The sequence below is a fragment of the Streptomyces sp. NBC_00224 genome (genome assembly GCF_041435195.1).
Taxonomy (GTDB): domain Bacteria; phylum Actinomycetota; class Actinomycetes; order Streptomycetales; family Streptomycetaceae; genus Streptomyces.
Genome location: NZ_CP108107.1, coordinates 110378 through 167415 on the forward strand (window position 1 = coordinate 110378; position 57038 = coordinate 167415).

Consider the following 57038-nt stretch of genomic DNA (forward strand, 5'->3'; position numbering starts at 1 on the left):
CTCCGGCGTGGCTCGACTCCAGCTATGGACCGAGCAAGTCCCTGGTGCTTTCCCACACGGAGGCGATGGCGTATAGCCGGGCCGTCCGGGCCAGCAACGTCAGGATGATGGCTCTGTGCCCGGGCGATGTGCGCACCGAGTTCAATGCCTCCGCCGGAATCCGGGACGCGACGTCTTTCGGGTGGATCGCTCCCGATTTCCTTGTCCGCACCGCGTTGGCCGACCTGCGAAAAGGAAAGGTTGTCAGTGTCCCGCGTCGCTGGTATGCGTTCCTTGCCTGTCTGATACGGCTGATGCCCAATCGTGCAAGCAAACTGTACGGGTACGACCTCGGCAAAGAGCGGGAAAGGGGGGCAGCGGCGTGACCTCTCGTAACCTCCCGCCCGGCCCCTCGAAGAGTTCCCTCATCCAGGCGCTCCAGCTCGCGCGCACGCCCTACGCCGTACTGGCCGACAACCAGGCACGTTACGGCGACCTCTTCGCGATGAGGATATGGGGCTGGGGCGACTTCGTCGTGGCAAGCGATCCCGACGACATCAAGAAGATCTTCACGGCACCTCCCGCCGTGCTGTCGGCGGGCCGGGCCAGGTGGATGCTGGACCCCGTCTTCGGCAGGAAGAGCCTGCTGACCCGGGACGGTTCCGAGCATGCGTGGCAGAGGCGGTTTCTCATGCCGTACTTCCACCGTGAGAACCTGAAGAAGGGGCAGCAGATCGCCATCGACGCAACGTATGACGCCATGAGTCGATGGCCTGCGCGGGCCGACATATCCATGGCGGGGGACCTGGCGTCCATTACCACCGACGTACTCATCAAGAAGTTCCTCGGCTTCGACCAGCCGGAAGAGTCGGAGTCCGTCAAGACCGTTCTGTTGGACTTCCTGAAGGAATCCCGCCAAGCGGCGGTCTTCAACATCCCGGCGCTCATCAACATGAACGTCGGCCCCTGGCGCCGCTATCACAAGGCCCGCCGCCGGATGGACGAGTTGCTCTACAAGGAGATCGCCGAGCGCCGCGAGCGGCCTCGTCCGGTGGAGAACGACATCATCACCGCGCTGCATCAGGCGGAGAAGAACGACGGGGAGCCGCTGAGCGACTCCGTTGTCCGCGACATCGTCGTCATGCTCCTCGGATCAGGGCAGGAGACCGTCGCGTACACCCTCGCATGGGTGCTTGAGGCGATCCTCTCCCACCGCGAGGTCGTCGACCGGATCCGAGGTGAGATCGACCGGGCCACGGCCGGGGACAGGCTCGCGGTCCCCCACCTGGAGCAACTGCCCTACCTCCACGCCGCCGTCACCGAGGCGATGCGTCTCTACCCGATCAACCCGATCATCCCGAGGCTGGTGCTCCAGCCCGGATTCACCGTCGGCGGGTACGAGCTGCCGGTCGGAACTCATGTCGCGGGCAACAGTTACGGCGCCCAGCGGAGGGCCGCGACCTATTCCGACCCCTTGGCCTTCCGCCCCGAACGATTTCTCGGTGACGCCAGGCCGGACATCTACACCTGGCTGCCGTTCGGCGGCGGGGCCCGCAAGTGCATCGCGGCCACGTATGTGATGTACGAGGTCCCGGCCATTGTCGCGACGCTGCTCACGCATCCGGACCTCCGGCTGAGGGCCGACCGGGTCCAGCCGGGCGTATCGGCCAGGGACATGGTCGCCCCGGCAGGCGGAACCGTCGTCAGCACCGCGCCTGCCCGGCCGCGCTAGGGCGTTGGACACGAACGTCCGCCGGGTGGGACGGCAGGGGTCGAGGAGGGTGGGCCTCCGCCTCGCGAAAGCCGAGGCGGAGGCCTGTTGTCTCACCGATGCCGGGCGATGCTACCGGCCGAGCTTGTGCTGGAACTTCTTCCCCGCCGCGCTGTCGGGGGCGAAGGTGTCCCACAGCTCGGCCGAACTGGTGGAGGTGTAGACGCCGGGCGCCCCCCGTTCGCCGCAGCCGTCGCCGTAGGAGACGATTCCGATCTGGATCGGGTCCTGCCTGCCGGGTACGGTGCGGAACAACGGACCTCCGCTGTCTCCTTGGCAGGAGTCCTTGCCCTCGACGCCCGCACACACATTGACCTGCTCGTTGTAATCCGGGTAGCTCGTCTTGCATTCAGGGTGCGAGAGGATGGGGACATCCACCTGGCGGAGCCGGTCCGGGAAGTGGTCCATCGAGGTGTCGGTGTTGCCCCAACCGGCGACCGTGGCCAGTGCACCAGGGCGGATCAGGGCATCCGTGCCCGGGGTCGGCAGTTTGACGGGGGTGATTCCTTCGACGGGATTGTCGAGGGTGATCAGAGCCACGTCGTAGTCATTGCCCGAGTCGGCGTAACGGGCATGGACGACGAATTCGTCGACATTGCGGACCTGCCCCTGGCGGTCATTCGACAGCACCGTGCGCCCGACAACTACCTCCATCTTGGAGGCGGTCTCGCCTGCGACACAGTGGGCGGCCGTCAGAATCGTCTCAGGGTCGATCAGCGAGCCGCCGCAGAACTGGCGATCTGAAGCGCTGCCCTTGCCCTTGTGCAGCAGGGCGGCCATGAACGGGAGTCCGTCGACGGGTACCTCTTTGCCGCCGATGATGGGGTGAATCTTCTGTTGCTGGCCTACCGGTGCGGGACTGGCCGCTGTCGCTGTTGCCGGGCACGCTGCGATGAGCGCGACAGTGCCGGTCGCTGCCAGTAGCCCTTTGAGATTCCGGCGGCGGGAACTTTTCTGAGAGATGCGCATGACGTTCTCCTGTATTCGAGGGATGGTTTGCCCGGGCGCGGCTTGGTGAAGTGGCGACTGAGGGAGGTGGAGCCTGTGAATGACCGTAGCCATGCGCCTGCCGCCGGTCACTGGCTCCCTGGAGAAGGGCACACCCAAGGCACTCATCAGGACGAAATGCTTTTCGGGAGTAGTCCCTTGATGGAATTGCTGCGCTTATGCCTCGGGGATGAGTAACCCCCGGCGCGAACGATGAAGACCGGTGGGCAGCCGCCGGGCGCTCACCGCGCCGGTGCCCAACTGCCGCGTCGGCACTGCCGAGGCCATCACGCCGTGATAGGTGACCCCTCCGAAAAAACTTCTCGTGATCGTGTCACGTTCCCCCGCCCCCGCGTTTCACAGAAGCAGAGCCACCGAGAAGTGCGGCTCCCCTCGCCGAACCGGCGGGGCACGAAGGCGAGTTCTGGAGCGAAGAGTCATGGCGAAGCCCATCCTGGTCACCGGCGGCACCGGCACCCTCGGCAACCACGTCGTTCCCCTCCTGCGGAAGGCCGGGCGTACCGTACGTGTGCTCAGCCGGAGCCCCCGTCAGAGCAGCGACAGCGGTGTTGAGTACGTGGGGTGTGACCTGCTCAAGGGGGAGGGGATCGATGCCGCCGTGGACGGGGTCGAGACCGTTCTTCATCTTGCCGGTGGGCCCAAGGGGGACGACGTCGCCACCCGCAACCTCGTCGCCGCCGCCTCCCGCGCCGGGGTCAAGCACCTCGTCTACATCTCCGTCATCGGCGCCGACACCGTCCCTCTCGGCTACTTCCAGGCCAAGCTCGGCGCCGAGCGGGCCATCGAGGAGTCCGGGATTCCGTGGACGACGCTGCGGGCGGCCCAGTTCCACGACCTGGTGCTCACCATGGCGGAGAAGATGGCCAAGATGCCGGTGGTTCCGGTGCCGGGCGGCATTCGTTTTCAGCCGGTCGACTCGCGTGAAGTCGCTGCACGGCTGGTGGAGTTGGTCCTGGGTGAGCCTGCCGGGCTGGTGGCCGATCTCGCCGGGCCGAGGGTGTACGGGATGGGGGACCTGAACCGTACGTACCTCCAGGCGCGCGGCAAGCACCGGCTGATGATGCCCGTACGGGTGCCGGGCAAGGCGGGCCGCGCCTACCGCGCCGGGGACAACCTCTCCCTCACGGAGGGCGCCGTCGTGGGGACGCGCACCTGGGAGGACTTCCTGGCGGAGAAGGTGGAGAAGGTGGCGAAGGTCGCGTAATGAAGATGAAGGCTCTGGACCCTCATCCCGCCCGCAGCCGCCCGCCCAACCACCCCAGCGCCGGCGGAATCTCCCGCCGCCACGTGTTGAAGTTGTGTCCGCCCGTGTCGAGTGTGATCGACGAGACGCGGGCGGGGGCACGCACCTTCGCGATGAACTGCTGCGTCGCCCGGTAGTTGGTCTCGCCGTGCTTCGACGTCGTGACCAGGAACGACGAGTTGCCCTGCGGTAGATGGTCCAGGCTCCACAGCAGGTTGGCGCGCTTCTGCTCCCGCTTGTTGCCGTGGAAGAGGTCGCCGGAGTCGCGGTCCACCTCCGCGTTGTAGTCGGCGGACAAACCCACCCCGGCGGCGTACGCCTCGGGGTGCTGGAGGGCGAGCTTCAGGGCGCAGTAGCCGCCCGTGGAGTCACCGATGAAGCCCCAGTTACGGGGCGCGGTGCCCACCCGGAACGTCCCCGAGATCGCCTTCGGCAGGTCCTTGGCGAAGAACGTCTCCGTCTGCGGGCCGCCGGGGATGTCGATGCACTGGGTGTTGCGCGGCGGCGCCACCGTCGGCCGCATCATCACCAGGATCATCGGCTGCATCTTCTTCTGCTTGACCTGCATCCACGCCGTCTTGGGGTAGCGCAGCCCCTTCAGCAGGTTCTCGGCGGTGCCGGGGAAGCCGGTGAGGACGACGGCGGCGGGGAAGGTCTTCTTCTCGTACTCCTTCTGGAAGTACTCCGGCGGCAGATACACGTACGCCGGGCTGACGATCCGCGACCGCTCGCCCTGCACCGAGATCTTCTGCACCTCGCCGCTGAGGTGGGGCGTCCCGGACCCCGGAACGGGGACCTCCTCCTTGCCCACGAGCTTCACCCCCGGGTTGCCGATGGCCTGCGTGCCGAGCACCCCCACACCGGTCTGCTGCCCGAACAGGTCCGCCCACGACCCGTAGAAGAGGAACGTCCTGTTCGCCGCCAGTCCCACCGACGAGAACAGCAGCACCTGGATCGCCAGAACCAGGCTCACCCGGCCCACGACCGGCATCCACGCCCGCCGCGCCAGGAACGGCCACAGCCAGATCGTCGCGGCGAACAGCAGCACCGTGCAGATCACGGCCATCAGCAGAACGGTGGTACTTGTCAGGCCCATGAACCGTGAAGACTCTCTATCGGGTGGCCGGATGGTGAATGAGCATCCTCTTTGCCCAGTTCTACCGTCCCGTCGGTGCGCACCCCGGTAGATGGCGTTCGCGGGCGATCCGTTCCCGAGGCCGCCACCGGGTGCCCCGCACCCGCTCGCTATGATCCCCAACTCCCGACGAACTGGAGGATGCCGTGAGCGAACGCCTTGTCCGTACGGTCGAAGTGCCCCTGGCCGACGGCAGTGACGAAACGATTCGCGTCCAGGTCCGCGAGGTGGACGAGAGCCTCGTACGGGTGGGCCGGGGCGACGGCTCCGTCACACGGGCCCAGCGGACGTTCGGGCAGATGCTGGACACCGTACGGCCCGTCGCGGAGAGTTTCGTCGGACGGTTCAGGGATCTGGCGAACTCGCCCGACGAGATAACCCTGGAATTCGGGGTGTCGCTGTCGGCCGAGGCGGACGTCGTCATCGCCAGCACCGCCACCGAGGCCAATTTCTCCGTGAGTCTGACTTGGAACAGGAGTGACACACGGGGCGGCGCGACCGACGATACTGCGCAAGGGAGTTGACCCGGCCGTCCCGCCATCCCGGGGGCGCGAGGATGCGGAGGACGTGGTGACGGGGGCTCAGTCACGGAGTGCGGACGAGGTGCTGGCCTCGACGGTCGTACGGATCTCGGGGCGCGGCGGCGCGGTCTGCGGCGCGGGCGCCCTCGTCGCACCCGATCTGGTGGTGACCTGCGCCCATGTGGTCTCGGACGCGCTGGGGCGGCCCCGTCAGGAGGACGTGGCGGCCGGAGCCGAGCTCACCGTCGACTTCCCGCTGGCCGGGAACGGGTCGGGGAACGGGGCCGGGACCGGGAACGGGGCCGGGGCGGCAGGTCCAAACGACGGCACCCCGGCCCCCGACCGGCCCCGAACCGCCACCCCTACCCCTACCCCCACCCCCACCGTCACCGCCGTCGTCGAGCACTGGATACCGATCCGCCCCGACCGCACCGGAGACATAGCCGTCCTCCGCCTGCCCGAGCCCGTCCCCGGCGCCTCGCCCCTCCCGATGGCCGACCCCGACACCGTCTGGGAGCACGGGGCTCGCGCCGTCGGTTTCACCGGCGGGGAGCCGGGCGAGGTGTGGTTCCGGGGGAAGTTCAGCGGGGCTACCAGCGAGGGCTGGATCCAGCTCTCCCGGGCCGACGGGCAGAGCGCCCACGTCAGACGGGGGTTCAGCGGCAGCCCCGTCTGGGACAACGAACTCGGCGCCGCCGTCGGCCTCGTGGTGGCCGCCCAGCCCGAACAGGACGCCCAGCAGGCCTTCGTGCTCAGCACCCGCACCCTGCTCAGGGAGGTGCCCGCGCTCGCTGCCGTCATCAGCCCAGCCCCGCCGTTCCGGGGGCTCGCCACGTTCCAGGAAAGCGACGCGGACGTCTACTTCGGCCGGGACGACGACATCGAAGAAGTGGTCCGGGCCCTGCGGGGCGAGCACCAGACTGTCACGCTGTACGGGCCCTCCGGCTCGGGCAAGTCGTCGCTGGCCCTGGCCGGAGTGGCCCCCCGGATGCGGCAGGCCGGATACGACGTGCTGGTGGTGAACGCCGGGCGCATCGCCTCCCCCCGGGCCGCGATCGCCACCGAGCTGTACGAGCAGATACGTTCCGGGCGGTACGGGCTGCCCGCCCGGGCCTCCGGCGCCGACCAGATCGAGACCTGGCTCGCCTCGCTGGGCCTCGCCGACACCCTCCACCGGGCTACGGGCAGCCCGTCCGGCAGGCTCCTGATCGTCCTCGACCAGGCCGAGGCCCTCCTCGACCGCACCGAGGACGAGCTCGCCCAAGCCGCCGACCTGCTCTTTCCCGCACACCCCGCACCGGGCTCGCGCGTCCTGCTCACCCTGCGCTCCGACTTCATGGACGCGACGCTCAAACACCCGCGCCTGGGCCCCGCGCTGCGCGGCGGCGCCACGCTCCCGCTGACGCCGATGTCCCGCGACCAGCTCCGCGACGTCGTCGTCCGGCCGCTGGAACGCGTCCCGGCCGTCGCGTACGACCCGGGCCTGGAGCAGCGCATCCTGGACGACGCGGGCGGCGAGCCGGGGATCCTGCCGCTGCTCGGCTTCGTACTGGAACAGCTGTGGGAGCGGCGGGCCACCGGACGGCTGCGCTCGGCGGCGTACGAGGAGATGGGCGGCGTACGCGGCGCGCTTGAGCTCCACTCCGAGCGGGCCTGGCGCGACATCGTGGACCCGGGGACGGAGCCCGAGGCGCTGCGGCTGCTCACCGGCCTGGTCCGGGTGCACCCCGGCAGCGAGACCCCGCTGCGCCGCAGACTCACCCGGCAGGAGGCGGGCGAGGAGCGGTGGGCGCTGGCGCGGGCGTTCGCCGAGCGGCGCCTGCTCGTGCTGCACGGCGGCGAGGAGGAGCCGGAGACCGCCGAACTCGCCCACGAGGCGCTGGTCACGGCCTGGCCCGCGCTGCGGCAGCAGGTCAAGGCCGACGGCGAGTTCCTGGCGGGCCGGGCGGAACTGGTCCACGACCGCCGGCGCTGGGAACGGGGTGGCCGGACCGCCGACCTGCTGCCCGGCGCGCGCCAGCTCGCGGCAACCGAGCACTGGCTGGGCGGCGGGCGGGAGCGCGAACTGAGCGAGCAGGAACGGGAGTTCCTCGCCCTCGCCCGCCGCCGCCACCGTGCCCGTCGCACCCGGCTGCGCGCAGCCTGGACCGCCGCCGCCCTGGTGCTCGCGCTGATCGCCGGGCTCGGCACCTTCCTGGTCTACCAGTCGCGGGTCAGCGACCAGCGCCGGGCGGAGGCCCGCTCGCGCTCCCTGGCCAGCATGTCGCGCGACCTCACCCAGACCGACCCGGGACAGGCCGCCCTGGCCGCGATCGCCGCGTACGAAATCGCCCCCACACAGGAGGCCCGCAGCGCGCTGCTGCGCCGGTACGACCAGTTCAGGAACGCGGACTGGGTGCTGACGGGCACTCAGGGGAAGATCGACGCGGTCGCGATGAGCGCGGACGGCACGGTGACGCTGGTGACGACCAAGGCGGGCCGCGCGACGCTGTTCGTACGGGCCCGGGGCAGGGTGCTGCGCACACCGCTGCCGGGCAAGGTCGGCGCGCCGATGGTGAGCGGGGACGGCCGACGGGTCGCCTACCTGGGGGAGAAGGACGGCACGCTGTCGTGGCACGAGGTGAATCCGGTGGCTCGGGAAGCGGAGCACCTGGTGGGGCCCGCGCGACCGATCCCCGGCGCCTTCAAGACCCCCGAGCGGCTGGGGTTCGTGGGCTCGGTCGGCTTCGCGGCCCTGTCCCCGAGCGGTGCCCGGGCGGTCGCGAGGGACGCCGACGGGCGGCTGTGGCTGTGGGACTTGCGTACGAAAGAGCGACGGCAACTGCCACCGTCCGGGTCCAAGATCCAGGCGGTCTGGTACGGCCCCGACGAGAACACCCTGGTGACCCAGCGGCCCGGCCCCTCGCTCCAGGAGTCGACGATGGTGGCGGTCGACATCGCCACGGGAAAGACACGCCAGTTGGTGGAACGGGCCAGTACGGACGGGGGCGTCGTACAGCTCGGCCTGTCCGGCGACGGCGGCGTCCTCGTCGTCTGCCGGGCGGGCGCCACCGTGAGCACCCCCACCTACCAGGCCATCCGGGTCGCGGACGGCCGCCAGATCCACAGCCACACCGCAGACTCGCCCTGCCACGGCCTGGCCATCGACCGTACGGGGACGCAGTACGCGGTGCACCAGGCCGGCGGCTGGCACCTCATCGACACCCGCCCGGGCAGGGAGATGAAGCCGCTGCTCGGCCCTCGGGTCTCGTCCCTCACCAACATGCGACTCCTCGGCCAGGAGCCCGCCTTCACCATGGTCGCCTGGGGCGAGGACGACAAGGCCGCCGCCGTCACCGGGTGGTCGCTGGGCATGGACACCACCGATATCTCCAGCACGCCGGTGCTGCTCGGCAGCGGCGACAGGATGCTTGCCCACGTGGGCAAGAAAGGCGAGCAGTTGGTGCTGCTGGACACGACCGAGGAGTCGTTCGACGGCCCCGGCCCGCCGCGCCGCCTGGCCGAGGTGACACGCGACCCGGCGACGTCCCCACAGCCGCCGGGCGATGTGAAGGTCAACCGGGCACAGACACTGCTGGCCGACCTCGTCGGCCGCACCACGGTGATGATCCGGGACACCTCCACCCTGCGCGAGGTGGCGCGGATCAGCACGGCCGAGCCGCCCCTCGACAAGGACGGCAAGCCCGAGCAGGTGGAGTACGTGTTCACCACCACCGACGAACTCGTCACCGTCTCCGGCAGCCTGGTCGAGCACTGGAACGCCCGCACCGGAAAGCGTTTGTCGCAACCGTTCGAGGTGGGCGACACGGGGGTGAGCAAGGACAAGCACCCCAAGTTCAGGCTGTTCCGCCACCCCGAGCCGGGCCACGTACAAATCATCATCCCCGGAGACCGGGAGGTACACCTCGTCGACCTGCGAACGGGCCGCGAGGACAAGAGACTTCGCCTGGGACCGGACGTGATCGACGCGGGCTTCGACAGCAGCGGACGGTACGCGGCGGTGCGCACGGGCGGCGACATGGTGGAACTGTGGTCGGTACGGACCGGCGGAGACCCGCAGAAGGTGTACGGGCCGATCGGCCCGCTGAAGCGGTTCGACGGCTTCAAGGCCGGATTCGTGGGCGACACCTCCGAATTCTTCCTGGCCAACGACACCTCCGTACGCTTCCTCCAGCCGTCCGACCCCGGCCGGGCCCAGTCGTACGACTTCGACGAATCCCAGACCTACGTCGCGGGCTCCCCGGACGCCAAGGCGCTGCTGCGGGTCGGCCAGGACTCGCGGGTGGACCTGCTCCGCCTCGACCCCGACCGCTGGAAGACCCGCGTGTGCAAGGTCCTGGGCCGCGACCTCGACCCGGAGGAGCGCCGGAGCCTGTCGGGCGGCCTGCCGAAGCGGATCTGCCCGGCGCCCACCGGGTGAGGCCTACGCCTCGAAGTGGCTCGGCCGGCCGTCCTGGTGGACCAGGTGGCCGAGCCGGGCCGCCGCCGCGCTCGGCATCAGGGTCCACGTGCCGTCCGCGCGCCGCAGCGCCGCCGAGTGCCACGGGGTGGTCCAGGCGTCGGGTGCGTCCAGGAGGCGGATGCCGAACTTGGGGGCGCCGACCGGCTGTGGGTGGATGGACAGGCGTACGGCACGGGCGTGGTGGTCGGCGATCAGGTCGCCCCAGGCGCGGCTGCGCTGGATGACGCCGTACGCCCGTACGCGGCATTCGCGCTGGAGGGCCGACCGTGTTCCGGTGAAGCCCGCCGTGTCCTCCACCAGGAAGCGTGTGATGCCCCGGTAGAGGGCGAGGGTGTGCTCGTCCGTACGGACCTCGGCGCGCAGGGTCTCCACGCTCGGGGCGTAGCGGTCGTGGACGTGGGTGCGTTTGTCGGTGTGCGACAAATCGCCGAGTACGTCGCGCAGGTCGAAGACGGAGAGCCGGTCCAGGCCTGACGCGGCGATGAGCGTGCGCAGTTCGTCGGCGTACGCGTCGATGTGGTCGTCGGGGACGTGGACGAGGTCCCCGAAGACATGGCCGTCGGAGCAGATGACGATACGGGCACCCGGTGGGTATATCCGGCCGATGTCTCTGCACAGGGAGTCGAGGAACCGGAGCGAGAGGCGTTCGCCCTGGTCGGGGAGGTGGCCGAGGACCTTGGCCGGGTTGGGGGACTTGCAGGGGAAGCCGGGCAGGGTGAAGACGACGGGGGCGTTGGCTCGTACGTAGGCCGATATTTGGCGTAGTTGGTGGGGGAAGGACTCCGCGTCGGCCGCAGATTCGCGGTGGTCGTCCGTCGTGCGGTGGTGTGGCAGCAGCAGGTTCAGAATCGAGGCGCTCAGGCTCGTGGAGACGGGGTCCGGTGCGGTCGTCAGCGGCATGGGGTTTCTCCATGAGGGCGTGGTGGGTGTGTCGGGGCATGCGGGCATGGCGGTATGGCGCCTCGGCCGTGTGCCGGGCGCCGTAGTACTGGGGTGAGGTTGATCCCCCGGCGACTCCGGGGGATCAGCTGTCAGGGGTTGGTCAGCTGTCAGACCCGGCGCTCGTACGTCACCGGCAGCCGCGCCGTCCCCCGGCCAAGCACCGCCTGGATCCACTCCAGGTCCTCGTCCGCTACGGCGAGCCGCAGCCCCGGCAGCCGGGTCAGTACCGTGCCTAGGGCGATCTGGAGTTCGGCCCGGGCCAGCGCGGCGCCGGGGCAGAAGTGGATGCCGTGGCCGAAGGCGAGGTGGGGGTTGGGGGAGCGGTCGAGGTCGAGCGCGTCGGGGTCCTCGAAGCGGCGCGGGTCGCGGTTGGCGGCGCACAGGGAGACGATCACCGAGTCCCCGGCGGGTACGACCGTGCCGTGCAGGTCGCTGTCCTCCGCGAGGAAGCGCCAGGTGGTGAGCTCGAAGGCGCTGTCGTAGCGCAGGAGTTCCTCGACCGCGCGGGGCAGCAGCGCCGGGTCGTCGCGCAGCCGGGCCAGCTGGTCCGGGTGGCGCAGCAGCGCGATCAGCGCGGTGGTGATCTGGTTGGTGACCGGCTCCTGGCCCGCGACCAGGAGCTGGAAGATCATGGAGTCCAGTTCCTCCGGGGTGAGCTCGCCCTCGTCGCGGGCCACCACCAGACGGCTGAGCAGGTCGCCGCCCGCGTCCTCGCGCTTGTGGGCGACGACCTCGGCTATGTAGCTCTGCAGGCCGTGCAGCCGCGCCTCGTACATCGGCCGCCCCGGGTCGGTGGGGCCGACCGGCTGGACGACCTTGCCCCAGTCGCGGTCGAAGCGGGCGGCCAGCTCCGCCGGGAGCCCGATGGTCTCCGCGAGGACCTGGAAGGGGAAGTGGGCGGCGAAGCCCGCGACGAGGTCGGCGGGGCCCTCCTCGGGCAGGGCGTCGACGAGGGCGTCGGCCAGTTCCTGGAAGCGGGGCCGCAGCGCGTCGACGCGGCGCGGGGTGAACGCGTCCGTCACGAAGCGCCGCATCCGGGTGTGCCGGGGCGGGTCCTGGTGCAGGAGGTGGACCTGGAGCTGGGAGTGCTGCGGCTCGGGCATGATCGAGGCGCGGGCCCGCCAGCGGTCGTTGCCCCGGTCGTGGTTCTTGCCCAGGCGATCGTCGTTCAGCGCCGAGTGCGCGGCCTCGTACCCGGTGACGAGCCAGGCGTTCACCCCGCTGGGGAACAGGACGCGGTGGATCGGCCCGTCCTCGCGCATCTGCTCGTAGAGCGGGTACGGGTCGCGCTTGTACGGGCAGCCCATGAGCGGGACGACGGGCTCGGCGGCGTCCCCACCGGCCTCAGCGACCGGCAGCGGTTCCTGGATGGTCATGAAAGGCGCTCCTCAGAGGGCGAGTTCGGGCTGGTGGTGCTCCAGCCACAGGGCGAGGTCGACGACACGTTCGAGGCGGAGCCGGTGGCCCCACTGCAACTGCTCGGGCGGGGTGTCGAGGAACGGTTTGATCTGCGTCTCGTCGGCGAGGTCGCGGACCCGGCCGCCGTACGCGTTCAGCGCGTCGCGGGCCATGTTCTGCAGCCCGCGGTTGTAGTCGGGGTGGTGGGTGGCCGGGTAGTGGTTCTTGGGCCGCCACAGCACCGACTCGGGGGCGAGGCCCGCGCCCGCCGCGCGCAGCAGGCTCTTCTCGCGGCCGTCGAAGCTCTTCAGCGCCCACGGGGTGGCGAAGGCGTACTCGACGAGCCGGTGGTCGCAGTAGGGCACCCGCACCTCCAGGCCCTGCGCCATGCTGAGCCGGTCCTTGCGGTGCAGGAGCTGGCGCAGCCAGCGGGTCAGCGACAGGTGCTGCATCTCGCGCTGGCGGTGCTCCTCGGGGCTCTCGCCCTCCGCGTGCGGCACGGCGGCCAGCGCACTGCGATACGTATCGTCGCGGAACTCCCCGATACGCAGGCCCAGATCCGGGTTGAGCGGCATCGCCGCCTCGTCGCCGGTGACCAGGAGCCAGGGGAAGGTGTTCGCGGCGAGCGCCTTGGGGTTGTGGAACCAGGGGTAGCCGCCGAACACCTCGTCCGCCGCCTCGCCGGACAGGGCGACGGTGGAGTGGCGGCGTATCTCCCCGAAGAGGAGGTACAGCGAGGTGTCCATGTCGCCGACGCCGATGGGCGAATCGCGGGCCACCACGACCGCCCTGCGGTGCTCGGGGTCGAGCAGGGCGCGCGGGTCGAGGACGACCGTGCTGTGGTCGGTGCCGATGTGGGCACCCGCCTCGATGGCGTACGGGGTGTCGTGGCCGGTGCGCAGCACATCGCCGGTGAACTGCTCGGCCTGGTCGCTGTAGTCGACGGCGTACGAGCGGATACGGGCGTCCGGGCCCTCGCGCAGGCGCAGTTCGTCGGCGAGCAGGGCGGTCAGGACGGTGGAGTCGATGCCGCCGGACAGCAGGCTGCACAGCGGGACGTCGGCCTCCAGCTGGGCGCGGGCGGCCCCGCTCACCAGGTGGTGGACGCGGTCGACGGCGGTGTCCCGGTCGTCGCCGTGCACCCCGGCCTCCAGCTGCCAGTAGCGGCGCTCGCGGATGCCGTTCCGGTCGAGGACGAGCAGCCCGCCGGGCTCGACCTCCCGTACGCCCGACCACACCGTGGGGCCGGTGTTGAAGAGCAGGCTGTACGCCTCGCGCAGGCCGTCGGCGTCCACCCGGGGGTGTATCTCCGGGTGGGAGAAGAGCGCCTTGGGTTCGGAGGCGAAGGCCAGGCCGCCGTCGACGGCCGCCCAGAACAGCGGTTTGACGCCGAGTCGGTCGCGGACCAGGAGCAGGCGCTGCTCGCGGGCGTCCCAGACGGCGAAGGCGAACATGCCGTCGAGGTGGTCGGCCAGCGACTCGCCCCACTGGGCGTAGGCGCGCAGCACCACCTCGGTGTCGCTGCGCGTGTGGAAGGTGTGCCCCAACTGCCGTAGTTCCGTACGCAGTTGGTGGTGGTTGTAGACCTCGCCGCTGTAGGAGAGGACGGCGGTGGGGGCGTCGGGCCGGTCGGGCATCGGCTGGACGCCGCCCGCCAGGTCGATGACGGACAGGCGCCGGTGGCCGATCGCGGCGTGCTCGTCGAGCCAGACACCGCCCGCGTCGGGGCCGCGCGGGGTGAGGGCGGCGGTCATGGCCTCGATGACGCGGGTCCGGTCGCGGGTGCCACGGGTGCCAGGGGTGTCGCGGTGGAAGGACACCCAGCCGGTGATTCCGCACATGGGGCAACTCCAGGGTCAGGGTTAGGGATGGGCGGTCAGGGCCGGGCGGCGGGCACCGGGTCGGTGCTCTGCGCCTTCAGGGGGAGCCGGACCGGCACGGCCAGCAACGGCACGGCCAGGCAGGCGGCGACGGCGGCGAGCGCGAGCCCGGCCCGTACGCCGTCCCCGTCCCCGGCAAGCCCCCACGCGGCGGTGGCCAGGGCCGGGCCGAGGGTGAAGCCGAGGCTGCGGGCGAGCTGCACGGCCGAGCCGACGGTGGCGGCCAGCTCGGGCACGGCGGCGCCCATGACCAGCGCCTGCGTGGGACCGCCGTTCAGGCCCATGCCGAGGCCCGCGAGCGCCAGGCGCCAGGCCACGTCCGGCACGGACCAGTCGTCGCCCAGCGGGACGAGCAGCAGCAGCCCGGCGGCGGTGATCACGGCGCCTGCGGCGGCCACTTGGCGGGCGCCGTACTTGTCGGCGAGGCGTCCGCCGAGCGGTCCGGCGAGGCCCATGCCGAGCGGGAACGCGAGCACGGTGAGCCCGGTGGAGGTGGCGCTGAAGCCGTCGTCGCGCTGGAGGTGCAGGGCGACCACGTAGTGCATGGCGGCGAATCCGGCCGCGAGGGCCAGGACCGCGCCGTGCGCCCGGTACAGCCCCGAGGCGCGCAGCGCGCCGGTCACCGGCCGCCCGCCGGGCCCGCGCAGCCACCACCACAGCGGCGGTACGGCGGCGAGCGCGGCGGCCAGCCACCACGAGCCGTGCGAGGAGGCCAGGGTCAGCGTCAGCAGCAGGACGGTGACCCCCGTACCGACGAGCAGCGCGTCGGCCGCCGAGCGCCGGTCGGGCCGGTGCAGACGCCCGTCCTTCGGCATCGCCTTGTACGCGACGGCCAGCGCCAGTACGCAGACGGGGATCTTGACGAGGAACACGGCTCGCCAGCCGAGGTGGTCCAGGAGGAGCCCGCCGAGGGCGGGCCCGGTCACCGCGCCGAGCGGGCCCAGCGTCGCGGGCACGCTCATCGCCCGCGCGCGCAACTCGGGCCGTACCGACCGCATCGCGAGGACGGGCATCAGCACGAACAGCACCGCCCCGAACGCGCCCTGCCCGACCCGGGCGGCGATCAGCCAGGCCGCCCACGGCGAGAGCGCGGCCAGCGCGCTGCACACCGCGAACCCGGAGGTCGCGGTCAGCAGGGCCGGGCGCGGGCCGACCCCGTCCAGCCAGCGCCCGACGGGCAACAGCAGGGCGACGACGGGGAGTTGGTAGCCGAGGACCGCCCACTGGGCGGTGGCGGCGGACACGTCGAGGCCGCTGGATATGTCGGCCAGGGCCACGTTGACGATGTTCATGTCGAGCATCGCGACGAACGAGAGCAGACCGGCGACGGCGACGAGGGACCACCGGTCGACCGGAGGTGCGTCAGGTGTGCGGCTCATACCGTCACCTCCACGTCCGCGACCGTGTCCGCCGGGGCCCGGTGGTCGAAGGCGATCAGCGGGTCACCGGTCAGCGGATGGTCGACGACGGCCGCGCGCACCCCGAACACCTCGGCCATCAGCGCGGGCGTGAGCACCTCGCGGGGCGCGCCGGACGCGACGACGTGCCCCGCGTGCAGGACGTGCAGCCGGTCGCAGACGGAGGCAGCGGCGTTGAGGTCGTGGAGCGAGACGAGGGTGGTACGCCCCTGGGCCCGCAGCAGCGCGAGGAGCTCGACCTGGTGGCGTACGTCGAGGTGGTTGGTCGGCTCGTCCAGGACCAGGACGTCCGGCTGCTGGGCGAAGGCCCGGGCAAGCAGCACACGCTGACGCTCGCCACCGGACAGCTCGGTGAAGCGGCGCCCCGCGTGGCCGTCCATGCCGACGTCGGCGAGGGCGCGCGCCACGATGTCCGCGTCGGTGGAGTCCTCGGCGGCGAAGGCCCGCTTGTACGGGGTGCGGCCCATCGCGACGACCTCGCGCACGCTCAACTCGAAGTCACCGCCGCGCTCCTGCGGCAGCGCGGCGATGTGCCGGGCCGCCTGTACGGGGCTCAGCTCGCGCAGATCGGTGCCGGAGAGCAGCACCCGCCCGGCGGACGGCTTCAGATGCCGGTAAACGGTCCGCAGCAGTGTCGATTTGCCGCTGCCGTTGGGCCCGACCAGGCCGGTGATCTCGCCCTCGGCGGCGAGCAGATGCGCGCCGGAGACGACGGTACGACCGCCGTAGGCGACGTGCAGATCCTCGACGTCGATCCTCAACTGCCGATGTTCAGTGCTCTCGGTGCTCAACTCTCGCTCCCCAGCCGCCGGTCCAGCAGATACAGCAGCGCCGGAGCGCCGATCAGTGAGGTGACGACGCCGACGGGCAGCTCCTGCGCGTCCATGGCCGTACGGCACACGGTGTCGACGACCACGAGCAGCAGTGCGCCCATGAGCGCCGACAGCGGCAGCAGCCGCCGATGGTCACCGCCGATGAGCAGACGGCACACATGCGGAACCATCAACCCGACGAAGGCGATGGCCCCCGAGACGGCCACCAGGACGCCGGTGAGCACGCTGGTGACCAGGAACAGTTCGCGTCGCAGCCGTACGACGTCGATGCCGAGCCCGGCCGCCGTCTCGTCGCCCATCAGCAGCGCGTTCAGGCCCCGGGCGCGGGCCTGGAGGATCAACAGCGCGAGCGGAACGGCGATGGCGGGAACGGCGAGCAGCGTCCACGTGGCCCCACTCAGACTCCCCATCAGCCAGAACAGCACGCTGTGGGTCTGCTGCTCGTCCCCGGCCTGGAGGACGAGGTAGCTGGTGAAGCCGGACAGGAACTGCCCGATGGCCACCCCGGCCAGGACGAGCCGCAGCGGCGCGAACCCGCCGCCGCGCCGGGCCACGGCCCACACCAGCGCGAACGTCGCGAGCGCGCCCGCGAACGCCGCGCCCGACAGCCCGAGCCCGAGCGCCCCGCCCGCCCCGGCCCCGAGCACGATGGCGGCGACCGCGCCGAGCGAGGCGCCGTTGGAGATGCCGAGGAGGTACGGGTCGGCGAGCGGATTGCGTACGAGGGCTTGGACCGCCGTACCGACGACGCCGAGCCCGGCGCCGACGAACGCGGCGAGCAGCGCGCGCGGCACCCGCAGCTGCCACACGATCAGGTCGTCGGTGCCCGGCCGGGGCGCGTCCCCGGACAGTCTGCGCCACACCACGCCCCACACCTCGCCGGGCGGGATGGAGGTCGAGCCCCAGGACACGGCGGCGGTGAGGGCGGCGAGGAGGGCGAGGGAGAGGACGACGGCGAGGGTGGGGGCGCTGACGCCCTTGCGGGAGTCCGGGGAGGCGCTCTTGCGCGCGGCCAGCAGGGACACCACGGCGGCTCAGCCGACCTTTTTGCCGGGATAGATCGTCTTGGCGATCTCCCGGACGGTGTCGGCGTTGCCGACGCCCGCGATGGTGGTCCGCTCGGAGCCGATGCGTACGAAGTGGCCTTCCTTGACGGCCTTCAGGCCCTTGGTGGCTGCGTTGTCCTGGAGCCACTTCTGCGCCTCGTCGAACGCCGCCTTGTTGGCGGCCTCGCTGCCCCGGTCGCGTACGCCGAGCTGGATCCAGTCCGGGTTCTTGGCGATGACGTCTTCCCAGCCGACCTGCTTGAAGTCGCCGTCGCAGTCGCCGAAGGCGTTGCGGGCGCCCGCGAGGGTGATCACCGCGTGGGCGACCTGGCGGTTGCAGACGACGGAGGGCTGCTTGGTGCCGGCGTCGTAGTCGAAGAAGAAGTAGGTGGGCCGGGAGGCCTCGGGGGTTGATTGGACGGCGGCCTGGACACCGTCGACGGTCTTCTTCATGCCATCGACGAGTTCCTTGGCCTTGGCGGAGGTGCCGGTGACGGCGCCGAGGGAGGTGATGTCGTCCTGGACGGCGGAGAGATCGGTAACGGGGCTCTTACGGTTGGCCGCGCAAGCGGTGGACTTCAGAAAGACGTGCTTGATCCCGGCGGCCTTGTACTCGGCGTCGGTGGGGGTGTCGCCCATGCCGCCACCCATGCCGCCCATGGAGGCGAAGGTGTCGATGTACAGATCGGCGCCGGACCCGAGCAGCTTCTCCTTCGGGATGACCATCTTGCCGAGGACCTTGACCTGCTGCGCCTGCGCGTCGAGCTCGGCGGGCAGGGTGCCCTTGCCGGGCGGGAAGCCGGTACCGATGACCTTGTCCCCGGCGCCGAGCCGGAGCAGCAGCTCAAGTCCCGCCGCGTTACTGGTGACGATCTTCTTCGGGGCGGCGGCGAAGGTGGTCTTGGCGCCCATGCAGTCGGTGACGCCGACGGGGTACCCGGCCCCGGAGACGGAGGCCCCGGCGGCGGCCGCCTTGTCCTTGTCGGCGCCCTTGTCCTTGTCGCCATCGCCACACCCCGCCGCGAGGAGGCCGAGCACCACGGCCGTCGTAGGCCACCACACGCGAGAACGCATCGAAACACTCCAGGTCCACTTGGTACGAGGGCGGCCACTGCCGCGCCCGTTCCCAGTAGTCGACGCGGGGCGCGGTTGAGTTCCTGGCGGATGTGATCTTTGGTGGGGAGTGCGGGAAAGGGGGCGACCGTGCGATGGCGGGTTACGGCCGTCAGGCGGCGACACCGAGTTCCTTGCGGGTCCGCTGGACGAACTCGCGCACGGCCGGCTCCCGCCGCCAGGGGGCGAGGGCCGCGTTGAACTCACGCACGTAATCCTTGGCCCGCGAGGACTGGACGCGCGCGAGGATGTCGACGGACCGGTTGCCGAACTCAAGACCGTGGTCGAGGTGGCGGGCCTGAAGGTGGGCGGTTCCGACGATGGCGAGTCGCATGCCGACAGAGCGGGTGAACACTCCGGGCGGCATGGCGGCGGCCTGCTGGTTCCAGCCGAGGGCGGCCTTGGGGTTCTTCAGGTCGCGGAAGACTTCGGCGGCGTCTGCGGAGAGGCGGGCGTGGTGATAGAAGTCGATCCAGGCGGGCTCGTCGCCGCTGTCGTCCTTCGCCCGGCTCAGGAGGTCCTCGGAGCCTTTCAGGGCCCGCGAGGCGGCCCTGGCGTCGTTCTCCCGGGCATGGGCTCGGGCCTCGATGAGCTTGGTGAACGCCAGCACCCTGGGGACGGCCTGGCCCTTGGCCCGTTCGAAGGCGCCCTGGGCCATGTCCACCGCCTCGGATGCGAAGCCCCGCATCAGGCTCTGCATGGCCATGGTGGTCAGCACATAGCAGCCCAGCTGCACGTCGCCGCCGGCGCGGGCCAGACGGAGGGCCTGGATGAAGTGACGCTGGGCGGCGTCATGCTGACCGACGTCGAAGGCCGTCCAGCCCGCGAGGCGGGACAACTCGGCGGTCACAGAGAAGAGTTCGCGGCCGATCCCGTCCGAGAAGCTGCCTTGCAGCAGTGGGCCGGCGCGGTGGTCGAGGCAGCCGGTTACGGAGTTGGCCTTCCAGTTCCCGCCGCCGTATTTGGAGTCCCAGTGGCGGGCGTCGTCGGCGGCCGCGCGCAGTTCGTCGAGGTCGGCCCGGCCGACCTGTCGGCCGCCCTTGTGGTCGGCGGTCTCGTCGGCGGGGGTGACGAGCCATCTGGTGACGGGGGTCGTGAAGGCGGAGGCGGCGAAGCCGGATCCGGCCAGAAAGTCGCGGCGGTTCACGGAGCTCCAGAACGAAGTGGCGACGCGGACGGCGTCGGCGGGGTCTCGCGGGAAATCCAACCCCACATCCGCGTCGATTGTCTCCGCCTCGCCCATACCGATCTCGCCCAGGTTGACGGGCCGGCCGTACACCGCTTCCAGGAGCTCGCGTACGGCCAGGAGCTCCGGGTGCGCCGTCTGGGGCGGGTTGCCGTTGCCGTACACACTGCATGCGGGGAGGACGCTACGCTGCCGCGCATGGCTGACGCTTTCGTCACCGGTGGCGAGCACCCGTCATGTGGCATCTGCCCTTCACGCCGATTCCCGCTCGGTGAGTTCGACGTGTTCGAGCGACCGTGTGCGGAGGCTCCGTTCGATCCCGTCGATGGCCACCGGTACACGGCGGCCGGTGTGCCGGTCTGCGTGCACCCGCACAAGGTGGGGCTGCCGGCGGGCAGGTACAAGACCGACGGCATCCCGTTCACGGTGGAGCTGAAGCTGCCGGACAGCCCGGCCCGGCTCGATGCGTATCTGTACGAGGTGATGCACAGCGCAGCGCCCGGCGTGCTGGAACTACTCATCGAGCAAGCCGCCGAGGAGATTCCCCGGGTGTTCCCGCAGGTGGACGTGCTCCAGGCGCTGCGCCGTGCGCTCAACTAACTGGCGGTGGCGAAACCGGGAGCGAAGCGCCGGCCCCCGTCGAGGATGCCGACGGGTTCGTACTTCGCGATGACCGCCGCCCTGCGCTTGGCGGTCTCGTCCTTGCCGAACCAGTACCGCTCATTCATCGGCCCCCACGCGGCCCGGTAGACCTGGTGGGTGTAATCGCCGTGGTCCCACTCGCCGATGGCCTCGCGGTCGGTGGCGTGGACGAACTTGATCCCGGTCCGCTCCTGGATGCGGGACAGGACGGTGAACTGCGCGGCGAGCGCGTGGATCATCTCGTCCACCGGGATGGCCACCGGGACTTCCGCGGCCTCCTCGTCGCCCTCGGTCATCTCGTAGACAGCGGACTTGATCGCCATGGCGCGCATGGCCTCGGGGAACAGGGGCTCGGTGTCGCGCGCGATGTCGAACCCGTCGACGAGCGCGCAGCCCATGAAGCTGGTCCAGTCCTCGTCGTACTTCGCGCACGCGGTGCGCAGCCGGTCGTACTCCGGGTCGGCCTCGACGGTGCTCAGGATCTGTCGTGCTCGCTCCGCGACCCGTTCTGGGGCCGGTCGTACTAGCGTTACGGACACTGCTGCACTCTCCTTCGGTTGGGTGCATCGGTGGACCCGCCCGGCTGCCGACCGCCGTCATACGGGGCAGGCGGGCGGGGGCTCATGGGGTGTGTGCCGCGCGGCCCGCCGGGGCCATGTGGTGCCGTCTGGGGCTGCGTAATACGGCGAGGGAGACGGCGGACAGGGCGTATCGGGCCGTGTCGTCGTGGCAGCCGAGGGTGTAGATCCTGCCGTCGCTCAACAGGCCGACGGCGGCTTCGTGTTCGTCTGTGTCACTGCACCATCGCCGCAGGATGCTCGGCGCGTCGGGGACATTCGGCGATACGGGGCGTAGTGCCTCGGCGGGGCACCATTCGATGATCGGGTGCGGGTCCATGAGGTCCGCGAGATGCGCGGCGTGGCCGCATAACCAGCGGACAACCAGCCTCGGTGTAATCACGTGGTCCAGGGCGAGCCCCCACGCGCGGGAGCAGTCCAGGGTGTAGGCGGTGACCTCGCACCGGTAGGTGTCACGCACGGCCGTCGTCCTCCGCCTGGGCCTGGGCCTGGTCCGGCTCACAGGCCGCCGCGAGTTCCTGGGCGAGCACGGAGGCTGTTGCCTGGATCTTCGGGACCACCGCCTCCAGCCACTCGCACTCCGCCGCGCACCGCTGCTCGTGTGCCGCGATGCGTCTGCGCAGCTCTCCCCATTGGGTTTCGCTCATCGGTCCGTGCCCTTCGCGATGGTCTGCGCGAGCTGCCGGACAACGGCCGGGTGGGCGTTGCCCAATTCGACCAGGACCGTCTGGTTGGCCCCGCAGGGCCCATCGATCCCCAGGGAAGGGAGGGTGATGTTCGCGGCGCACAGTGCCCGCCGTAGATCCTTCAACGCCTCCTCCGCGACTGCCCACGGGTCATCGGAGTCCGGCATGGTGAGCGAGGGCGGGCCGAGAACTTCGATCAACCGGTGCGCCACGTCATCCCGTACCGGCTCCACGTCCACGTACGCCCGTCCCCCTATCGGGGCGGCCGCACCCATCGGGATGTAGAAGCCACGAGCCAGCAAGGCCAAGTGCAGCTCCTCGGCGAGTTGCGCCCCGATGCGTCGCGCTTCGCTGTGCGTGTCCACGGTGCCCCAGCTCCGTTTCCGTTGCGATCTCTGCTTCCTCTACGCAACCGCGTGACCACACACGGCGGTACCGTTGGCGCAACGGCGGGACTTGAAAGCCTTGAAAGTCCGTGAGGGCGCGGGGAGTTGATGGCCATGGCGACACGGGCGCCGAACGTGGCTCTGGCTCGGCTGCTCGCCGAGACCCACTGGACGTATCGCCAGTTCGCGCGGGCCGTGAACCGCGTCGGCACGGAGACCGGCTCTCCGCTGCGCTACGACGAATCCGCGGTGAGCCACTGGCTCGACGGCACCATGCCGCGAACAGCGGTTCGGTCGTGCCTCCTCGAAGCCTTGTCACGGCGGCTCCGGCGCCCGGTCACTCACGCTGAAGCGGGCCTGCCGCTCCCCTCCGGTCACTCCCCCACCACCACGGATACCGTGGAAGGGATGATCGACCTGGGGAGGCTCGACATGGACCCGTCACGCAGGAGCGTCCTGGGCGCAGGCCTCTTCTCCGTCGCGCTCACCATCCCCGGCTGGCCCGACGTCATCGGCCGCGCCGAAGCCGTCCAGAGCGGCCGTGCTTCGCGGATCGGCATGAACGAGGTGGACATGGTGGTCTCCATGACCGAACGGGTCTCGGAGCTGGACGACCAGTTCGGCGGCCGCCACGCACGGCCCATGGCGGCCTCGTTCATGGTCAACACGGTCGCCGCGTACCTGCGGGCCGACGCCCCGGAGAACGTCCGGCAAGCCATGCTGTCGGCGGCTTCGGACCTGCTGTACCTCACCGGCTACATGGCCGTGGACGAAGGCCTGCACGGGCTCGCCCAGCGCTACTACGTCAAGGCCCTGGAGCTGGCGGGCGCTGCCGAGGATCACCTGACGTACTGCACAACATTGCGGGGCATGAGCGTGCAGGCCGTAGACCTTGGGCACGGGGCCAAGGCAATGGAGCTGGCCGACGCCGCTGCCGCAGCCTCCCCCAAAGCGGGCCCCCGAATGCGGGCCTTCCTCGCCGGACAACAGGCACACGCCTCCGCCCAGACCGGCGACCGCACCAGGGCCCTCCGGTACATGCGTGAGGCAGAAGCCGCCATGGACCAGGCTGAATCACGAGGCAGGGCGTTCGGCTCCTACGACCCCTCATCCCTCAACTACCACATCAGCCAGGTGCGTTACGAGCTCGGCGATACCCAGGGTGCTGTTGAAGCCCTGCAACAGTCCGACCGGCTCCTGTACGGCATCTACCGCCGCACCCGGGTACGTCAACGTACATACCTCGCCGAACGGCAATTCGAGGTCGGCCATCTGGAGGCCGCCTGCGCGACGTGGCACCAGGCGCTCGACGACTACCCCATGGTTCAGTCCGGCCGCGCCGACGACCGCATCAAGACCATGTTCAGCCTGATCCGCCCCCACCAGAAGAACACCGCCGCCCGCGACCTCTACGAACGGGCCCGCACGATCGCCCCGCCCGCACTCGTTGGCCAGCCCAGGTGACGCGGCACCGACCCACGCGGGCGGCCGGAGTGCCTTTGGCCGGTGTCCTGTTCGGGTTGGGGTCGGGCATGGTCAGGGAGCCGTACGCTGGCCCGGCAACTCGGGCAGGCTTGCTCCTGCCCGCAATTGGACCGAGTGGCCCCAGGGAGCGTGCTGCTGGTCACCTCTTCGCAGAACCCATCCCGTCGGTGCCGTCGGCGGATAGCTTGCGGCCATGGATGAGGATCTGAGCAGCTATGTGCTGGTGATGACGACCGTGGACACGAAGGACGGGGCGGACAAGCTGTCCCGGTCCGTCGTGGATGCCCGGCTTGCCGCGTCGGGGCAGGTGTCGGGGCCGATCGAGACGACGTACCGGCATCTCGGTGAGGTCGCCCAGGGCACGGAGTGGCAGGTCCTGTTCCGCACCACGGGCGACCGGCTGCCGGAGCTGGCAGCCCTGGTGGGCGCGGAGCATCCGTACGACTCCCCGGAGATCATCTCCTTGCCCATACTGTCCGGGCCGCCGGCCTACCTGGAGTGGATCACCCGCGCCACCCGCTGAGCCTTACTGCCCGGCGCGTTCGAGCAGTTGCCCCACCGGAGCGATGGCCCGGTGGGGCCGCAGCCGCTGAATCATCAGCTTGGCCCGGTCGGCGGGACGGGTGGAGGCCAGTCCGGTGGACAGGTCGAGTACGCGGCCGGTGATCGCGGCGGCGTGCTCGACCTCGCCAGAATGCTGTTGCTCGCCGACATCGTCCCGCCGCCCAGGGAAGGCACCGCACGATGAGGCCCACGCCCGCCGACCCCGACGCCTGGAACGCGTACCTCGCCGAAGGCAACGCCGCCCAGGCCCGCAAACGCGTCGCCGCCGATGTCATCCTCCGCGACCCCGACGGCAACGTCCTCCTGGTCAAGCCCACCTACAAACCCGGGTGGGACTTCCCCGGCGGCATGGCCGAAGACAACGAAGCCCCCGACGACGCGGCCCGCCGCGAACTCAAGGAGGAACTCGGCCTCGACCTTCCCCTCCAGGGGCTGCTGGTCGTGGACTGGGTCCCGCCGCACGGCCCCTGGGACGACCAGATCGCGTTCATCTTCGACGGCGGAACCCTCGACCACGACCAGGCCGCCGCCGTGAGCCCCCAGGACGAGGAACTGTCCGAGCTGGCCTTCGTACACCCGTGCAGGGCCGGCGCTTGGCTACGGGACAGGCTGAGCCGCAGGTTCGATGCCGCCATTGCCGCCATCACCACAGGACGACCGCAGTTTCTGCGGGATGGCCAGTCGACGATGCCTTGAGTTCCGCAGGGAAGCGCCGACTTCGCCGCAGGGCCGAAACCAACGGCATGCCCGCGACCGCGTTGGCGCCCTGTTAGTGGGCTGTTGGAGAGAGCTGTGACGATTCCCGACGGGTCGGTGACGACCCGCAATGTCACCACCACTCGACCACGGGGGACACATGAAAATTCTCAAGACCGCACTGATGACGGCATCGGCCCTCGCCATGGCCGCCGGGATGACGCTGTCGTCCTCGGCGACGGCCTCGGCCTCGTCGACGAACGAGTTCGTGAACCAGAACAACAACCACTGCCTGGCCATCGACATGGCCAAGGAGTACCAGAACATCGCGATCATGTGGCACTGCAACCACAACCCCGACCAGCAGTGGCACCGCGCGGAGTACAAGGGCAGCGACGGCGGCGGCGCCTACTACGAGATCAAGAACGGCTACGGCCAGTGTCTTGGTACGTGGCAGGGCGCGACCGGCAACGGCACGACCGTCGTCGGCTGGGACTGCAACGGGAACCCCGACCAGCTGTGGTACTTCGACACCGTCTCCAGCGACCCGCGGTACAGGGCGATCCGCAGCCACGCGGCCTGGGCCAACGACGACGGCAACAAGTGCCTCGCCCAGTACAAGGGCAGCGGCGACGGCGCGCCGGTCGTCATCTGGGACTGCAACGGCCACAGCGACCAGCACTGGATGACGGTCGGCTGACATCGGCACGGGTGAGCGGCTGACCGGGTGAGCGGCTAAGCCGGTGACCGGGTGACCGGGTGAGCGGGCGGGCCGACGGCGCGCCGCCCGTTCACCCGCCGAGCCCGCTCGCCCGCCGAGCCCGCTCACCCACCGCCCGGCAGCTCCGGCAACCCCGCCAGCGCCCCCCGCAGCAACCCCGCGAACTCCTCCGGCCACTTCGCGTACCCGACATGCCCCCCGGGGAACTCCAGGAGCCGCCGCCCGAGCCGCTCGGCCAGTGCCTCGACCGGGCGGTGCACCGCCTGCGTACGGGAGTCGCGGCCCCCGGCCACCAAGATGCGGTCCGCCAGCGAGGCCAGGGCGGCGAGATCAGGCAAGAAGTGGGTCGAGGGGCGCAGCATGTGGGCCAGGAAGAACGCCGTGTTGTCGTGCGCCTCCGGCAGTTCCGGGGCCGCGCGGCCGCCGAAGAGCACGCTGAACTCGGCCATGGCCGCCCCGACCCCCTCCCGGCAGAACGTCCCGTACACCCCGTCGATGAACGCGAGCCGCTGCGCCGCGTCCGGCAGCAGCCCGAACGCGGGCGGCTCGTGCACCACCAGTGCGGCGATCCGCTCCGGGTGGCGCCGGGCGAGTTCGAGCGCGGTCAGCCCGCCCGAGCAGCTGCCGAACACCCGCACCGGGCCGCCGCCCGGCGACAACCGCTCAAGCAGGCGGTACGCGTCGTCCGCATGCACCTCGATGCGTTGGTCGACGGGCGGGCCCTCCAACGTGCTGCGGGAGTTGCCCCGCGGGTCGACCGTGACCACGCGGTGGTCCACCGCCAGCACGGCGGCGAGCCGGTCGAAGACGGCGGCGTCGGAGTTGCCGCCGCAGAGAAGGAGCAGCAGGGGGCCGGTGCCGCGCACTTCGTAGTGCAGGGTCGCCCCCGGGACGGCGAGCGCGCCGACGGCGACCGGGGTGTCCGTCTCCAGCGGGTCCATGGTGCTCCCATCAGTGTCTCCGCCAGCGTCTCCGCCAGTGCCTCCGCGCCTCTGCGTCACGGAAAATGACTCATCGTAGCGATTCCGGGGTATGGTCCGCCAGGATGCCAGGTGGCCCCAGGATGCCAGGCGACCAAGGGGCCGCCGGCCCACCGGCCCAGCCCCAACTCCCCTCCGGAGCAGCCGACATGGCCGACCGTCTCCCCGCCCCCGGCCCCCGTCTGCTGATCAACGCACAGGCCTTCGGCTTCGGACCGGCCGCGGCGGCCGCCGTACTCGCCGAGGAGCTGGCCCTCCTCGGCTGCGTGATCGACTACGTCGGCGAGGGGCACACCCTCGACCTCCAGCGCACCCCGCCCTACCGCGCGATCCACGACTGGACGGACCTGCCCGAGGACCAACGGCTGGCCCAACTACGCCGACGGGCGCCCCACTACGACCTGTTCGTCACCGCCATGGACTTCCCCGCCGCCGCCCTCGCCCGCCGCGCCGGACTGGACGTGGCCGTCTACGACGCGCTCACCTGGTTCTGGCCCGAGATCCCCGCCGTCGCCCGCGACACCGTGGTCTACCTCGCCCAGGACTTCTTCGGCGTACGTGAGCGCATCGCGGCGGATCCCGCGCTGCGCTCGCGTGCCCTCGTTGTCCCCCCGCTCATCCCGCCCCGCCGCGCCTGGCGCCCCGGGCGGCACGTCCTGGTCAACCTCGGGGGACTGCACAACCCGTACTGGCGGACGTCCGACGCCGTCGCGTACGCACGCCTGATGCTGGAGGCCGTCCGGGCCGCGCAACCGGTCGCGCGGCCCGTCGTCGCCACCGCGAGCCGCCGCGTCGCCGCGGAGCTGGCCGACCCGGCCGTGGGCACGTACGGCCACGCCGACGTGCTCGACCTCATGGGCGGCGCCGCGTACGCCTGTATGACCCCGGGCCTCGGCCACATCTACGACGCCGCGGCCACCGGCGTCCCCACCCTCTGGCTGCCCTCCGTCAACGAGACCCACCCCGCCCAGGCCCGCCGACTCGCCGCCCACGGCTACTGCGACGCCCACCTCGACTGGGCCGACCTCGGCCAGGCCATCGACGACGCCGCACCCACCCCGGACTTCCTGGCCGCCGTCGGCGCGGCCGTCCGCCGGACCTCGGACACCCCCGCCCTGCGCGACCTGCTCACCGCCCGCATCGCCAAGTCCACCGCCGGCCTCGGCCCCGCCCCGAGCCGGGCGCGGGCGCTCACCGACCGCTTCGGCCACGGCGGCACCCAGCGGGCGGCGGCCGCCCTCGTACGCCGGGCGACCGGTCAAGGGGAGACGGACGATTGACGAGAACCGTCAAATTACGCTCCCCACCTGCGCAAAGTCCGGCACCATAACCCCATGAGCGTGATCATCGACATCGCCGGACTGCCGCCCGAGCGTCTTCTGTTCAGCCCGGCGCCGCTGGCCGAGCTGTGCGCCGCGCTGCACGCCCTGGCCGAGCCGGGGCACCACCCCGGCCTGCACGGGTGGACCACCGCCACGAACGCCGCCCTCAAGCCCGATCTCGCGGACCGGCTGTGCGAGGCGGAGTTCCTGTGGACCTCCTCCTTCTCCGACATCTCGCTGCCGTTCGCCGCGCTGCCCGACACGCACGGCCGCCCGGGCGCCACCCTCGCCGAGGAGCTGGACATGCTCGACCGGCTCGACGACGACGTGTTCGTCGACGCCGCCCTGGAGATCTCCTGCACCAGCCACTACGGCCGCGGCGGCCCCTCCCCGCTCAGCAACGCCAAGGCCCGCGCCCAGGCCCTGGAGCGCGCCGCAGCCCGGGGACCTCGGCAACTCGACTTCGCCACCCGCCTCCTGGAGGACCCGCCCGCCCTGCGGGCCTGGACCCGGCGCCTCTTCGAGGACTGCGCCGAGGCGTTCTTCGACGACGTCTGGCAGCGCGTACGCGTCGAGCTCGCCGCCGACGCCCGGCACAAGACGCAGGTGCTGCGCCACAAGGGCCTGGCCGAGGCGCTGGCCGAGGTCTCGCCCGCCGTTGCGCTCGCCGAGGACGGGTCCCGTATCAGCGTGGACAAGCTGAGCAGCGGCCGTACGCAGGCGCTCGACCCGGCCGTCGGCCCCGGCGTCACCTTCGTCCCCTCCTCCTTCGGCTGGCCGCACCTGTGGGTGCTGCACGCACCCCGCTGGCGACCGGTGATCCACTACCCGGCCGCCGCCCCCACGCTGGCCGGCCCCGGCTCCCTGGACCTGCTGGAGCTGCGCATGGAGGCCCTGGCCCACCCGATGCGCATCCGGATGTGCCGCTACCTGGCCCGCTCCGCGTACACCACGACCGAGCTCGCGGCCGCCCACGACATCAGCGCGCCCGAGGTCTCCCGGCACATCGCGGCCCTGAAGAAGGCCGGTCTGATCACCACCCGCCGGCGCGGTCGTTACGTACACCACCAGCTGGACCTCACCGTCGTCGCCCGCCTGGGCAGCGACTTCCTGGAGGGTGTGCTGCGCTGACGCACGGGGGCGGGGCGGGGCTGTGGGCGGCGAGACCTCCTTCGGCGAGTGAATAAAAATCTGTTCCCGCCATAGAAGAATTTGGCTCGAAGCGCGCTCATAATTTCTTGTGCGACGGGCGGAAGCGAATTATTGAGCAGTGCGGTTTCCGCTATGCCGTGCTACTGTCGATCTCAGTTGCAGTTGTGGTTCCCAAAAACTTCAAGTGCCCTCGCCTTCGTCCTGCACTCCAGGGCAGGGTGGGAGCACTTTTGTATGTCCCGGTCTTTCTCCGGGCGGGGTAATCATCGCAGTGACGCGGAGTCCGCACGGTGCGGGTTCCGGGAAATGCCCCGAAGGAGATTGACATGGCTGCTGGTACCGTGAAGTGGTTCAACGCGGAAAAGGGCTTCGGCTTCATCGAGCAGGAGGGTGGCGGCCCGGACGTGTTCGCCCACTACTCGAACATCGCCGCCCAGGGCTTCCGCGAGCTCCAGGAAGGTCAGAAGGTGACCTTCGACATCGCGCAGGGCCAGAAGGGCCCGACGGCCGAGAACATCGTTCCCGCCTGATCTTGACGCAGACGAAGACGTAGACGCACACGCGTCCGTCGTAGCTGGGGCCCGCACCTTGGGGTGCGGGCCCCAGCTCGTTTTTTTCCGGGCCACGGCCCGGCCCGTATTCCAGCGACGCGCCGCGAGAAACGCCCCCCGGCCGATCCGCTCCCGCGCATCACGCATCTCGCATCTGATTGGCTCGTTCTTGCGATTCCCCGTGCCACCCGTGTTCCCCGGGAATTCCTTGATACGTGCCGCAGCAAGCAGCATCAAGGAAGGTTCCTCTTGAACCGCACACGCACGAACGACCGTTTTCCCCGCGCACGCACCGGTACGCACTCCCCGACGCGCAGCGGCCCGCGCTCCGGCTACGGCCGCCGCCCCTCCGCCCCGCAGGGCGAGTTCGCGCCGCCCCAGACGCTCACCCCCGCACTCCCGGCCGTCGAGGCCTTCGCCGACCTGGCGCTGCCGCGCCCGCTCCTGGCGGCGCTGAGCACGCAGGGCGTCACCGTGCCGTTCCCGATCCAGGCGGCCACCCTGCCGAACTCCCTCGCGGGCCGTGACGTACTGGGCCGGGGCCGCACCGGCTCGGGCAAGACCCTCGCCTTCGGCCTCGCACTCCTGGCCCGTACGGCAGGACAGCGCGCCGAGCCCCGTCAGCCGCTGGCACTCGTCCTCGTCCCGACGCGCGAGCTCGCGCAGCAGGTCACCGACGCGCTCACGCCGTACGCCCGGTCGCTGAAGCTGCGCCTCGCCACCGTCGTCGGCGGGATGTCGATCGGCAGGCAGGCGGGCGCGCTGCGCTCGGGCGCCGAGGTCGTCGTGGCGACGCCCGGCCGCCTCAAGGACCTCATCGAGCGCGGCGACTGCCGGCTGAACCAGGTCGGCATCACCGTCCTGGACGAGGCCGACCAGATGGCCGACATGGGCTTCATGCCCCAGGTGACCGCGCTCCTGGACCAGGTGCGCCCCGAGGGCCAGCGGATGCTGTTCTCGGCCACCCTGGACCGCAACGTGGACCTGCTGGTCCGCCGCTACCTCACGGACCCGGTGGTCCACTCCGTCGACCCCTCGGCGGGCGCGGTCACCACGATGGAGCACCACGTGCTCCACGTCCACGGCGCCGACAAGCACCAAGCGACCACCGAGATCGCGGCCCGCGACGGCCGGGTGCTGATGTTCCTGGACACCAAGCACGCCGTCGACCGGCTGACCGAGCACCTGCTCAGCAGCGGCGTACGGGCGGCCGCGCTGCACGGCGGCAAGTCCCAGCCGCAGCGCACCCGGACCCTGGCCCGGTTCAAGACCGGCCATGTGACGGTACTGGTGGCCACCAACGTCGCGGCCCGCGGCATCCACGTCGACGACCTCGACCTGGTCGTCAACGTCGATCCGCCCGCCGACCACAAGGACTACCTGCACCGCGGCGGCCGCACCGCCCGCGCGGGTGCCTCCGGCAGCGTCGTCACCCTGGTGACGCCCAACCAGCGCCGCGACATGAGCCGCCTGATGGCCACGGCCGGGATCGTCCCCCAGACCACCCAAGTACGCTCCGGCGACGCGGAGTTGACCCGCATCACCGGCGCCCAGGCCCCCTCGGGCATCCCGGTCACGATCACCGCCCCGGTGGCGGAGCGCCCCCGCGCCGCCGCTTCTTCGCGCGGGCGCCGCAGCCGTACGGGCCAGGACCGGCGCGTACGCGGTACGGGGGCGGGGCAGCGCAGGCCCGGCGCGGAGGCGGCGGCGTAAACGGAGGCGAGGGCGGGGCCGGAGACGGCCCCGCCCCCCGAACGAGCTCCCACTCCCCACTCCTCTCCCCTTTGGAGGCACCATGCGTTGCGTCATCGCCCGTTTCCCGTTCGACCTCACCAAGAGCGGGGTGGAGGCCTCGATGAAGGGCGTCAAGCCCCAGCCCGTCGAAGGCGAGTCCGTGCTCATCGGCCGCCGCCGCTACCCCGTCAAGCAGGTCGGCGAGGTCATCACGCGCCAGGACCGCCGCGACTTCAGCGCCTGGGAGGTCATCCGCGCGATGACCCTCCTCGGCTTCACGTGCCGCGTCGCCCCCGAGGAGATGCCCGCCCGCGAGCTGACGCCGCTCCAGACGGCGTCGGCACTGCTGGGCGCGTCCACGCCCGCGTAACGCACCAAGACACACATGAGGGCCCTGCCGACGCGCGTCGGCAGGGCCCTCATCCGTGTCCCGGTGTGACGGCGGACCCGGCCGATGCTGTTGAATTCACCGAGCCCGCAGCTACATCCGCACGACGAGGTGACAGTGACAGCAGAGAATCCGCTCGGCGACCGTCTGGACGACGACGACTACCCGGCCTACACCATGGGCCGGGCCGCCGAAATGCTCGGCACCACCCCCGCCTTCCTGCGGGCCCTGGGCGAGGCACGCCTGATCACCCCCCTGCGCTCGGAGGGCGGCCACCGCCGCTACTCCCGCTACCAGCTCCGCATCGCCGCCCGCGCCCGCGAACTCGTCGACCAGGGCACCCCCGTCGAGGCCGCCTGCCGCATCGTCATCCTCGAAGACCAGCTGGAGGAAGCGCAGCGGATCAACGAGGGATACCGCCGCGCGGCGGCCGAGAAGAACGACGGGCCGAGCGACTCACCCTGACTGGAGCACCAGCCCCTGCGCCTTCTCCGGCGCGGTCTCCGTCGGGTGGGCGGCGGCCTCGACCCGCCCAGGGCCCGTTGCGCGTCCACCACATCGAGCAGACGCTTGGCGAGGGTCCGCGAGGGCGCGGCGGGCGATGCAGCCAGTGCGGTCGGCCGAGCCGCCGCACCGCTCCCTCGGGTGTCTCTGAACAGCGACGGTAGGGGCAATCTCTGTGCTGGACCACCATCTGCCGAGCAAGGCACCCCCTACGCACCCCCGACGCGGGTCAGCCCGTCCATCGTGAGGTCGAGAAGGCGCTCTGCCTGGCCTCGTTGGTCCGGGGCCGCCGAGGTGAGGGCGATCCCGGCGAGGGCGGCGAACATGTCGGTGGGCCGGATGTCGGAGCGGAAGGCGCCGGTGTCCGTACCCGCTTCCATGAGCGTGGTGAGGGCGTCCTGGATCATGTCGCGGCTGCGCCCGTACGGATCGCCGCCCGAGGCGACGACGGAGCGCAGGGCGTCGGCCATGCCGAGTTTGGCGGTGGCGTAGTCGACGAAGCGGCCCATCCACGTACGCAGAGCCTCGTGCGGGGGCGCCGCCGCGAGCAGTTCGGGGACGGCGTCGCACAGACGGGCCACCTCGTTGCGGTACGCCGCCTCGATCAGGGCTTCCCGGGTCGGGAAGTTGCGGTAGAGCGTGCCGGTGCCCACGCCCGCCTCTTTCGCGATGCGCTCGAAGTGGGCGTTCAGCCCCTCCTCGGTGAACACGCGCACCGCTGCGGCCAGGATCTTGTCCCGGTTGCGCTGCGCGTCGGCGCGCAGGGGGCGTTCCGTATCCCGTGCCATGGGTGGCTGGTTCTCCTCGTCTCCATTGCTAAGTGGAGGGTCCTCCACTTACGGTGGTGGCGACTAACCGGCGGCGCCTCCACTTCTACGGTAGGTTACGCGCCGCCCTCCCCTCTGCTCCCCGGAAGGATCAACCGTGCCGCAAATCGAGGGCGTCGAAGACATCGAGGGCATCGCGGGCAAGGTCGTCGCGATCACCGGTGCCAGCAGCGGGATCGGCGAGGCCACCGCGCTGCTGCTGGCCGAGCGCGGCGCGAAAGTCGTCCTCGGCGCCCGCCGCCCGGACCGCCTGGAGGCGCTGGCCGCCCGTATCGAGAAGGCCGGCGGCCAGGCCGTCTGGGCCCGTATGGACGTGAAGCACCGTGCCGACCTGACCGCCCTGGTCGACCTGGCCCGTACCCGCTACGGCAGGCTCGACGTCCTCGTCAGCAACGCCGGGGTCGGCCTGATCTCGCCCATCGACGACCTGCGCGTCGAGGACTGGGAGGAGATGATCGACGTCAACTTCAAAGGCGTCCTGTACGGGATCGCCGCCGCCCTGCCCGTCTTCCGCCAACAGGGCTTCGGACACTTCGTCAACACCGTCTCCACGGCGGGACTTCGCGTCGTGCCGCTGCAAGGTGTGTACGCCGCCACCAAGAACGCCGTACGCACCCTCTCCGAAGGCCTGCGCCAGGAGGCCGGTGCCGACCTGCGGGTGACCGTGGTCTCCCCGGGCGTGACGCGTACGGAGTTCACGGACCCCATGGCGCCGGAGATGAAGGCGCGGATCCTCGACAGCATGGGCGACATCGCGATCCCGCCGGAGGCCATCGCGCGCGCGATCGCGTTCGCGGTCGAGCAGCCGGCGAGTGTCGACGTGGGGGACATCGTCGTACGCCCCACGGCGCAGAACTAGCAACGCTCGTGGACCGCTTCGTAGGGCGCCGGACCTCCATTGAGGACATGATCTGACCTAGATACTGCGTAACTTGGACGTTGTCGGAAGGCGGGGAGGCGCAGGGCCTCCCCGCTGGTATTTCCCCAGGCAGAAGAGGGCGGACATCATGGTCACTCACGTACCCGCAGAGGCACGCGGCGACGAGCGCGGCGCGCTCCTGGCGTTCATCGAGGCCCAGCGCGGCGGGCTGCGGCGCACGGTGCTCGGTCTCACCGAGGAGCAGGCCGCGAGCCGTCCCAGCGCCAGTGAGCTCTCGTTGTCCGGGCTGCTCAAGCACGTGGCGGAGTGCGAGCTGAGCTGGCTGCGCATGGCACAGGAGCGGCCGAACGAGAAGCAGCGCGAGGAGTCGACCTGGCACGAGAGCTTCAAGCTGGTCGGCGACGAGACGGTGCCGCAGATGCTGGCGTTCTGGGACGCGATCGCCAAGCAGACCGAGGAGTTCATCCACTCCGTGCCGTCCCTGGATGACACCTTCCCGCTGCCCCAGGCGCCGTGGTTCCCGAAGGACGGCCGGGTCTCGATGCGCTGGATGCTGCTGCACCTGATCGAGGAGATCGGCCGGCACGCCGGGCACGCGGACATCGTCCGCGAGTCCCTCGACGGCAAGACGGCCTTCGAACTGGTGGCACTCGCGAACGCGTGAGCCGGGCGCGCCGGGCGCGCATCCTCTGGCCGCGTTCTCGTCGAGCGTGCGGTTCGCGATGCGGAGGGTGGACGTGCCCGTCGGTCCCCGTCCACCCCCCCCCGCCGGCGTCGGACTTTGTGAAGGGCGTGAGCAAGGTGAGCGCGCCGCGAGGCCGGGGGAGTCGGGGTTTGCTCCTGCTGTTACAAGATCCGCCATCCAACCTTCGTGCGTCTGTACGGTCTGCCTGCGTGGGCGGTACGGAGTGCGGACGGAGGCGCGGGCGTGACCCAGGCAGGGCAGAGGGGGCATGGTCAGGGTGGCGACGAGGTGTCCCTGGAGCCGGACGCCACCACGCAGTTGGCGGTCCCGTCGTCGCGTGCGGGCGAGGGCGGGACCGGGCAACCGCGCTTACCCGGGGGCGGCACACCCGCCGGGTCGGACACACCCGCCGCCTCCGACGTGTCCTCCCCCCGCCGCGAAGCCCCCCGCCCCTCCCTCGGTGCCCGCCTCGGCCGCCGGCTGCGCCCGCGGTACCCCCGGCCGGGCCGTACCGGGTGGCGCCGCTGGATCCCCTCCTGGCGCCAGACCCTCGGCGGCTTCCTCGCCTCCCTCGGCCTGAGTGCCCTCTTACTGACCGTCGCCTACGCCGCCACCGACATCCCGGACGACCTCAACACGTACGCCACCCAGCAGGACAACGTGTACTTCTGGGCCGACGGCACCCCGATGGCCCGTACCGGCTGGGTGCAGCGGCAGGCGATGCCGCTGGACGAGATCCCCGAGCACGTCCGCTCGGCGGTGCTCGCCGCCGAGAACGAGGGCTTCTACCGCGACCCCGGCATCTCCTTCACGGGCGTCGCCCGCGCCCTGTTCTCCACCCTCGGCCGGGGCGACACCCAGGGCGGCTCGACCATCACCCAGCAGTACGTCAAGAACGTCTACCTCGCACAGGACCGGACGGTCGGGCGCAAGTTCACCGAGGCGATGATCGCCCTCAAGCTCGACCGCAGGATGAGCAAGAACCAGATCCTGGAGAGCTACCTCAACACCAGCTGGTTCGGCCGCGGTACCTACGGCGTCCAGCGTGCCGCCCAGGCCTACTACGGCAAGGACGTCAGCCGGCTCGACGTCAGCGAGGCCGCCTTCCTCGCCTGCCTGCTCAAGGGCGCCGGCCTGTTCGACCCCGCGCTCGGCAGGGCCAACCACGAGCGGGCCGTGGAGCGCTGGTCGTGGATCCTCGACCGGATGGTGGCGATCGGCAAGCTGTCGCCGCGGGAGCGCGCCACGTACAAGACGTTCCCCGAGCCGCACCGGCGCAGCCCGCTGTCCGCCGCCGGCGGGCAGAGCGAGTACCTGGTGGAGCTGGCCGCCCAGTACGCCAAGAAGGCCGCGCACCTCTCCGACAAGGACTTCGACCTCGGTGGCCACCAGGTCTACACGACCTTCGAGAAGAACCGTGAGGACCGGCTCACCGACGCCGTCACCAAGGCTCACCAGCAGGCCCGCAAAGACCATCCGAAGACCGCCGGGACCGCCCGCTACGGCGCCGCCTCCATAGCCACCGACGGCCGGATCCTCGCCGTCTACGGCGGCCCCGACCACCGCAGCCAGGGCTACAACGAGTCCAACGCGGCCACCGTGCCCGCCGGTTCGACGTTCCTGCCGTTCGTCTACGCCGCCGCACTGGAAAACGGCATACGCAAGACCCGCGACGGCGACCTCACGCCGGTGACCGCGAAGACCCTCTACAACGGCGACGACAGGGTGCCCGTCCGCACGCCCGAGGGCCCGTACTGGGACCGCAACGGCCGCAAGGTCGCCGCACACAACGACGGCGGCACGTCCTACGGGCGAATCTCCCTGCACCGGGCGCTCGCCCTGTCGGCCAATACGCCGTTCATGCAGCTCGGCATGGACACCGGCCTGGAGAAGGTGCGTGCCACCGCCGAGGCCGCCGGGCTGCTGTCCTCCAGCATCGGCGCCCAGGTGCCCACACTGTCCACCGGCAGCTCCACGCCCAGCGCCATCCGCATGGCCGACGGCTACGCCACCTTCGCCGCCGACGGCGTGCACACCGAGCCCTACTCGGTACGTCAGATCACCCGCAACGGCCATCCGGTCGCCCTCGACGCGCCGCCCACCCGCCGCGCGATGGGCGCCGGCACCGCCCGCGAGGTCACCTCCGCCCTCACCGACGCCTTCCGCGCCGCCCACCCGGACGCCGCGCCCGCCTCCGCCGCTCTCGCGGGGAAAGCGGGCACGACCGAGGACGACACCGCCGCCTGGTACGTCGGCACCGCCAAGAAGGTGTCCACCGCGGTCGTCGCCTACAGCCTCGACTTGAGCAGGAGCCTCGAACCCCTGCCGCTTCAGGGCCTGGGCGGCACGGCCGCCGACAGTGTCCCGTACGGCATCTGGTCGCGTGCCATGAGCCCGCTCGGCTGATCCCCGGCGAGAGCGCGCGCCGCCCCGGCCCTCACCGACAGCCTCCTGTCTCCGCACCTTTCCATGTCCCCGAGAGATTGAGCCACAGATGAAGCAGCCGTCGGGCCGCTGCCCCAAAGCCCGTAGACCCCGCCGTCCCGCCGCCCGGCGGGTGTTCCTCACCCTGGCGGCGTTCGTCGCCGTCACCTCCCTCGCCGCCGGCTACCCGATGCTTTCCGGCACTGGCACTGGCACTGGCACTGGCACCGGCACCACCGCCCCGACCGGGTCCACGAAGGCGGAGGCAGGCGTACGGCAGCAGCCGACCCCGCGGGCCTCCGAGGAGCCGGAGCCGGAGCCTGAGTGGGACGGCAGGACGCAGGTGCTCGGCGACGGCTCGACCTCGTACACCGGTCCGCAGAAGGGCCAGTTGAAGCCGGAGCCGCTGGGGCCCGGTGAGAAACCGCCCCAGTTCGTGGTGTTCTCCTGGGACGGCGGCCTCCAGGGTGACGAGCGGCTGTTCTCCCACTACCGGGAGGCGGCCAAGGCGTACAACGCCCATATGACCTTCTTCCTCACGGGCATCTACCTGGTGCCCAAGGGCAAGAAGGGCCTCTACGCCCCGCCGCAGCACCCCCGGGGCAGCGCGGCGATCGACTTCCCCACCGACGAGCACATCCGCGACACCCTGGCGCAGCTCACCGGCGCCTGGGAGGACGGCAACGAGATCGGCACCCACTTCAACGGCCACTTCTGCGGTGCGAAGGGCGGCGGCGACTGGAGCGTCGAGGAGTGGAAGAGCGAGATCAACCAGTTCTACCGATTTGTGGGGCACTGGAAGACCAACACGGGCTACACCGACCTCGCCCCCCTGCCCTTCGACCTGACGAAGGAGATCACCGGCGGCCGGGCCCCCTGCCTGGAGGGACAGGCCAACCTGCTCAAGGCGGCCAAGAACTACGGCTGGCGCTACGACGCCAGCTCCGCCGGTGACTTCCAGATCTGGCCGACGAGGAAGAACGGCATCTGGGACTTCCCGCTCCAGATGCTCCCGTACGAGGGCGGCGAGTACCAGGGCCTGTCCATGGACTTCAACCTCCTCTACAGCCAGTCCAAGGGTGAGACCAAGGGTGACCCGGCGAAATACCCCACGTGGCGGCGGGCGAGCGTCGACGCCTACATGGCCGGGTTCAACCGCGTCTACTACGGCAGCCGCGCCCCGCTGTTCATCGGCAACCACTTCGAGGAGTGGAACGGCGGCATCTACATGAAGGCCGTCGACGACGTCATCAAGAACGTGTGCACCAAGAAGGACGTCAAGTGCGTGTCCTTCAAGGAGCTCGCCGCCTGGTTGGACGTCCAGAAGCCGGCCACGCTCACGCGGCTGCGCTCCCTGGACCCGGCGCAGTCCCCGGACTGGTCCACGACCGTGCAGTGACCACGGCCTGCACAAGAACCCGTATACCTGCCCCGGCATCCGTCGCCGGGGAAAGAAACAGAGGGGCAGATCCAGTGATGTCGACGAAATCCAGCCGTACGCATCGTCGCGCGGCGATACGTACGGCGGCCGCCGCCTCGGTGGTCGCGGGCGCGGTGCTGCTGCCCAGTTGGAGCGCGAGCGCGGCCACCCCGGCCGGGCAACAGATGGACGCCAAGACGAAGGCCACGTTCCAGCGACTGGCCGGCGCGGTCTTCACCGACCGCACCCACGCCCTGGTCGACCGGCCGGGCAAGGAGACGAAGCCGCTGACCGACGGCTTCGTCGGCAAGGTCGCGCTCTCCTCCGAACTCGCCCGCGCCGAGGACAGTGCCCTGCACCAGCTCGGCGACCGCAGGGACCGGCTCGCGCGGCTCGGCGAGAAGTACAGCGCGTCCAGCACCTCCGTCGCCCTGGACCGCACCCGTGTCAGCGGCCGCCAGGCCGTCGTCGCGGTCACCGAGACCACGACGCTGACGTACGAGAAGGTCCGCGGCGACGAGCCGAGGACGACCGGGTTCCAGGCGCACCACGAGCTGACGTTCCAGGCCGACGGGGGCGGCGACTGGCGGCTGACCGGTATCCGCGAATCCGACGACGGCTATCGCGCGGTCAACCAGCCGACGGCCGCCACCACCACGACCGTCACCACCGACGACACCATGCCGTCGGCTCGGCGCGCGGCCACCACCCGGCCCGCGCCGCCCAACCCGAAGAACTTCACCGCCCGGGGCTACGACTACAAGGCGATGGCCGCGTATGCGGAGAAGTACTGGAGCACCTACAACCCGGCCTACCCGAACTTCAACGCGCACGGTGCGGGCGGCGACTGCACCAACTTCGTCAGCCAGTCCCTGAAGGCGGGCGGCTGGAAGCACGCGCCCGGTTATGTGAACGACTACACCAAGTGGTTCGGCACCGCCGACATTCAGTCGGAGTCGTTCGTCGGCGTCAACGAGTGGTCCTGGTTCGCGCAGAACTCCAAGCGCGCCACCAGCCTCGCCAACGTCTACCAGCTGGACGTCGGCGATGTGCTCCAGATCGACTTCGACAAGAACGGGTCCAAGGACCACACGATGATCGTCACGTACCGCAGCCCGCAGGGCGTGCCGTACCTGACGTACCACTCCAACAACACCCGCCAGCGGTCGGTGGCGAGCATCATCGCGTCCTACCCCAACGCCGCGTACTACGCCTACCGCACCTGACCGGCGCCGACAGGAGACGGCGGCTTCACAAGGACGCGTACTCGCGTCCTTGTGAAGCCGCCGTCTCGGTGGACCGGTGGGTGGGGCCGGGGGTGTTCAGCGGGTGCGGCGGGAGGCGCGCAGCAGGGTCGCGGCCACGACGAGGGCGGCCAGCAGGAGGGCGGCGCCGACGCCGAAGGCGAGGTGGAGGCCGCCGGTGAGGGCTTGGGCCGGGGAGTCGCCGTCCGTGGTGCGGGCCTCGGTCCGGGAGGCGGCGAGGGTGGACAGGACGGCCACCCCGAGGGCCGCGCCGATCTGCTGGGTGGTGTTGAACAGGCCCGAGGCGAGCCCGGCGTCCCGCTCGTCGGCGCCCGACATCGCGAGGGTGGTCAGTGCGGGCAGGGCCAGGCCGAAGCCGGAGGCGAGCAGCATGACCGGGAGCAGGTCGGTGACGTAGTCGGCGTGTACGGGCAGCCGGGCCAGCAGGCCGAGCCCCACCAGCAGCAGGCCGAGGCCCGCGAGCAGCACGTTCCGCTCCCCGAAGCGGGAGTTGAGCCGCGCCGCGAGGCCGAGCGAGACCGCGCCGATGGCGAGGGCGGCGGGCAGCATGGCGAGTCCGGTGGCGGCGGCCGAGTAGCCGAGGACCCGCTGCATGTAGAGAGCGACGAGGACCTGGAAGGAGAACAGCGCGGCGACCATCAGCATTTGCACCAGGTTGGCCCCGGCCACGGCACGCGAGCGCAGGATCCGCAGCGGTACGAGCGGGGTGCGGGCCTTGGTCTGGCGTATGGCGAACGCGCCCAGGAGAGCGAGGGACAGCGCGCCGAGTCCGAGGGTGTGAGCGGCGGTCCAGCCGTACTCCTCGACCCGTACGACCGCGTAGATGCCCGTCATCAGACCGGCCGTGACCAGTACCGCGCCCGCCGTGTCGGCGCCGGCGCGCAGGCCGAGCCCCCGGTCGGCGGGAAGCGCGGGCAGGGCGACCAGGAGTGCGGCGAGGCCGATGGGCAGGTTGATGAAGAAGACCCAGTGCCAGTCGAGCGCGTCGGTGAGGACCCCGCCCAGCACTTGGCCCAGCGAGGCCCCGGCGGCTCCGGTGAAGGAGAAGACGGCGATGGCGCGGGTGCGTTCGCGGGGCTCGGTGAAGAGGGTGACGAGGATGCCGAGGCCCACGGCGGAGGCCATGGCGCTTCCCACGCCCTGGAGGAAGCGGGCGGCGATCAGCAGGCCGGGGGAGGCGGCGAAGCCCGCGAGGAGGGAGGCCGCGGTGAAGACGGCGGTGCCCGCGAGGAACATCCGCTTGCGGCCGATGAGGTCGCCCAGGCGCCCGGCGAGCAGCAGCAGGCTGCCGAAGGCGATCAGGTAGGCGTTGACCACCCAGCTGAGGCCGGCGGGGGAGAAGCCGAGGTCGTTCTGGATGGCCGGCATGGCCACGGTGACGATGCTGCCGTCGAGCACCGTCATCAGCATTCCGGTGGACAGCACGCCGAGGGCGGCCCAGCGGGAACGGAGTGCGCGGGCCGGGGCGGCATCGATGGCGGGGGCGGGGGCGGATGTACCGGTGTACGTGGACATGGTCTCTCCGGTCGGCAGGCAGGCAGGAGGCGGGTGACGTCGGATCGGTCGGATCGGAGCGGATCGGATCCGGCGACTGGTGAGACCGTAGCAGATAGTTTCGTTGCAGACGATTTTCTTCGGATCGAATTGCTAGGCTGGGTCCATGACCGCGATGGCGCCTTCCCGTACCGAGCCCGACCTCTCCTATCTCCTGGACCACACCGGCCACGTCCTGCGCACCCGGATGGCCGCGGCCCTGGACGAGATCGGGCTGACCGCCCGTATGCACTGCGTCCTCGTCCACGCCCTGGAGGAGGAGCGCACCCAGGCCCAGCTCGCCGAGCTCGGCGACATGGACAAGACGACGATGGTGGTCACCGTCGACGCCCTGGAGAAGGCGGGCCTGGCCGAGCGGCGCCCGTCGAGTACGGACCGCCGCGCCCGGATCATCGCGGTCACCGACAAGGGCGCCGCCCTCGCCGTCGAGAGCACCCGCATCGTCGACGAGGTCCACGCCGCGGCCCTCGCATCCCTGCCGCCCGCCGACCGCGAGGCCCTGCTGCGCACCCTGCGCCTGCTCGCCGGGGACGCGCTGGCGGTCCCGTCGGAAAGCCCCCGCCCGGCGCGGCGGGCGCGGCAGTAGGGGGCGGGACGGGGGACGGGCCCCGTGCCGGAGTACGGGTTTCCGTCGACCGGGGACGAAGGGTGAGTCGCCTTCGAGGCGAAGGGACCTGACGCGAACCCGGCGTCTGCTTCGTCCGTACGGGGTTCCGTCGGGCCGTCCCGGCTACTTCGTCCGTATGGGGTTCGGTCGGTCCGTCCCGGCGATACCGTGAAGGGGCACGCCGAACGACTGCCCAGGAGGCCTCGATGAGCGAAGGGCCGGCCCCCGCCGCCGCGCGGCAGCAGTTGGAGCCCGCGGCCGCCGACGCGGTCCGCGCCTACGCTGCCAGGACCCGTGAGAACGCCGACCGGCTCGCCGCCGTCCTGGAGGACATCGCCACCCACGGCCTGCCGTCGGTGGAGGAGTGCACGCCCTGGGAGGAACTGCGCGAGCAGCACCTCGCCCGCCTCGTCGCCCAGCGCCCGGCCGTCGCCTGATGGCGTCCGGCCACGCCCCCCGGCGCGCCCGGGTCGCGTTCAGCGACTCCGCGGCCAAGCAGCTCGAAGACCTCACCACCGAGCGCGAGATCCACGCCCTGGACCGCGCCCTGGTCGCCCTCTCGGTCACCCCCGAGAGCGGCACCCCGATCCCCGGCAACGCCTCCCGTCCCGAACTGCGCCAGTACGCGGACGAGATCGAAGCCGTCCGGATCCTGTACTACCTGACCGCGCTGCGCACCGTGGTGGTCGTCGCGTACATCGAGGTGTAGCCGCGAGCAGTGCTTGCGCAGCCCCCGGACGCGCCACGCGATGGTTCACGATGCTCGGTCGCTGCCGGTCGCTGCCGGTCGCTCCAACGGGGGCCTCGCTCGGGGCGTTTCGTATCGGGGCGCGATGCGGACGGGCCGACGGGGCGAACGCCGCCGGACCTATCACGCCGTGATAACCCGCCTGTTGAACGAGGGAGCGTTTCGACGTGGCGCTGGACCGACTGGAGGCGGGCCGGTCTGACGACGCCCCGGAGAGCCAAGCATGTTGCTGGGCAAAGATCTTGCATATGGTGAACGCACGAACGGCAGGAGCACCATGACGACCAGGTGGTCACGCGCCCTCGACCGGGCGGGGATCAGTGATCCCGCACTGCGCCGCGCCTACAGCGGCCAGCGGCAGCTCGTGGCACGGTTCGCCCGCGCCGAGTACACGGCCGTACGCCTGCTCCTCCCGCCGCCGCTGATCCCCCACATCGTCGCCGCCACCGCCTTCATGCACCACACGGACACCCTCATCGACCAAGGGCCCATGAAGGAACGCCTTGAGGCGGCCGACAGCTGGCGACGGCAGGTCACCACGGCCCTGGACCGCGGCTCCAGCGAACACCCACTGCTCGGGGCACTGACCCACACCATCTCCCGGCACCCGCAACTCCAGGGGTACGTGCAGCAGTTCCTCAGCGGCGCCGACGTGGAAGTGGAGTGGGAAAGCTTCAGCGGCGAGGCGGACTTCCAGCACTACGTCACCGCCTACTCGCTGCCCGCGTTCATGCTCGTGGCCTGCCTGCTCGCTCCGGCGACGCCCAGCCGGGAGTACGTCACGGGCTGCCGCGCCTTCATCGAGGCCGGCCAGCGGCTCGACTTCCTGGACGACATCGCCGAAGACCTCGAACAGGGACGGACCGGGATCACGCACGAGGCCCTCGGCCGACACGGCCTCACACCCCAGGACCTGCGACACCGGCCGGCTCAGGGCTTCGAGGGCCTCCTGCACGAACAGGCGGTGCTCGTCCGGGCGGGGCTGGAGGAATCCCGCGGCATCGAGCAACACGTACACATCTCCAGCCGCCCCATGGTCCGCGCCCTCATCGACCTCCAAACGCTCCGGTTGGGCGCGGTGAAGAAAGCAGGGACCGCGCTCCTCAACGGATCCGCCCGCCCCCCGCTCGCGGAGGCGCTCCGCGTCCTGGGCCGGGAGTATCGGGCCGCACAGCGACAGGGGCGAACTCCGGGCCGGTAAAGCCCACTGTGGTCCGAGGGGTGCCGCTGATCGGAATGATGACGCCGACGCCCAAGATCAGCGAGTTGCGGGTCGATGGGGAGGGCGGCAGGGCCGTCCTGTGGAATAGGGCTGTTCGTATCCGCAGGTGAAGAAGGTCGAGATGACTCCGGACGAGGCTCTTCAGCAGTTCAGACGTATCGCGCTGGGAAGAGCGCTCGGCCGGCATGTCGGCTCCGACCGTCTCATCCAGTTGGGTCTGGACGCCTTGCTGGCGGGGGTGGAGAGCCCGTCGCTGGCCATGCTGGCCGGCCTGGTGCGAGGCGAGGAGCCGGAGGCACCCGGGCTCTTCGACCAAGTGTTGTGGGAACTGGACCTGTCCGTCGAGGTGCCGGACGACCCCCGCGCGGCCCAGTGGGCCCTGGCCTACTGGGCCGCCGAGCAGATAGTGGACGGCACCCTCGACCCCACTGCCGGAGCATGGCTGATCTGGTACGACGTCGCTTACGCCCTCGGCTATCCCAAGGCCCTCGAACCCCTCGGGCACTGCGCTCTGCTGCTGGACTCCTGGGACGAGGGCTGGAGCACCGCATTCGAGTCCCTGGAACGCGACACGATCCAGGCCGCCCGTGAGTTCCTGGGCACGCGCCCGCCGGGCGACCGCAGAGACTGAAGCATCGCACCCTCCGACCGGAGGCGGACGTGCCGTACGGGACGGCTTCGGCGGCGGCCGGGGCGGTTGGCGCCCCGGCCCGGCGCGTAGCCCGTGGCGCCGCCGGGCCCTCGGGAAGCCGCCGCTAGGAGTGGTGGATCGTGTGGCCGTCGGGGGCTTGGTAGCAGCCGGAGATGACGTTGATGCCGATGCTGGGGCGGTCGTTCTTGCCGTACTCGACGATCGAGACGCTCATCTTCTTGGCGTCGTTGTCGGCGACGAGATTGAGGTTCTTGTTCGGGCTGTTGTCGACGTACTCGTCCTTGAGCACCCAACCGCCCGTGTTGAGCTTCTCCTTGAGGTGCTTCATGGCGACGGCGGTGTCCGCGCCGGAGTTCGGCTCGAAGTTCCACGGGTGGTAGACCTGGAAGTACTTCTCCGGATCCTTGTCCCCGCATGCCGAGACACCGGGCCCGGCCTCCGAGGCTTTGGCGGGCACCCCGGCGAAGTCGAAGATCTGGCTGGAGACCGCCTTCACGGCGGCGACCGCGTCATCGGTGCGGGCGGTGCCCGCGAAGGGAATCTTCGGCGTGTCGTCGTCGCTCATGCCACATCCAGTGAGAAGAAGGCCGGTCAGTACGAGGGGGATCAGGGCGCTGCCCGGGCGGCGCCGACGAGGAGCGGGGAGCGGTGCGCGGAGCATTCGGGTCCTTGGCGGTGGTGTCGGGAGGGGGTGATGACGGTCGGGTCGGGTCGGCGCGAGTGCCGAGGCGGCCCGGACGGGATGCGTCACTGGGGAGCGGTGACGTTGCCGTACTGACCGAGCACGACCAGCGCCTGGTTCTTCAGGGCCGTCGTGTCCCTGTTCCAGTACTCACTGTGCCCGTTCGCTCCCTTCGTCGCCGAGGGGCCGCTGCCCTCGGGGTGCGTGTTCATCTGGTTCGCCCCGAAGGCCTCGTCGCTGGGGATGAGGAACACGCCCCCGCCCATCTTCCACTGGCTGCCGCCATGGCCCCAGCGGCCGATGTCCGGGACCTTGTCGCCGTCCGCTTCCTCGTTCCACACATGCCCCTTCGGAACGTCCATCTCGCCGGCCGAGCCCACCTTGACCCCCGGGCTCCCCGCGAAGATCACGTCATCCGCGTTGAGGTCGCCCTTCTCGGCCGCAGCACCGATGAGGGTGGTGCCGTAGGAGTGCCCGATGGCTGTGCGGTGCGGCTCGCCGGTACCACCGTACGAAGCGTCGAGACCGTCCATGAACTTCCGGTAGGCGGGCGCCCCGTCATAGGCGTAGTGCTCGAACGGAGAGTCCTTGACGATGTCCTGCGGGGCGTCGTAGCCGAGCCAGGCGATGGTCGACACGGACGCGTTGTGATCCGCGTGCTGGGTCTGGCGCCACAGCTCGGTCGTCCGGTCGATACTGCCGCCGAACCCTTCGAGGTTCGACGTCGTACCGGGTACGTACACGGCCTGGTGCTTGGCGGTGTCCGGGTTGCCGTTGGCCAGGATGGCCCGGCCGTGGCCCTCGGGGCTGAAGCCGAGCAGATACGCCTCGGGGAGCCCGTCCTTGCTGGTCTGGTCGAACCGATTCTGGATGGCGCCCATGCCCTTGAGGGACGACTCCAGGTGCCGGTACCGGTCTCCGTACTTCTTGTCCCAGTCCATCCACTCGTCGGTGTGCACCTTGGAGGGGAACATACCGGCGGTGATCCACGTCCACTCGTTGGCGGGCGGCTTCGGGATGCCGTTCAGCTCCGTCTGGTACTGGCCCCGCCGCTCGTCGAGGACCATACGGTTGGCCTCGTCCCGGACCGTGGCCGGCAGGCCGTCGAGGCTGCCGACCGTATCGGGATGCAGCGCGGTCCAGGCGGCCTGCTGGTCGGGGTCCAGGCCCTTCCACCAGTCCGCGTTGGCCTTCGGGCTGCCGTCCTTCGGGGGCTGCGGCAGGGAGTCCAGATAGTGCTGACCCGCCCCGCGCACGCCCTCCGTGTCCTTCGCGACGTCCGCCCAGTCCCCGTCGGAGACGACCAGGTCGTCGTCCGCCTTGAGCTTGCGCAGTTGCGGCGCCCACTTGTGATCCGTGTCGGTGGCCTCCTTGAGAGCCTCGGCTATGCGGTTGGCGATGCCCTGGGCGATGGCGTGGTTGGGGTTCGGGTCCTGGTTGACCGCCTGCTGCTCGATCAACCCGGCTGTCCCGGTGTACTTCGACGCGCCCGCCGAACCGGCCTTCGGCGGTGACCCGCCCGGGTTCTCCCCCGCCGCCGGATAACTCACCGCGCCGTCCGCACCCACCGTGAACTTGTGCTCGGCCGCCTCCGACAGCGCCCGCGTCAGCTTGTCCTGCGCCGGGCGCATGTCCGCCGCGAACGCCTTCAGGGCCGTCGCGATCAGGCCGCACTCGACCTGGACGTAGTGGAAGTCCTTGGTCACTTCCCGCAGTTGGCCGACGGCGGCGTCGGCCGTCTCTCCCTTGAGTACCTTCTGCATCTGAACGGTGATCCGCTGCTCCACAGCGTCCTTCGCCGAGCTCGCCATGTCGCTGGACGAGCGGTATCCGGCCGCGGCTTCCTCGAACTCGTTCAGCTTGAGCGTCTTGAGCGCCTCGATGTCCATGGCTCAGATCACTTTCCCTCGCCACCGACGGCCGGGGTGTCCTGGTACTGCTTCCCCAGTTCCACGAAGAGGCCCTTGATGTTGTCGTCGGTCAGGAGCAGGTCGTTGCCCGCCCGCTCCAACTTGCCCTGGAGGGCGGTGCACCGCCCGGACAGCTTGTCCAGGTACGTCTTCCAGCTCTGGTAGACCTCGGACTGCGCGGCCGCGCTCTCCACTCCGCCGCCGGCGCCCAGCCCCTGCTGACCGGTTTCGAGGGCGGTCAGCGCCTTCTTGACGTCGCTGCCCAGTCCGCCGACGGCACTGCCGGCCGCCGTCCAGGCGGCTTTGCTGGACTGAACGTCTCCCTTGCCGCTGCCACCGCTGTCGCCGGCACCGGCCAGCCGCATCCCGCCGCCGCCCGCAGGGCCACTCTTGAGCTGAGCCCACTCCTCAGCGAACGAACCCACGCGTTCCCCCTCTGGTCCCACCTGTCCCGCACGTCACCTTGGCCTCCACCGCCGCCAGGCTACAAGGAGGGGAACGGGGGCTTGTGAGTACGCGTACTCAGATCACGCGTTCCACGGGCCGCGCGGGTGCGGTATATTGGATCTTGAGCTTGCGGCCGCGATGAGCGGTTGCGGGACATGCGTTGGTGGTCCAAGGAAAGGCGCCCCACTTCCTGTGGGGAGATGTAGGTGCAAGGCCTGCCCAGCGCTCGATGAACAAGGGCCCCGGCCTCCGTATGGAGGCCGGGGCCCTTGTCTGTGCCGGCCGTTGGGACTTTGAGCGACAACGCCGAGCCTCCACCGCGTCGACCCGCGATACGGCCTGACCGACGGCGACTTCGCCGTACTCGGCCGGTGGCTGCGGCAGTTCACGCCCGTGTAGCCGGGGCGAGGGACACGTCGGCACCTCCGGACCCCGCCGTCGGACTTTCGTCCGGGCGGAGATCGGCACGCCGGGCGGTGCGCGGCGACTTTCGTGTGTGGTCAGGTCGTCCTGTCCCTGAAGCGGGTCGTGCCGGCTCCGGCGGTCCGGTGCCTCCTCTGCGAGGGATGCTGCTGCGCCGTACCACGGGGTACGGGTGAGCGCCCTGACGAGAGGAGAGCGTATGAGGCTGGGAGGCAAGCCGGTTGTACGGCTGGTGGCCGCACTGGCGGTGGCATCGGCCGGTGTCTTCGTGGCTACGGGCGAGAGGGCCCAGGCGATTGTGGGGGGAGCGAACGCGGAGCAGAGCTACTCGTTCATGGGCTCGCTGCAGGATGCCGGCGGCAACGAGGCGAAGCATCTGTGCGGTGTCGTACTCGTCAGGCCGGGTTGGGCGGTCACGGCCAATCACTGCACCTTCACGGGGCCCACCCCGAACGAAGCACGGTTTCTGAAGGTCAGGTTCGGCTCCGACCGGTGGAACAGCGGAGGCAAGGAGGTGGGCGTCGCACGGATCGTCCGCTACACCGAAGCGCCCGACTGGAGCGGCAAGGACATCGCCCTGCTGAAACTGTCCGAAGACGTCCCGCGAGCCCCCGCCGTGATCGGCTCGACGCGCCCTGAAGCCGGGGCAGCGGTCCGTCTCCTGGGCTGGGGCAGGACCTGCGGCAAGGAACGCGGGTGCGAGAAGACGACTCCCGAGGTGCTCAGGCAGTTGGACACCGCCGTGGCAGCGGATAAGGGCTGTGACGGCGGCAATTACGAGCCCACGCGCGAGATGTGTGTGAACGCCACGCCGAAGGACACCGTCTGCAAGGGCGACTCCGGAGGCCCCGCGCTGGTGCGAGCGAACGACGGATGGGCGCTCGCCGGAATCGCCAGCCGCAGGATCCGGCTCGGTGACTGCGGTACGTCCAACTTCTCGTACACCGACGCCAGTTCATTCCGGCAGTGGATCGACGAGACGGTGAGCGCCGATCAGGAGAAGCCTGTGGAGCAGCCTGCCGGTGGGCCGAGGAAGCCGGCAGAACAACCTGCCGGCGGGCCGAAGGAGCCGGGTAAGCAGCCGGACGGTGGGCCGAGCGCTCCCGGGGCCGCGCAGGAAGACCGGCGAAGCCCGGGGAGCGGCGATGACGACGGGCGAGGCGGCGAGGGTGGCGGGGACGGGGATCCCGGCAGCGCTGCGCTTCCGCCCTGGATCGAGATCCACTAAAGGAGTAGGTAGAAGGAGCACAAGGGGCCTCACGTCGATCCTGTGCTCAGCGGTCTGCACATGCCCTCACCCGTACGCGGGCGGGGGCGGTGGGGAACATTCGGGGTGTATTGACCGTTTACCTGTACGTGGGGGCGGCAAGGGGACAATGTCCCCCGAGCGGCGACCGCCCTTTCCGCACCCACTTCTGGACGGCCCCGGCCGTATCCCCCGATCGACCCGGGCCCGCCCCGGCCAGCCATCCCCCCCGGCTGGCCGGGGCTCAACGGCCTCAACGTGACCGTGCGGTAAATCGCCTGCGCGGCGGCAGCCGCCTCGGTAAGCGATCCTCGCGTCGTGTTATCGCCTTGTTAAGCCCCTCGGTCACGATTGCTTCATCGGGTCTGGACCGGGACCGAGTCGGGCGCATCGCATGTGGGTGTCTCCCGTCGGGAGGCCGTCCCGGGCTCCGGCATGAAGATCAAGAGCGGCCGTAAGTCGCTGACCTGTGGGGGTTTTCCTTGCTTCGCTTCAAGAGCATCACTGTGGCCGCCGTGGGCGTGGGCCTGTCCGCTGCCGGCCTGCTGGCCGGCGCCGGAACGGCCGCCGCCGGCACCAGCGGTCAGCAGGTGAGTGTGTCGACCCGCTGGTCGGACCAGATCAGGATCTGTGGCCGCAACCAGGCCGACCAAGAGGCCTGCACCGGCTGGATCGCCTCCCCCAACGACTGGACGGCGCTGCCTGGTTGGTGGTGGAAGGGCGAGCTGACCATCCAGGGCTACCAGCAGGAGAACGGGGAATACCGCGTCGGTTACTGCGACGTACCTCCCTCGCAGTCCGAGGACTGGACGAAGTGCAACCTCTTCGGCACGCTCTGACGGCTCCGCGAGGGGACCGCGCCGGTCGCGGGCGGGGCTCAACCGCCTGTCCGTGACCAGTGCGCTCTCTGTCCTGGCCGCGCCATGTCGGGGCCCGGGGCGTCGCCCCGTACACCTGATTCATCTAACTCATCTACAGGGGGACACTCATGCGCAGGATTACTAAAGTGCTCATCGCGGGCGTCGCAGCGGCGACATCCATCGTCGGTGTGGCCGGGACCGCTTCGGCGAACACCACAAGTGCCTTGTACCGAGGCCAGACCATCAACGTCGGGGACTCGATCATGGGCACCACCGGCACGAGCACGTGGTACGAGCTGATGATGCAGTCGGACGGCAACCTTGTCGAGTACCGCTGGGACGGCGACCCGACCCAGGGCTCCCAGAGCCGTCGGGTGTGCTGGTCATCGAACACCTATGGGTCGGGCGCCAACCACGCGACGTATCAGCAGGACGGCAACTTCGTGGTCTACACCCCGGGCGGTTACGCGGCGTGGTCGTCGAACTCCGCGGGTGGAGGGGGCTCGACCGTCGACATCAGCTCGCGCGGCGCCCTGTACGTCGGCACCAAGCAGATCTCCGGGGCGTGCTGACCCGTCTCCCCAGCTGACCGACGACTTGGTGCCGTCTCGCGAGCCGCGAGGCGGCACCGGCGTTTCAGCTTGACGTTCGAGGGCGGCGGCGCGTTCGCGTACCGGGGTTGCCTTGCCGTGTCAGCGGTCCATCCCCGGAAGACGTGGTGGGTCGGTCGGGGTTGGTGAGCCCCCTGTTAAAGTCACTTCACTCGCATGGGGGGCACGGCCGGGGGGCCTTTTCACTTCGTACGACCGCATCGTGTGGCGACACGTGATGCGGCGGTCTCTCATGCCTTGGCAAGGCTTCCGGAGGACCATCTTGAGACGTCACATGCTCGTACGGAGCGCTATCGCCGCGGTGCTGGCGACCGCTGCCGGGATCATGCCGCTGAGCGGTTCGCCCGCGGGGGCGGCGGAGCTGCCCGGTGAGGTCGTCGTCCCGGCCGAGCAGCGGGCGGATCCCGATGCGGACATGCTGGTGGATGCCGGGGAGACCGGCTATCTGTGGGGCAGGCCGGGCAACGGGTACAACTGGACTTCGTACGCCGACGGCTCCACCCGACGGCTTCCCCTGCCCAAGGGGAAGCGAGTGGAGGCCTACGCCACGGGCACCGACACGGTCGGGTTCGTCGACTCCGGCGAGCGTTTCGTGGTTCTGCGCGACATGAAGGACGGCTCGGAGCGGACCTTCCGGCTGCCCGATGGGCAGGCTCTGGAAGGCCTGTTCGGCGACGTGGTGGTGACCAGCGAGGTCCTCGCGGACCGGACGTACCGTGCCCACCTGCTGTCGTGGGAGAACGGCCGTGTCGCGGACCGCGTGGTTGCGGGGCTTCCCGAGGACGCACAGCTGATCCACGGACACTCCCAAAGCGGCGGGGACGGCGTGCTCGTCTTCTACGGGCAGGGCAGTGACCAGCTGCATGCGGCGTGGATCGACCGGTCGGGCCAGGCCCGGCTCTCGGACATACGCCCGACCGCACGCAGCGCCTTCAGCGGGGGCCGCTATGTCCAGTGGTGGCAGAGCGGGCGCGTCCGGGTGTGGAAGACCCCGGACTTCTCCACGCCTGTCCACGACTTCACCGTCCCCTACGAAGCGTCTTCGGCTGTGGTCGGCGTGCTGGGCAACGATCTCCTGATCACCCGCACCACCTCTGCGGACATCTCTTCGGGCACCGCCGCCAAGCGCCGTATCGTCGCGATCCCCCTCGGTGGCGGGCCTGAGCGGCCGGTGTTCGACGGCGTGTCCGGAAGCCCGGTCTTCCAGCCCGACGGAACGCTGCTGGTCGCACGGGCCACAGAAGGCCGTGAAGGACCGGAGCGGTCCGTGTACGCGGTGCGGCCGGCCGCCGACGGCGCCTTCACGGCCGACAAGATCGCGGACGCCCCCCGGGTCCGGACCGCGATCCGCGGCCTGACAATGGCCCAGGGGCGGCTGGACACGCTGGATCAGCTGCCGTGGAACCTCTCCAGGCTCCGCCGCACCGACATCTCCGTCTCCGGCCTGCTCACGCCGGGGCCGCGCCTGGACCGGGGCACCGACGGCTACGAGTTCCCTGACGCCAATTGCGGCGCGGCCTGGTGCAAGACGTTCCAGGCCACGGGCGACGGCAGGCTGGTGTACCGCTCGTCCGAGCGCAACAGCCTGCGCGTACTGGCCGACGGCGCGTCGCTGCCCGCCGCCGAGGTGCCCGTCGCGCGGGAGATGTACCAGGCCCACAAGTCCCATGCCTCCGGACGCTACGACGCGGTGCCCGTCGCCGGATCGGCCGACGACGGATACATGACGCATATCCAGGTGATCGACCTGGACACCGGCAAGCCCGTCTACACCAGCGCCGGCCATCGATCCGTGCCCGCGTACGCCTTGACCGGATCCACCCTGTGGCTGGAGGACGAGGACGGCGGCCCCGGTGCCGTCCTCTCCGTCGACGTCCGTACCGGCGCGGCCACCCCCCGGTTCCGCGCCGCGAACTGCGACATCACGGAACTGCTCGCCAACACGGGCTTCCTCTACTGGGCATGCGGCCAGACGGATTCGGGTCCCGTGGCCGCGGGCGGGTACGACCTCGCCGCCAAGCGGGCGGTACGGCTGCCCGAGCATCGTGAAGCCCTGCTGGGCGACGGCTACCTGGCCTGGGAGAAGGACGGCGTCCTCGCCGCCACCGACCTGCGCGGTACCACTGGCACCCGCACGCTCGGACGCCCCGCGCTGCGGGACGCGGGCATGGGCTGGACCGTGGACCGCTTCGGCGGCCCGCTCGCCTACACCGACCAGGACGGCGACCTCCACCTCGTCCCCTCGGGCGTACGGACCTCCGACCTCGCCGCCATCGACACGGACGCTCCGGCCGCGGCGCGGAACGGGGCCGACGGGTGGACGGCCCGCTGGTGGCTGTCGAAGCCCGCCGCCTCCTGGCAGTTGACGCTGAAGAGCACATCCACCGGCGCGGTCGTTCGCACGTTCGGAGGCGGTGAGGCGCGCGGCATCGTCAAGGCGGCCTGGGACGGCAAGGACGCTGCTGGACGGGCCCTCGCCAACGGCTCCTACACCTGGACCCTGACCGCTCGCCCCGCCGACGGACTCGGCACGGCCCTGAGCCGCAGCGGCACGCTCGTGCTCACCGGTGGACTCCCGGTCGCCCGCGACCACATCGGCCCGGGCGGCCCCGACGGCGTCGGCGACCTGCTTGGCTTCACCCCTGCCGGAACCGCCGACTTCCGAGGCGGTACCGGCCGCGGCGGTGTGGACGCGAAGGTGTCGGGCTCCGGCTGGACGGGGGCGAGCACCGTGACGGCCGCGGTCCCCTTCGGGGACGCGGACGGCGACGGCTGCAACGACGTCCTGATCCGCCTGAGCAGTGGTGAACTGCGCAGGTACAAGCCGGCCTGCGGTGCGGCGCTGACGCCCTCGGCGCCGTACACGAAGGTCGGCGGCGGCTGGCACATCTTCGACTCGCTCACATCGCCGGGCGACCTCACCGGCGACGGCCGCCCGGACGTGATTGCCCGTCAGGCGGCGACTGGCGAACTCTACTTGTACGCGGACGACGGCAGAGGCAACTTCAGCGCCCGCCTACGGATCGGCACGGGCTGGAAGGGGTATGTCCTGGTCGGCGTGGGCGACCTCACCGGCGACGGCAAGGCCGACCTGCTGGCCCGTGACGCCTCCGGCGTGCTGTGGCTCTACCCGGGCACCGGCAAGGGGACACTCGGCAACCGGATCAAGGTCGGCGGTGGCTGGCAGGTCTACAACGCCCTTGTCGGCGCGGGCGACCTGAACAACGACGGCAAGCCGGACCTGCTCGCCCTCGGCACGGACGGCGTGCTCTGGTCGTACGCCGGTGACGGCCACGGCAACTTCGGCGGCCGCATGAGGATCGGCGGCGGCTGGCAGATGTACAAGTACCTGTTCTGACCGTGAAGGCCGGTCCGCCCGTGCTGGGGCGGGCCAGGCCTACGGTACGGTCTGCCGCGGATGCCCGGGGACCGGGCTGATCGTCCTTTCAAGGGATGCGCACTCAAGGTTGGATGGTGCCCTCAGCCGGGGTTGCACGAGGGTCACTGCGGCGGGGCTCGGAGTGCAGGCCGGGTCGGTGAGGAGCCGGTTGTGTCGCCGACGCGGTTCCATGAGCCGGCTCCGCCGAACGAGGACTGCCCGCGGAGCCCTGGTGTGCTGCGGGTCCGGCCACCCTGACGGCCCGGCGTGACACGGCGCCACCGGGTGCCGGTCACTCGGCTGCGAGCGGTCAGATGCCTGGCGAGGTAGCACAGTTGGGTGTGGACAGATCGATCGCTGATGGATAGACAAGCACTCGAAACCGCGCCCGCCTATACGCACCCGCAGTTGCTGCCGTAAAAGACGAACCACACGGCCACAGCGCCGACGATGGTCAGCACCGCTGCCCCCAGCAGCCATGGCGATCGACGGTCCGGGTGGCTTCGGGCTTTGACGGCGGCGACGGTGACGACCGCGCCGGTCAGCAGGACGACCACGGTGCCCAGCGTGAGAGCGGGACTTCGGCCCCATCCCCAAAACAACCCGATGAGCACCCCTACGAGCAGCGCGCAACTCACCGCCTGCATGACGATTTCGGCGAGAAAGTCCCCGAGCAACTCGGTGAGGAACTCCAAGGCTTCGCGAAGGAGTCCGTGCTTGCGGCCGGGGCCGGTTGCCGGGGTGGTGTGATCGTGATCGGGTAACCCGTCCTCGGACGGCGAAGTCATGGCAGCCCCCGCTGGATGAGTACCGGCCCTGTAGGCCGTTTTCGCCGCGAGCCTATCGCCGAGTGAGCGGTCACTTGAGCCACTTCGTAGTGATCACCAGCATGGCCGGCGCCGGATCGCGCGGAGAGCCGCGGACGGCGCCCCCCCCCGGCATCAATCCTCTGGCCCTGTTGCCCTTGGTGTCACCGGGGTATCGGATGCGCCGCGGTCGGTCCGCCGTCGGTCTGCCGTCGGTCGTCTCTGTCCTGGGCCCGGCTCTCCAGCGGGGAGGGGAACGGCTCGGGCGTCGTCCGGGGGAAGGCTCGGCGGTAGGTGCCCGGGGACACGCCGATCTGTTTGAGGAAGTGGTGGCGGAGGTTGTTCGCCGTGCCGAGGCCGCTCAGCTCCCCGATCTTCTCGATGGGCAAGTCTGTTGATTCCAGCAGGCTCTGGGCCCGTCCCAGACGCTGGTTGAGGAGCCACTGGAGTGGAGTCGTCCCGGTGGCCGCCTGGAGTCGCCGGTGCAGGGTCCGCGGGCTCATCGCCGCGCGCCGGGCCAGATCCTCGACTGTGAGGGGTTGGTCCAGGTGGGTACGGGCCCAGTCCAGGACGGGCCCCAGGCTCGCGTCGTCGGTGGTGGGTACGGACAGGTCGATGAACTGCGCCTGGCCGCCGGGCCGGTGGGCGGGCACCACCATCCGGCGGGCCAGCTGGTTGGCGACGTGTGCGCCCAGGTCACGGCGCACCAGATGGAGGCAGAGGTCGAGTCCGGCGGTCAGCCCGGCGCTGGTGAGTACGTCGCCGTCGTCCACGTACAGCACCGAGTCGTCGACTTGTACCTTCGGGTAGCGCTCGGCCAGTTGAGCGGTGTGCATCCAGTGGGCGGTGGCGCGGCGTCCGTCGAGCAGCCCCGCCTCGGCGAGTGCGAAGGCGCCGGTGCACAGGGAGACCATGCGGGCGCCCGCGTCGTAGGCATCGCGCAGGGCCGTGATCAGCGCCGGTGGCAGCGGCATGCCCTCGTCTACGCAGGCATCGGGCACCGAGGGCACGATGACCGTGTCGGTGCCGACCAGGTCAGCGAGCCCGTAGCGGGTCCGCAGTGACAGCCCGGACCCGGTCGCGGAGCCGTCCTGCTGAGGCTCGCCCGTACTGCACAGTCGCAGGTCGTACCAGGGGTCGGCCAGGTCCGGCTGCGGCTTCCCGAAGACGGTGCAGGGGATGCTCAACTCGTACAGATCCCATGAGGGGACTCCGATGTCCTCGGCCACGACCACGGCGACGGAACCGGGACCGGGACCAGGACCAGGACCAGGACCAGGATTCATACCTTGAAGGGTATGGCAGGAATTTGGTGGTTGCCGTCACCAGCGTCACTGTTTCCGGCCGCCGCGCGCTGCGATCTTGGTCTTACGTGACCGACCGCCGCAGGCGGACGTAAAGGGAGTTGGGGCATGCATTCCGACCAACCGGCAGTAACCGTCATCGGCTTGGGCTCCATGGGTTCGGCGCTGGCCGCCGTACTGCTGGAGCGGGGCCACCGCACCACCGTGTGGAACCGCTCGGCGCACAGGGCCCGGTCGCTGGTCGACCGGGGCGCCCACCTGGCCGCGACACCCGAGGAGGCGATCGCGGCGAGCCCGCTGACCATCGTCTGCGTACTGGACTACGAGGTGCTGCACACCGTCCTCGACCCCGTCGCCGGCTCCCTCGCGGGCAAGGTCCTGGTCAACCTCACCTCCGGTTCCCCGGAGCAGGCCAACGAGGCCGCCGCATGGGCCCGGTCACACGCCGCCGACTACCTCGACGGCGCGATCATGACCACCCCGCCGGGGGTCGGCAGCCCCGAGATGATGTTCCTCTACAGCGGTTCGCACGCCGTCTTCGAAGCCCACCGTCCGACCCTGGCGTCCCTGGGGGATCCTCTGCACCTGGGCACCGACCCGGGCCTGGCCTCCCTCTACGACGCCGCCCTGCTCGGCCTGATGTGGTCCACCATGACCGGCTGGCTGCACGGCACCGCGCTGGTCGGCACGGAGAGGACACCGGCCACGGCCTTCACCCCGGTCGCGACCCGCTGGCTGACCGCCGTGGCCGGCTTCCTGACG

Annotated in this window: 53 protein-coding genes (2 of these 53 running past the window's edge); 31 read left to right on the plus strand and 22 right to left on the minus strand. The window is 70.5% G+C overall.

Annotation, left to right across the window (positions count from 1 at the left end):
• Positions 1-365, plus strand: the final stretch of a protein-coding gene (locus OG965_RS40495) for an SDR family NAD(P)-dependent oxidoreductase (RefSeq protein ID WP_331723655.1). Its footprint begins 427 nt before the window's first position; the window shows 365 of its 792 coding nt (coding positions 428-792); the start codon falls outside the window, past its left edge; it ends in the stop codon at positions 363-365.
• Positions 362-1711, plus strand: coding sequence for a cytochrome P450 (locus OG965_RS40500; RefSeq protein ID WP_331723656.1), 1350 nt, complete (start codon positions 362-364; stop codon positions 1709-1711). The genes OG965_RS40495 and OG965_RS40500 overlap by 4 nt, the downstream gene beginning before the upstream one ends.
• A 111-nt stretch (positions 1712-1822) precedes the next feature.
• Here the strand turns inward: OG965_RS40500 and OG965_RS40505 are convergent, their stop codons facing one another.
• Positions 1823-2719, minus strand: coding sequence for a serine protease (locus OG965_RS40505; protein ID WP_331723657.1), 897 nt, complete (start codon positions 2717-2719; stop codon positions 1823-1825).
• A 457-nt stretch (positions 2720-3176) separates the two neighbouring features.
• Between OG965_RS40505 and OG965_RS40510 the strand changes: the two genes are divergently transcribed.
• Positions 3177-3962 carry an NAD(P)H-binding protein gene (locus OG965_RS40510; protein WP_331723658.1) on the plus strand — a complete coding sequence of 262 codons (786 nt, stop codon included), beginning with the start codon at positions 3177-3179 and terminating at the stop codon, positions 3960-3962.
• Between the two features lie 22 nt (positions 3963-3984).
• On the opposite strand, the gene OG965_RS40515 is transcribed toward OG965_RS40510, so the two are convergent.
• The gene (locus tag OG965_RS40515; protein ID WP_331723659.1) at positions 3985-5097 is read right to left on the minus strand and encodes an alpha/beta hydrolase-fold protein; all 1113 of its coding nucleotides are present in this window, start codon (positions 5095-5097) and stop codon (positions 3985-3987) included.
• Between the two features lie 185 nt (positions 5098-5282).
• Between OG965_RS40515 and OG965_RS40520 the strand changes: the two genes are divergently transcribed.
• Together OG965_RS40520 and OG965_RS40525 are read left to right on the plus strand one after the other, a co-directional pair.
• Complete coding sequence (locus OG965_RS40520) at positions 5283-5660, plus strand: CU044_2847 family protein (RefSeq protein ID WP_331723660.1); 378 nt, start codon at positions 5283-5285, stop codon at positions 5658-5660.
• A 46-nt stretch (positions 5661-5706) separates the two neighbouring features.
• The gene (locus OG965_RS40525; protein ID WP_371657218.1) at positions 5707-10077 is read left to right on the plus strand and encodes a trypsin-like peptidase domain-containing protein; all 4371 of its coding nucleotides are present in this window, start codon (positions 5707-5709) and stop codon (positions 10075-10077) included.
• Between the two features lie 3 nt (positions 10078-10080).
• Here the strand turns inward: OG965_RS40525 and OG965_RS40530 are convergent, their stop codons facing one another.
• From OG965_RS40530 to OG965_RS40565, 8 genes are all read right to left on the minus strand, one after another.
• Positions 10081-11019 carry an isocyanide synthase family protein gene (locus OG965_RS40530; RefSeq protein ID WP_331723662.1) on the minus strand — a complete coding sequence of 313 codons (939 nt, stop codon included), beginning with the start codon at positions 11017-11019 and terminating at the stop codon, positions 10081-10083.
• 149 nt (positions 11020-11168) lie between these two features.
• Positions 11169-12437, minus strand: coding sequence for a cytochrome P450 (locus tag OG965_RS40535; protein ID WP_331723663.1), 1269 nt, complete (start codon positions 12435-12437; stop codon positions 11169-11171).
• A gap of 12 nt (positions 12438-12449) precedes the next feature.
• The gene (asnB, locus tag OG965_RS40540) at positions 12450-14300 is read right to left on the minus strand and encodes an asparagine synthase (glutamine-hydrolyzing) (protein ID WP_331723664.1); all 1851 of its coding nucleotides are present in this window, start codon (positions 14298-14300) and stop codon (positions 12450-12452) included.
• A 35-nt stretch (positions 14301-14335) separates the two neighbouring features.
• Positions 14336-15718 carry an MFS transporter gene (locus OG965_RS40545; RefSeq protein ID WP_331723665.1) on the minus strand — a complete coding sequence of 461 codons (1383 nt, stop codon included), beginning with the start codon at positions 15716-15718 and terminating at the stop codon, positions 14336-14338.
• Positions 15715-16518: an ABC transporter ATP-binding protein gene (locus OG965_RS40550; RefSeq protein ID WP_331723744.1), complete on the minus strand. Its 804-nt coding sequence runs from the start codon at positions 16516-16518 to the stop codon at positions 15715-15717. The genes OG965_RS40545 and OG965_RS40550 overlap by 4 nt, the downstream gene beginning before the upstream one ends.
• 26 nt (positions 16519-16544) lie before the next feature.
• Complete coding sequence (locus OG965_RS40555) at positions 16545-17609, minus strand: FecCD family ABC transporter permease (RefSeq protein WP_371657228.1); 1065 nt, start codon at positions 17607-17609, stop codon at positions 16545-16547.
• A gap of 15 nt (positions 17610-17624) precedes the next feature.
• Entirely contained in the window at positions 17625-18710 is a 1086-nt protein-coding gene (locus OG965_RS40560) for an ABC transporter substrate-binding protein (RefSeq protein WP_331723666.1), read from the minus strand.
• 151 nt (positions 18711-18861) lie between these two features.
• The gene (locus tag OG965_RS40565; RefSeq protein WP_331723667.1) at positions 18862-20100 is read right to left on the minus strand and encodes a sporulation protein; all 1239 of its coding nucleotides are present in this window, start codon (positions 20098-20100) and stop codon (positions 18862-18864) included.
• 33 nt (positions 20101-20133) lie between these two features.
• Between OG965_RS40565 and OG965_RS40570 the strand changes: the two genes are divergently transcribed.
• Positions 20134-20535 (plus strand): hypothetical protein, encoded by a 402-nt coding sequence (locus tag OG965_RS40570; RefSeq protein ID WP_331723668.1) that lies wholly within the window; start codon positions 20134-20136, stop codon positions 20533-20535.
• Here the strand turns inward: OG965_RS40570 and OG965_RS40575 are convergent.
• The 4 genes from OG965_RS40575 to OG965_RS40590 all read right to left on the minus strand — a co-directional run bounded on the left by OG965_RS40575 (position 20532) and on the right by OG965_RS40590 (position 22206).
• Complete coding sequence (locus tag OG965_RS40575) at positions 20532-21116, minus strand: hypothetical protein (RefSeq protein ID WP_331723669.1); 585 nt, start codon at positions 21114-21116, stop codon at positions 20532-20534. The two genes, OG965_RS40570 and OG965_RS40575, sit on opposite strands and share 4 nt — an antisense overlap.
• An 82-nt stretch (positions 21117-21198) precedes the next feature.
• Complete coding sequence (locus OG965_RS40580) at positions 21199-21615, minus strand: hypothetical protein (RefSeq protein ID WP_331723670.1); 417 nt, start codon at positions 21613-21615, stop codon at positions 21199-21201.
• Positions 21608-21802, minus strand: a complete 195-nt coding sequence (locus OG965_RS40585; RefSeq protein ID WP_331723671.1) for a hypothetical protein — start codon at positions 21800-21802, stop codon at positions 21608-21610. The genes OG965_RS40580 and OG965_RS40585 overlap by 8 nt, the downstream gene beginning before the upstream one ends.
• Positions 21799-22206, minus strand: coding sequence for a hypothetical protein (locus OG965_RS40590; protein WP_331723672.1), 408 nt, complete (start codon positions 22204-22206; stop codon positions 21799-21801). The genes OG965_RS40585 and OG965_RS40590 overlap by 4 nt, the downstream gene beginning before the upstream one ends.
• A gap of 135 nt (positions 22207-22341) precedes the next feature.
• Between OG965_RS40590 and OG965_RS40595 the strand changes: the two genes are divergently transcribed.
• From OG965_RS40595 to OG965_RS40610, 4 genes are all read left to right on the plus strand, one after another.
• Positions 22342-23691, plus strand: coding sequence for a tetratricopeptide repeat protein (locus OG965_RS40595; protein ID WP_331723746.1), 1350 nt, complete (start codon positions 22342-22344; stop codon positions 23689-23691).
• A gap of 214 nt (positions 23692-23905) precedes the next feature.
• Positions 23906-24235 carry a divalent-cation tolerance protein CutA gene (gene cutA, locus OG965_RS40600; RefSeq protein ID WP_331723673.1) on the plus strand — a complete coding sequence of 110 codons (330 nt, stop codon included), beginning with the start codon at positions 23906-23908 and terminating at the stop codon, positions 24233-24235.
• Between the two features lie 221 nt (positions 24236-24456).
• A complete protein-coding gene (locus OG965_RS40605) occupies positions 24457-24972 on the plus strand; it encodes an NUDIX hydrolase (RefSeq protein WP_331723674.1) in 516 nt (171 codons plus the stop codon).
• 160 nt (positions 24973-25132) lie between these two features.
• Complete coding sequence (locus OG965_RS40610; RefSeq protein ID WP_331723675.1) at positions 25133-25672, plus strand: RICIN domain-containing protein; 540 nt, start codon at positions 25133-25135, stop codon at positions 25670-25672.
• A 125-nt stretch (positions 25673-25797) separates the two neighbouring features.
• Here OG965_RS40610 and OG965_RS40615 read toward each other — a convergent pair whose 3' ends face one another.
• Positions 25798-26634: an alpha/beta hydrolase gene (locus OG965_RS40615; protein WP_331723676.1), complete on the minus strand. Its 837-nt coding sequence runs from the start codon at positions 26632-26634 to the stop codon at positions 25798-25800.
• A 188-nt stretch (positions 26635-26822) separates the two neighbouring features.
• Between OG965_RS40615 and OG965_RS40620 the strand changes: the two genes are divergently transcribed.
• From OG965_RS40620 to OG965_RS40645, 6 genes are all read left to right on the plus strand, one after another.
• Entirely contained in the window at positions 26823-27953 is a 1131-nt protein-coding gene (locus OG965_RS40620; RefSeq protein WP_371657219.1) for a hypothetical protein, read from the plus strand.
• A 54-nt stretch (positions 27954-28007) separates the two neighbouring features.
• Entirely contained in the window at positions 28008-29126 is a 1119-nt protein-coding gene (locus tag OG965_RS40625) for a DUF5937 family protein (RefSeq protein ID WP_331723678.1), read from the plus strand.
• A gap of 347 nt (positions 29127-29473) precedes the next feature.
• Positions 29474-29677 (plus strand): cold-shock protein, encoded by a 204-nt coding sequence (locus tag OG965_RS40630; protein ID WP_190093980.1) that lies wholly within the window; start codon positions 29474-29476, stop codon positions 29675-29677.
• A 270-nt stretch (positions 29678-29947) separates the two neighbouring features.
• Positions 29948-31411 (plus strand): DEAD/DEAH box helicase, encoded by a 1464-nt coding sequence (locus OG965_RS40635; RefSeq protein ID WP_331723679.1) that lies wholly within the window; start codon positions 29948-29950, stop codon positions 31409-31411.
• A gap of 82 nt (positions 31412-31493) precedes the next feature.
• Positions 31494-31802, plus strand: a complete 309-nt coding sequence (locus tag OG965_RS40640) for an SCO5918 family protein (RefSeq protein WP_331723680.1) — start codon at positions 31494-31496, stop codon at positions 31800-31802.
• 135 nt (positions 31803-31937) lie between these two features.
• Complete coding sequence (locus tag OG965_RS40645) at positions 31938-32285, plus strand: MerR family transcriptional regulator (RefSeq protein WP_331723747.1); 348 nt, start codon at positions 31938-31940, stop codon at positions 32283-32285.
• A 248-nt stretch (positions 32286-32533) separates the two neighbouring features.
• On the opposite strand, the gene OG965_RS40650 is transcribed toward OG965_RS40645, so the two are convergent.
• Entirely contained in the window at positions 32534-33112 is a 579-nt protein-coding gene (locus OG965_RS40650) for a helix-turn-helix domain-containing protein (RefSeq protein ID WP_331723681.1), read from the minus strand.
• Between the two features lie 163 nt (positions 33113-33275).
• Here OG965_RS40650 and OG965_RS40655 point away from each other — a divergent pair, with 163 nt between their 5' ends.
• The 5 genes from OG965_RS40655 (at position 33276) to OG965_RS40675 (ending at position 39786) form a co-directional block, all read left to right on the plus strand.
• Positions 33276-34010 carry an SDR family oxidoreductase gene (locus tag OG965_RS40655; RefSeq protein WP_331723748.1) on the plus strand — a complete coding sequence of 245 codons (735 nt, stop codon included), beginning with the start codon at positions 33276-33278 and terminating at the stop codon, positions 34008-34010.
• A 148-nt stretch (positions 34011-34158) separates the two neighbouring features.
• Positions 34159-34695 (plus strand): DinB family protein, encoded by a 537-nt coding sequence (locus OG965_RS40660; RefSeq protein ID WP_331723682.1) that lies wholly within the window; start codon positions 34159-34161, stop codon positions 34693-34695.
• Positions 34696-34959: 264 nt separating this feature from the next.
• Positions 34960-37122 carry a transglycosylase domain-containing protein gene (locus OG965_RS40665; RefSeq protein ID WP_371657220.1) on the plus strand — a complete coding sequence of 721 codons (2163 nt, stop codon included), beginning with the start codon at positions 34960-34962 and terminating at the stop codon, positions 37120-37122.
• 88 nt (positions 37123-37210) lie between these two features.
• Positions 37211-38539: a hypothetical protein gene (locus tag OG965_RS40670; RefSeq protein ID WP_331723683.1), complete on the plus strand. Its 1329-nt coding sequence runs from the start codon at positions 37211-37213 to the stop codon at positions 38537-38539.
• A gap of 77 nt (positions 38540-38616) precedes the next feature.
• A complete protein-coding gene (locus OG965_RS40675) occupies positions 38617-39786 on the plus strand; it encodes an amidase domain-containing protein (protein WP_331723684.1) in 1170 nt (389 codons plus the stop codon).
• 96 nt (positions 39787-39882) lie between these two features.
• Here the strand turns inward: OG965_RS40675 and OG965_RS40680 are convergent, their stop codons facing one another.
• Positions 39883-41340: an MFS transporter gene (locus OG965_RS40680; protein WP_331723685.1), complete on the minus strand. Its 1458-nt coding sequence runs from the start codon at positions 41338-41340 to the stop codon at positions 39883-39885.
• A 145-nt stretch (positions 41341-41485) separates the two neighbouring features.
• Between OG965_RS40680 and OG965_RS40685 the strand changes: the two genes are divergently transcribed.
• The 5 genes from OG965_RS40685 to OG965_RS40705 all read left to right on the plus strand — a co-directional run bounded on the left by OG965_RS40685 (position 41486) and on the right by OG965_RS40705 (position 44587).
• A complete protein-coding gene (locus tag OG965_RS40685) occupies positions 41486-41965 on the plus strand; it encodes a MarR family winged helix-turn-helix transcriptional regulator (RefSeq protein WP_331723686.1) in 480 nt (159 codons plus the stop codon).
• A 227-nt stretch (positions 41966-42192) separates the two neighbouring features.
• Positions 42193-42423, plus strand: coding sequence for a hypothetical protein (locus OG965_RS40690; RefSeq protein ID WP_331723687.1), 231 nt, complete (start codon positions 42193-42195; stop codon positions 42421-42423).
• Complete coding sequence (locus OG965_RS40695; RefSeq protein WP_331723688.1) at positions 42423-42695, plus strand: hypothetical protein; 273 nt, start codon at positions 42423-42425, stop codon at positions 42693-42695. The genes OG965_RS40690 and OG965_RS40695 overlap by 1 nt, the downstream gene beginning before the upstream one ends.
• Positions 42696-43011: 316 nt before the next feature.
• Positions 43012-43935, plus strand: coding sequence for a squalene/phytoene synthase family protein (locus OG965_RS40700; RefSeq protein ID WP_371657221.1), 924 nt, complete (start codon positions 43012-43014; stop codon positions 43933-43935).
• Between the two features lie 142 nt (positions 43936-44077).
• Positions 44078-44587, plus strand: a complete 510-nt coding sequence (locus OG965_RS40705) for a hypothetical protein (protein WP_331723690.1) — start codon at positions 44078-44080, stop codon at positions 44585-44587.
• 124 nt (positions 44588-44711) lie between these two features.
• Here OG965_RS40705 and OG965_RS40710 read toward each other — a convergent pair whose 3' ends face one another.
• The 3 genes from OG965_RS40710 to OG965_RS40720 all read right to left on the minus strand — a co-directional run bounded on the left by OG965_RS40710 (position 44712) and on the right by OG965_RS40720 (position 47625).
• On the minus strand, positions 44712-45173 hold the full coding sequence (locus OG965_RS40710; RefSeq protein ID WP_371657222.1) for a hypothetical protein: 462 nt from the start codon (positions 45171-45173) through the stop codon (positions 44712-44714).
• Positions 45174-45355: 182 nt separating this feature from the next.
• Positions 45356-47179, minus strand: coding sequence for an alpha/beta hydrolase (locus tag OG965_RS40715; RefSeq protein ID WP_331723692.1), 1824 nt, complete (start codon positions 47177-47179; stop codon positions 45356-45358).
• 8 nt (positions 47180-47187) lie between these two features.
• On the minus strand, positions 47188-47625 hold the full coding sequence (locus OG965_RS40720; protein WP_331723693.1) for a hypothetical protein: 438 nt from the start codon (positions 47623-47625) through the stop codon (positions 47188-47190).
• Positions 47626-48269: 644 nt separating this feature from the next.
• Here OG965_RS40720 and OG965_RS40725 point away from each other — a divergent pair.
• The 4 genes from OG965_RS40725 to OG965_RS40740 all read left to right on the plus strand — a co-directional run bounded on the left by OG965_RS40725 (position 48270) and on the right by OG965_RS40740 (position 54145).
• On the plus strand, positions 48270-49298 hold the full coding sequence (locus OG965_RS40725) for a trypsin-like serine protease (protein ID WP_331723694.1): 1029 nt from the start codon (positions 48270-48272) through the stop codon (positions 49296-49298).
• Between the two features lie 500 nt (positions 49299-49798).
• The gene (locus OG965_RS40730; protein WP_331723695.1) at positions 49799-50155 is read left to right on the plus strand and encodes a hypothetical protein; all 357 of its coding nucleotides are present in this window, start codon (positions 49799-49801) and stop codon (positions 50153-50155) included.
• A gap of 149 nt (positions 50156-50304) precedes the next feature.
• Positions 50305-50748 carry a hypothetical protein gene (locus OG965_RS40735; protein ID WP_331723696.1) on the plus strand — a complete coding sequence of 148 codons (444 nt, stop codon included), beginning with the start codon at positions 50305-50307 and terminating at the stop codon, positions 50746-50748.
• 301 nt (positions 50749-51049) lie between these two features.
• A complete protein-coding gene (locus OG965_RS40740; RefSeq protein ID WP_331723697.1) occupies positions 51050-54145 on the plus strand; it encodes an FG-GAP-like repeat-containing protein in 3096 nt (1031 codons plus the stop codon).
• Between the two features lie 413 nt (positions 54146-54558).
• Here the strand turns inward: OG965_RS40740 and OG965_RS40745 are convergent, their stop codons facing one another.
• Positions 54559-54954 (minus strand): hypothetical protein, encoded by a 396-nt coding sequence (locus OG965_RS40745; protein ID WP_331723698.1) that lies wholly within the window; start codon positions 54952-54954, stop codon positions 54559-54561.
• 182 nt (positions 54955-55136) lie between these two features.
• Positions 55137-56258: a helix-turn-helix domain-containing protein gene (locus tag OG965_RS40750; protein WP_331723699.1), complete on the minus strand. Its 1122-nt coding sequence runs from the start codon at positions 56256-56258 to the stop codon at positions 55137-55139.
• Positions 56259-56384: 126 nt separating this feature from the next.
• On the opposite strand from OG965_RS40750, the gene OG965_RS40755 reads away from it, so the two are divergent.
• Positions 56385-57038, plus strand: partial view of an NAD(P)-binding domain-containing protein gene (locus tag OG965_RS40755; protein WP_331723700.1) — the 5' portion only. It continues 231 nt past the right edge of the window; the window shows 654 of its 885 coding nt (coding positions 1-654); it begins with the start codon at positions 56385-56387; its stop codon lies off the right edge, out of view.

Coding starts and splice junctions, on each gene's coding strand:
- OG965_RS40510 (WP_331723658.1), top strand. CDS start 3,177: ATGGCGAAGCCCATCCTGGTCACCGGCGGCACCGGCACCCTCGGCAAC.
- OG965_RS40725 (WP_331723694.1), top strand. CDS start 48,270: ATGAGGCTGGGAGGCAAGCCGGTTGTACGGCTGGTGGCCGCACTGGCG.
- OG965_RS40640 (WP_331723680.1), top strand. CDS start 31,494: ATGCGTTGCGTCATCGCCCGTTTCCCGTTCGACCTCACCAAGAGCGGG.
- OG965_RS40660 (WP_331723682.1), top strand. CDS start 34,159: ATGGTCACTCACGTACCCGCAGAGGCACGCGGCGACGAGCGCGGCGCG.
- OG965_RS40695 (WP_331723688.1), top strand. CDS start 42,423: ATGGCGTCCGGCCACGCCCCCCGGCGCGCCCGGGTCGCGTTCAGCGAC.
- OG965_RS40705 (WP_331723690.1), top strand. CDS start 44,078: ATGACTCCGGACGAGGCTCTTCAGCAGTTCAGACGTATCGCGCTGGGA.
- cutA (WP_331723673.1), top strand. CDS start 23,906: ATGGATGAGGATCTGAGCAGCTATGTGCTGGTGATGACGACCGTGGAC.
- OG965_RS40715 (WP_331723692.1), bottom strand. CDS start 47,179: ATGGACATCGAGGCGCTCAAGACGCTCAAGCTGAACGAGTTCGAGGAA.
- OG965_RS40625 (WP_331723678.1), top strand. CDS start 28,008: ATGAGCGTGATCATCGACATCGCCGGACTGCCGCCCGAGCGTCTTCTG.
- OG965_RS40700 (WP_371657221.1), top strand. CDS start 43,012: ATGACGACCAGGTGGTCACGCGCCCTCGACCGGGCGGGGATCAGTGAT.
- OG965_RS40690 (WP_331723687.1), top strand. CDS start 42,193: ATGAGCGAAGGGCCGGCCCCCGCCGCCGCGCGGCAGCAGTTGGAGCCC.
- OG965_RS40615 (WP_331723676.1), bottom strand. CDS start 26,634: ATGGACCCGCTGGAGACGGACACCCCGGTCGCCGTCGGCGCGCTCGCC.
- OG965_RS40750 (WP_331723699.1), bottom strand. CDS start 56,258: ATGAATCCTGGTCCTGGTCCTGGTCCTGGTCCCGGTCCCGGTTCCGTC.
- OG965_RS40680 (WP_331723685.1), bottom strand. CDS start 41,340: ATGTCCACGTACACCGGTACATCCGCCCCCGCCCCCGCCATCGATGCC.
- OG965_RS40675 (WP_331723684.1), top strand. CDS start 38,617: ATGTCGACGAAATCCAGCCGTACGCATCGTCGCGCGGCGATACGTACG.
- OG965_RS40530 (WP_331723662.1), bottom strand. CDS start 11,019: ATGCCGCTGACGACCGCACCGGACCCCGTCTCCACGAGCCTGAGCGCC.
- OG965_RS40505 (WP_331723657.1), bottom strand. CDS start 2,719: ATGCGCATCTCTCAGAAAAGTTCCCGCCGCCGGAATCTCAAAGGGCTA.
- OG965_RS40630 (WP_190093980.1), top strand. CDS start 29,474: ATGGCTGCTGGTACCGTGAAGTGGTTCAACGCGGAAAAGGGCTTCGGC.
- OG965_RS40745 (WP_331723698.1), bottom strand. CDS start 54,954: ATGACTTCGCCGTCCGAGGACGGGTTACCCGATCACGATCACACCACC.
- asnB (WP_331723664.1), bottom strand. CDS start 14,300: ATGTGCGGAATCACCGGCTGGGTGTCCTTCCACCGCGACACCCCTGGC.
- OG965_RS40735 (WP_331723696.1), top strand. CDS start 50,305: ATGCGCAGGATTACTAAAGTGCTCATCGCGGGCGTCGCAGCGGCGACA.
- OG965_RS40670 (WP_331723683.1), top strand. CDS start 37,211: ATGAAGCAGCCGTCGGGCCGCTGCCCCAAAGCCCGTAGACCCCGCCGT.
- OG965_RS40605 (WP_331723674.1), top strand. CDS start 24,457: ATGAGGCCCACGCCCGCCGACCCCGACGCCTGGAACGCGTACCTCGCC.
- OG965_RS40585 (WP_331723671.1), bottom strand. CDS start 21,802: ATGAGCGAAACCCAATGGGGAGAGCTGCGCAGACGCATCGCGGCACAC.
- OG965_RS40610 (WP_331723675.1), top strand. CDS start 25,133: ATGAAAATTCTCAAGACCGCACTGATGACGGCATCGGCCCTCGCCATG.
- OG965_RS40595 (WP_331723746.1), top strand. CDS start 22,342: ATGGCGACACGGGCGCCGAACGTGGCTCTGGCTCGGCTGCTCGCCGAG.
- OG965_RS40560 (WP_331723666.1), bottom strand. CDS start 18,710: ATGCGTTCTCGCGTGTGGTGGCCTACGACGGCCGTGGTGCTCGGCCTC.
- OG965_RS40650 (WP_331723681.1), bottom strand. CDS start 33,112: ATGGCACGGGATACGGAACGCCCCCTGCGCGCCGACGCGCAGCGCAAC.
- OG965_RS40545 (WP_331723665.1), bottom strand. CDS start 15,718: ATGAGCCGCACACCTGACGCACCTCCGGTCGACCGGTGGTCCCTCGTC.
- OG965_RS40620 (WP_371657219.1), top strand. CDS start 26,823: ATGGCCGACCGTCTCCCCGCCCCCGGCCCCCGTCTGCTGATCAACGCA.
- OG965_RS40535 (WP_331723663.1), bottom strand. CDS start 12,437: ATGACCATCCAGGAACCGCTGCCGGTCGCTGAGGCCGGTGGGGACGCC.
- OG965_RS40710 (WP_371657222.1), bottom strand. CDS start 45,173: ATGAGCGACGACGACACGCCGAAGATTCCCTTCGCGGGCACCGCCCGC.
- OG965_RS40685 (WP_331723686.1), top strand. CDS start 41,486: ATGACCGCGATGGCGCCTTCCCGTACCGAGCCCGACCTCTCCTATCTC.
- OG965_RS40570 (WP_331723668.1), top strand. CDS start 20,134: ATGGCTGACGCTTTCGTCACCGGTGGCGAGCACCCGTCATGTGGCATC.
- OG965_RS40515 (WP_331723659.1), bottom strand. CDS start 5,097: ATGGGCCTGACAAGTACCACCGTTCTGCTGATGGCCGTGATCTGCACG.